The organism is Paenibacillus xylanilyticus, from assembly GCF_013359935.1.
Taxonomy (GTDB): Bacteria; Bacillota; Bacilli; order Paenibacillales; family Paenibacillaceae; genus Paenibacillus; species Paenibacillus xylanilyticus.
Window position 1 is genome coordinate 57,672 of the sequence record NZ_JABMCB010000154.1, and the last position, 57,671, is coordinate 115,342.

The 57,671-nt window shown below is 38.5% G+C and carries 54 protein-coding genes (2 of these 54 cut by a window edge); 3 read left to right on the forward strand and 51 right to left on the reverse strand.

The window, feature by feature from the left end; genetic code table 11:
- From HP552_RS05210 to HP552_RS05240, 7 genes are all read right to left on the reverse strand, one after another.
- On the reverse strand, positions 1-178 hold the beginning of the coding sequence (locus HP552_RS05210) for a hypothetical protein (protein ID WP_175394541.1). The gene continues 185 nt to the left of window position 1, outside the view; 178 of the gene's 363 nt are visible here — the first part of the coding sequence; its start codon is at positions 176-178; the stop codon falls past the left edge of the window.
- A gap of 378 nt (positions 179-556) precedes the next feature.
- Positions 557-2,458 carry an ATP-binding protein gene (locus tag HP552_RS05215; RefSeq protein WP_175394542.1) on the reverse strand — a complete coding sequence of 634 codons (1,902 nt, stop codon included), beginning with the start codon at positions 2,456-2,458 and terminating at the stop codon, positions 557-559.
- A 22-nt stretch (positions 2,459-2,480) separates the two neighbouring features.
- Positions 2,481-3,221 carry a LytR/AlgR family response regulator transcription factor gene (locus tag HP552_RS05220; protein WP_175394543.1) on the reverse strand — a complete coding sequence of 247 codons (741 nt, stop codon included), beginning with the start codon at positions 3,219-3,221 and terminating at the stop codon, positions 2,481-2,483.
- A 35-nt stretch (positions 3,222-3,256) separates the two neighbouring features.
- Entirely contained in the window at positions 3,257-4,000 is a 744-nt protein-coding gene (locus HP552_RS05225) for a hypothetical protein (RefSeq protein WP_175394544.1), read from the reverse strand.
- Between the two features lie 194 nt (positions 4,001-4,194).
- Positions 4,195-4,578, reverse strand: coding sequence for a LytTR family DNA-binding domain-containing protein (locus HP552_RS05230; RefSeq protein ID WP_175394545.1), 384 nt, complete (start codon positions 4,576-4,578; stop codon positions 4,195-4,197).
- Positions 4,579-4,748: 170 nt separating this feature from the next.
- Positions 4,749-5,327, reverse strand: a complete 579-nt coding sequence (locus HP552_RS05235; RefSeq protein ID WP_175394546.1) for an accessory gene regulator B family protein — start codon at positions 5,325-5,327, stop codon at positions 4,749-4,751.
- A gap of 972 nt (positions 5,328-6,299) precedes the next feature.
- Positions 6,300-6,791: a helix-turn-helix domain-containing protein gene (locus tag HP552_RS05240; protein ID WP_175394547.1), complete on the reverse strand. Its 492-nt coding sequence runs from the start codon at positions 6,789-6,791 to the stop codon at positions 6,300-6,302.
- Positions 6,792-7,057: 266 nt separating this feature from the next.
- On the opposite strand from HP552_RS05240, the gene HP552_RS05245 reads away from it, so the two are divergent.
- Positions 7,058-7,471, forward strand: a complete 414-nt coding sequence (locus tag HP552_RS05245; RefSeq protein ID WP_175394548.1) for a hypothetical protein — start codon at positions 7,058-7,060, stop codon at positions 7,469-7,471.
- Here the strand turns inward: HP552_RS05245 and HP552_RS05250 are convergent.
- The 10 genes from HP552_RS05250 to HP552_RS05295 form a co-directional block, all read right to left on the reverse strand.
- Positions 7,465-8,145 carry a DUF3238 domain-containing protein gene (locus HP552_RS05250; RefSeq protein WP_175394549.1) on the reverse strand — a complete coding sequence of 227 codons (681 nt, stop codon included), beginning with the start codon at positions 8,143-8,145 and terminating at the stop codon, positions 7,465-7,467. The genes HP552_RS05245 and HP552_RS05250 overlap by 7 nt on opposite strands.
- Before the next feature lie 227 nt (positions 8,146-8,372).
- Positions 8,373-10,082 (reverse strand): P-loop NTPase fold protein, encoded by a 1,710-nt coding sequence (locus HP552_RS05255; protein WP_175394550.1) that lies wholly within the window; start codon positions 10,080-10,082, stop codon positions 8,373-8,375.
- 64 nt (positions 10,083-10,146) lie between these two features.
- Positions 10,147-11,151: a hypothetical protein gene (locus HP552_RS05260; RefSeq protein WP_175394551.1), complete on the reverse strand. Its 1,005-nt coding sequence runs from the start codon at positions 11,149-11,151 to the stop codon at positions 10,147-10,149.
- A 220-nt stretch (positions 11,152-11,371) separates the two neighbouring features.
- On the reverse strand, positions 11,372-12,058 hold the full coding sequence (locus HP552_RS05265; protein ID WP_175394552.1) for a hypothetical protein: 687 nt from the start codon (positions 12,056-12,058) through the stop codon (positions 11,372-11,374).
- A gap of 40 nt (positions 12,059-12,098) precedes the next feature.
- Complete coding sequence (locus HP552_RS05270) at positions 12,099-13,076, reverse strand: hypothetical protein (protein WP_175394553.1); 978 nt, start codon at positions 13,074-13,076, stop codon at positions 12,099-12,101.
- A gap of 72 nt (positions 13,077-13,148) precedes the next feature.
- On the reverse strand, positions 13,149-14,504 hold the full coding sequence (locus tag HP552_RS05275) for a hypothetical protein (RefSeq protein WP_175394554.1): 1,356 nt from the start codon (positions 14,502-14,504) through the stop codon (positions 13,149-13,151).
- 122 nt (positions 14,505-14,626) lie between these two features.
- Positions 14,627-15,001, reverse strand: coding sequence for a hypothetical protein (locus tag HP552_RS05280; protein ID WP_024634191.1), 375 nt, complete (start codon positions 14,999-15,001; stop codon positions 14,627-14,629).
- A 520-nt stretch (positions 15,002-15,521) separates the two neighbouring features.
- Entirely contained in the window at positions 15,522-16,115 is a 594-nt protein-coding gene (locus HP552_RS05285) for a helix-turn-helix domain-containing protein (protein WP_175394555.1), read from the reverse strand.
- Between the two features lie 11 nt (positions 16,116-16,126).
- Entirely contained in the window at positions 16,127-16,516 is a 390-nt protein-coding gene (locus HP552_RS05290; protein WP_175394556.1) for a hypothetical protein, read from the reverse strand.
- 167 nt (positions 16,517-16,683) lie between these two features.
- Positions 16,684-18,009 carry a hypothetical protein gene (locus tag HP552_RS05295; protein ID WP_175394557.1) on the reverse strand — a complete coding sequence of 442 codons (1,326 nt, stop codon included), beginning with the start codon at positions 18,007-18,009 and terminating at the stop codon, positions 16,684-16,686.
- Positions 18,010-18,367: 358 nt separating this feature from the next.
- Here HP552_RS05295 and HP552_RS05300 point away from each other — a divergent pair, with 358 nt between their 5' ends.
- Complete coding sequence (locus tag HP552_RS05300; protein WP_175394558.1) at positions 18,368-19,036, forward strand: SOS response-associated peptidase; 669 nt, start codon at positions 18,368-18,370, stop codon at positions 19,034-19,036.
- Positions 19,037-19,167: 131 nt separating this feature from the next.
- Complete coding sequence (locus HP552_RS05305; protein WP_175394559.1) at positions 19,168-19,518, forward strand: hypothetical protein; 351 nt, start codon at positions 19,168-19,170, stop codon at positions 19,516-19,518.
- Positions 19,519-20,123: 605 nt separating this feature from the next.
- Here the strand turns inward: HP552_RS05305 and HP552_RS05310 are convergent.
- The 34 genes from HP552_RS05310 to HP552_RS05475 form a co-directional block, all read right to left on the reverse strand.
- Positions 20,124-21,269 carry a WG repeat-containing protein gene (locus HP552_RS05310; protein ID WP_175394560.1) on the reverse strand — a complete coding sequence of 382 codons (1,146 nt, stop codon included), beginning with the start codon at positions 21,267-21,269 and terminating at the stop codon, positions 20,124-20,126.
- Positions 21,270-21,415: 146 nt separating this feature from the next.
- The gene (locus tag HP552_RS05315; protein WP_024634182.1) at positions 21,416-22,120 is read right to left on the reverse strand and encodes a hypothetical protein; all 705 of its coding nucleotides are present in this window, start codon (positions 22,118-22,120) and stop codon (positions 21,416-21,418) included.
- Between the two features lie 42 nt (positions 22,121-22,162).
- Complete coding sequence (locus HP552_RS05320; protein WP_175394561.1) at positions 22,163-22,960, reverse strand: hypothetical protein; 798 nt, start codon at positions 22,958-22,960, stop codon at positions 22,163-22,165.
- Positions 22,961-23,182: 222 nt separating this feature from the next.
- A complete protein-coding gene (locus HP552_RS05325; protein ID WP_175394562.1) occupies positions 23,183-24,394 on the reverse strand; it encodes an S-layer homology domain-containing protein in 1,212 nt (403 codons plus the stop codon).
- Between the two features lie 225 nt (positions 24,395-24,619).
- Positions 24,620-25,840 carry an S-layer homology domain-containing protein gene (locus tag HP552_RS05330; RefSeq protein WP_175394563.1) on the reverse strand — a complete coding sequence of 407 codons (1,221 nt, stop codon included), beginning with the start codon at positions 25,838-25,840 and terminating at the stop codon, positions 24,620-24,622.
- Positions 25,841-26,371: 531 nt separating this feature from the next.
- Positions 26,372-27,586 carry an S-layer homology domain-containing protein gene (locus HP552_RS05335; RefSeq protein ID WP_175394564.1) on the reverse strand — a complete coding sequence of 405 codons (1,215 nt, stop codon included), beginning with the start codon at positions 27,584-27,586 and terminating at the stop codon, positions 26,372-26,374.
- Positions 27,587-28,021: 435 nt separating this feature from the next.
- The gene (locus tag HP552_RS05340; RefSeq protein ID WP_175394565.1) at positions 28,022-28,558 is read right to left on the reverse strand and encodes a putative metallopeptidase; all 537 of its coding nucleotides are present in this window, start codon (positions 28,556-28,558) and stop codon (positions 28,022-28,024) included.
- A gap of 170 nt (positions 28,559-28,728) precedes the next feature.
- Positions 28,729-28,920 (reverse strand): hypothetical protein, encoded by a 192-nt coding sequence (locus tag HP552_RS05345; RefSeq protein ID WP_175394566.1) that lies wholly within the window; start codon positions 28,918-28,920, stop codon positions 28,729-28,731.
- Between the two features lie 13 nt (positions 28,921-28,933).
- Positions 28,934-29,830 (reverse strand): transglutaminase domain-containing protein, encoded by an 897-nt coding sequence (locus HP552_RS05350; protein WP_052016863.1) that lies wholly within the window; start codon positions 29,828-29,830, stop codon positions 28,934-28,936.
- 451 nt (positions 29,831-30,281) lie between these two features.
- Positions 30,282-30,683, reverse strand: a complete 402-nt coding sequence (locus HP552_RS05355) for a hypothetical protein (RefSeq protein ID WP_175394567.1) — start codon at positions 30,681-30,683, stop codon at positions 30,282-30,284.
- A 31-nt stretch (positions 30,684-30,714) separates the two neighbouring features.
- Positions 30,715-31,725 carry a replication-relaxation family protein gene (locus HP552_RS05360; RefSeq protein ID WP_175394568.1) on the reverse strand — a complete coding sequence of 337 codons (1,011 nt, stop codon included), beginning with the start codon at positions 31,723-31,725 and terminating at the stop codon, positions 30,715-30,717.
- Between the two features lie 381 nt (positions 31,726-32,106).
- Positions 32,107-32,595, reverse strand: a complete 489-nt coding sequence (locus HP552_RS05365) for a RusA family crossover junction endodeoxyribonuclease (RefSeq protein ID WP_024634175.1) — start codon at positions 32,593-32,595, stop codon at positions 32,107-32,109.
- Between the two features lie 107 nt (positions 32,596-32,702).
- A complete protein-coding gene (locus HP552_RS05370; RefSeq protein WP_175394569.1) occupies positions 32,703-33,938 on the reverse strand; it encodes an FtsZ/tubulin family protein in 1,236 nt (411 codons plus the stop codon).
- A 1-nt stretch (position 33,939) separates the two neighbouring features.
- Positions 33,940-34,269 (reverse strand): cell division protein FtsZ, encoded by a 330-nt coding sequence (locus tag HP552_RS05375; protein WP_175394570.1) that lies wholly within the window; start codon positions 34,267-34,269, stop codon positions 33,940-33,942.
- 168 nt (positions 34,270-34,437) lie between these two features.
- Complete coding sequence (locus HP552_RS05380) at positions 34,438-34,755, reverse strand: hypothetical protein (protein ID WP_175394571.1); 318 nt, start codon at positions 34,753-34,755, stop codon at positions 34,438-34,440.
- A 27-nt stretch (positions 34,756-34,782) separates the two neighbouring features.
- Positions 34,783-35,673 (reverse strand): AAA family ATPase, encoded by an 891-nt coding sequence (locus HP552_RS05385; RefSeq protein WP_175394572.1) that lies wholly within the window; start codon positions 35,671-35,673, stop codon positions 34,783-34,785.
- 28 nt (positions 35,674-35,701) lie between these two features.
- Positions 35,702-35,995, reverse strand: coding sequence for a helix-turn-helix transcriptional regulator (locus HP552_RS05390; protein ID WP_246310770.1), 294 nt, complete (start codon positions 35,993-35,995; stop codon positions 35,702-35,704).
- A gap of 243 nt (positions 35,996-36,238) precedes the next feature.
- Entirely contained in the window at positions 36,239-36,631 is a 393-nt protein-coding gene (locus tag HP552_RS05395; protein WP_175394574.1) for a hypothetical protein, read from the reverse strand.
- 88 nt (positions 36,632-36,719) lie between these two features.
- Complete coding sequence (locus HP552_RS05400) at positions 36,720-37,583, reverse strand: type II secretion system F family protein (protein WP_175394575.1); 864 nt, start codon at positions 37,581-37,583, stop codon at positions 36,720-36,722.
- 29 nt (positions 37,584-37,612) lie between these two features.
- Entirely contained in the window at positions 37,613-38,542 is a 930-nt protein-coding gene (locus HP552_RS05405) for a type II secretion system F family protein (protein WP_024634167.1), read from the reverse strand.
- A gap of 16 nt (positions 38,543-38,558) precedes the next feature.
- A complete protein-coding gene (locus HP552_RS05410) occupies positions 38,559-40,094 on the reverse strand; it encodes a TadA family conjugal transfer-associated ATPase (protein WP_024634166.1) in 1,536 nt (511 codons plus the stop codon).
- A gap of 104 nt (positions 40,095-40,198) precedes the next feature.
- The gene (locus tag HP552_RS05415) at positions 40,199-41,089 is read right to left on the reverse strand and encodes a CpaE/TadZ family protein (protein ID WP_175394576.1); all 891 of its coding nucleotides are present in this window, start codon (positions 41,087-41,089) and stop codon (positions 40,199-40,201) included.
- On the reverse strand, positions 41,089-42,003 hold the full coding sequence (locus tag HP552_RS05420; RefSeq protein WP_175394577.1) for an SAF domain-containing protein: 915 nt from the start codon (positions 42,001-42,003) through the stop codon (positions 41,089-41,091). Before HP552_RS05420 ends, HP552_RS05415 begins: the two co-directional genes overlap by 1 nt.
- Before the next feature lie 28 nt (positions 42,004-42,031).
- A complete protein-coding gene (locus HP552_RS05425; protein WP_024634163.1) occupies positions 42,032-42,457 on the reverse strand; it encodes a hypothetical protein in 426 nt (141 codons plus the stop codon).
- 20 nt (positions 42,458-42,477) lie between these two features.
- Entirely contained in the window at positions 42,478-43,056 is a 579-nt protein-coding gene (locus tag HP552_RS05430; protein ID WP_024634162.1) for a hypothetical protein, read from the reverse strand.
- A gap of 94 nt (positions 43,057-43,150) precedes the next feature.
- Entirely contained in the window at positions 43,151-46,138 is a 2,988-nt protein-coding gene (locus HP552_RS05435) for a hypothetical protein (protein ID WP_024634161.1), read from the reverse strand.
- A complete protein-coding gene (locus HP552_RS05440; RefSeq protein ID WP_024634160.1) occupies positions 46,135-47,139 on the reverse strand; it encodes an S-layer homology domain-containing protein in 1,005 nt (334 codons plus the stop codon). The genes HP552_RS05435 and HP552_RS05440 overlap by 4 nt, the downstream gene beginning before the upstream one ends.
- A gap of 1,190 nt (positions 47,140-48,329) precedes the next feature.
- A complete protein-coding gene (locus HP552_RS05445) occupies positions 48,330-50,183 on the reverse strand; it encodes a P-loop NTPase fold protein (protein WP_024634159.1) in 1,854 nt (617 codons plus the stop codon).
- The gene (locus HP552_RS05450; protein WP_024634606.1) at positions 50,176-51,396 is read right to left on the reverse strand and encodes a hypothetical protein; all 1,221 of its coding nucleotides are present in this window, start codon (positions 51,394-51,396) and stop codon (positions 50,176-50,178) included. The genes HP552_RS05445 and HP552_RS05450 overlap by 8 nt, the downstream gene beginning before the upstream one ends.
- Before the next feature lie 1,321 nt (positions 51,397-52,717).
- Positions 52,718-53,032, reverse strand: a complete 315-nt coding sequence (locus HP552_RS05455) for a hypothetical protein (protein WP_024633682.1) — start codon at positions 53,030-53,032, stop codon at positions 52,718-52,720.
- Positions 53,033-53,628: 596 nt separating this feature from the next.
- Positions 53,629-54,408 (reverse strand): stalk domain-containing protein, encoded by a 780-nt coding sequence (locus tag HP552_RS05460; protein WP_024633681.1) that lies wholly within the window; start codon positions 54,406-54,408, stop codon positions 53,629-53,631.
- A gap of 51 nt (positions 54,409-54,459) precedes the next feature.
- Entirely contained in the window at positions 54,460-56,340 is a 1,881-nt protein-coding gene (locus HP552_RS05465) for a hypothetical protein (protein ID WP_175394578.1), read from the reverse strand.
- A 91-nt stretch (positions 56,341-56,431) separates the two neighbouring features.
- Positions 56,432-56,842: a hypothetical protein gene (locus tag HP552_RS05470; RefSeq protein ID WP_024633679.1), complete on the reverse strand. Its 411-nt coding sequence runs from the start codon at positions 56,840-56,842 to the stop codon at positions 56,432-56,434.
- 67 nt (positions 56,843-56,909) lie between these two features.
- Positions 56,910-57,671, reverse strand: partial view of a peptidoglycan DD-metalloendopeptidase family protein gene (locus HP552_RS05475; protein WP_175394579.1) — the 3' portion only. It continues 1,029 nt past the right edge of the window; 762 of the gene's 1,791 nt are visible here — the last part of the coding sequence; its start codon lies off the right edge, out of view — the gene reads right to left on this strand; it ends in the stop codon at positions 56,910-56,912.

Genomic DNA, 57,671 nt, shown 5'->3' on the forward strand with positions numbered 1-57,671 from the left:
GTAAGTAAATACTTCGGTATCCGTTGCATACCGCCGCCATTCCCAAAACGATTCCTTTTGGAAGATCGATGGGATCTGGATTAATCGTGATTCCTTCACCATAAGCAATACTATATAGGTCGTCCGTTTGATATTGATTGGTCAGTGCTCTTACTTTCTCATTGATTGTTAAATTCATTTCCCGTTCCCTCCATGATCAATTACATTCATACAATATATATAGTACCTAAGTATCTTGTCGAATAATTTTAATGACGATAAAGCACGCTTCATGTCATCTCTACAAGGACTATTTTACCAAATTTAAAGAAAGTAATGTACAGGTTTTCGTCCGGATAAATAACTATTCATCAGGATAAAAACATCTTGGTCACGATGAACGCTCGTAAAAATCGTAATCATATATCTCATATAATCCTTATGTCATACATGATTGCCAATTATTATATTCTTCTTCGAATTGCATTAGAGTAAAAACAAGTAGAGAAAAAGGACCTTCCTCTTGGGCAGGTCCTTAAATACCATTATTTCGCAATTACGCAGTTCATTTGCTGTCTTACGTTGATTTTCTAACATCTAGCATTATGAAGAAAGAAGTGGCTTGTTCATTAGATTCCACTTTATGTTCTCCGTTGTATTGTTTTACAATATCCTGAACAATCGCCAATCCAAACCCTCTTTCACTTGTTGAAGAATTATCACCATTTGTGTTAGTTACATCAATAGGTTTGGTAGAGAAGCCTCGTTCGAATAATTTGGCCTTTACGCCCTCTTCAATTTCCGGACCATTGTTAGTAACAATGATTTCAATATATGAATCATATTTTTTGCGTAAGGAGAAAAACACCTTTCGATCACTTCCCCGTAACTGCACTGCATCGAAAGCATTATCAATAAGATTAGAGATCAATCTGCTAAGATCTATTTTCTTAACCTCTTCGAATGTCTCATAATCTATTTCTGCATCAAAGTCAATTTTTCTGGACTCTGCTACTTTTACTTTACTCCGAATAAGCTGACCTACATACGGATTTTTGGTTTTGATGGTTAAATCAATTTCTTTTAAATCCTTATAGATCTCCTCCATATAATCCTGTGCTTCCTGGAAGTGTTTAGATTGAATTAGCCCATGCAAAACATTTACGTGATTACGCATATCATGTCGTGAGGAATCCATTGAAATCATTAATGACTCCATATTCTCTATAAAAACTTGCTCAGTCGATCTTACATCTTCAGCAGCCGTTTGGTTTAGTTTTTCGATCATCTTAGCCATACTGCTGGTCATATCGTTTATGATTTCACCAAGGGAATCGAGTTCATTCTTCTCGTTGATTTGTACCGTTCCAGAGAAGTCCCCTGCAGCTACCTTTTTCAAATGCGACTCCAGCTTTTTGATTGGTTTTAGTCTTTTCTGCACAACAATAAAAACACTAAAACCAATGGCAACGATTGCTAATAAATTCGATATAATGGATAACCAGGTTACAATCTTAGATAAAGCCTGCTTACTATCCGCATTAAAGACAACAATGGCTGCTTGATCGTTATTGATAGGGAGAAATGCCTTCGTCCATTCATCGCCATTTTTATTGAAAGGAACTGTAATACTTTTATTGTATTTGAGCAGAGCTATAAGGTAATCCTCATCCGTCTTATCAGCATACGTATACTTTCCGTAGATTGTTGGATGTATTTTATTGTTGTCTGTTTCAAAAAACATTTTTCTGTTTAAATAATCATGGATGTCTATTACTGCGGCCTCTTCTATGCTCGGGCTACTTCCAAGAATGCTCTCTATCATCTTATTAGAGTTCACCAGATTAACAGCCTGTGCTGTAACAATCCCCGCATCAACAGTCAAGACAAATTCATTTCGTAAAACAATATATTCTACTGTGAGCTTAAGATACTCTCCATTGGGCATAAGGGTATAGGGACTAACCCATACATTATCGACAAATGAACCTTGTAACTTGGTTAAATCTCGATTTAATACGCTTTGGTAAAACCCCACGCTATTTATTCTTGGGTCTATAACGACCAGTTCGTTCCATATCGTACGATTAACAGCATGCACTATACTTGGTTTTTGATCAACCGAACGTATAACGTAAGCCCCGTTTAAGGAATAGTTGTTAACCATATTCGTCAGTTTTTCATTATTTAAAGCGTTCCCCTCACGAACAAGATCCTCTACTAGTTTTGAAGACTTTGAGCTGAGTTGATCGTTCAACTCATTTTCCAACGACTTATTCGTAGATGCATTAATATTTGTAGCTAATCCGCTGACAGTAGCAATCCAATCTAATGTATCCTTTACATGTTTATTTACAGAGCTGTTCAGAAAAGCGATTGCGGATATCACATTGAAAACAAAGATCACGATTATAATAACTAAAATGGGTAACATGACTTGCTTGTCTAGTTTCTTACGAGTTGTTAATCCAGGTATCATTTGCAATATCACATCCGATAACTTATCTTACTTGAGCATGAGACCAAGCGGTAAGTAAATTTTTATCATTCTTCACATCAGGGCGCTCTAATTCAAAAGTGCTTCCTTTAAACACAATAGAATTCTGGTGAATTTCTTTAACTGCCCGGAGATTAACTAAAGTAGAGCGATCAACCCGGTGATAATGATGCGGCAATAGAAAGTTGAGATACACTTTTAAGGAAATATGTGAGTGATATTCTTCTAAAAGGGTCTGTACGAGCTGATGCTTATGTTCTTTACTAGCTTGGATACATAGAACCTCAGACAACGGTATCTGCACAATCTTTAATGCATCATATATAGGGACCATGATTCCACCGTCTTGAATGTACTGTTTGTACTGTAGATGCTCTACTAGCTTTTCCACAGCCTTTTGAATACGTTCAAAAGTGTATGGTTTACCTACAACATCAATAATCCCTACATCATACGTTTCCGGAGCCTCTGGGTTGGCACCAGTAACTAATATGGCCGGTAACTCTACCCCACGATAAGGTAGACGTATGTAGGTATCCAAACCGGACCGACCATCGCCTAACTCAATATCAAGGATCAACGCATCTAGCTCATCCTTCAACTCAATAGCTGCATTCAGTAGCTCCTGACTATCCCTGGCTACCCCTTTAACTTCAACATTCCCCATCGACTCTAAATGTTGTATTAACATATCCGACTGTTGTGATATGTCTTCTGCTATTAATACACGAATTTTCCTATCCATTCATCCCTCACTCCAAACCTGAATATTAGTTGATTTTATCGATTAACGATTAATAGGTCCTCATCAGACATCTGTAACTGCATTTCGAGAAAAGCTCGGTTTTTACCCGCCACATGGGCTTTTTTACTCCATGGTTTCGGTTTCTCCTCAAAGTAGACAAGTCCATTTTTTATATCAAAAACCCGAATGTAAGTTAATTGTATATAATTCCGGTGGTCTAATCGGAGCATACGATTCTTCTTTAAGAACCGACTATTGGAGAAGTCCTTCATTTTTTGGGGAGCTTGATAAGTAGTCCCGTTTTTATGATGAAATGTGATTATCCGATTTACTGTCTCAATGAGTAGGCAGTCATCGATATTGATGTTAATTAATTCATTTTGGATTTCATCAATAACAAGCGCATATAACTCTAATGGTTCGTCTTTTGTTTGCAGCGTTAAATCTAAGAACTCACGATTGCGTTCTGCGACATGACCTATCAGACTACTATCATTGGGGTCATCATCGAAATATACGGTCCCTGTTTCTTTAACAAAGTGTCGAATCGCCGATACTTTAATAAAATTACGATGGTCCAGGCGAATAAGCTTCATATATTTCAAAAAAGTACTTTTATCAAAATCTTCAAGACGTTGTGGTGATTTATAAGCCTTCCCGTTTATATGATGAAATGTGATTGTTCGATTTACTGATTCAATATATAAAGTATCATCCATACGTATATTAGTGAGTTGCCCATTCTGGTCAGGATCGTAAACTAATGCTAACAATGACAAAACAAATACCTCCCTAATCCATGTACACAATGTATGAAACTATGTACTTAGTCTAACACCGCATGAAGTGTTCTACCATGCCACTTTACAGCTGTAAACTTTCCTTTACTTCTAGGTAAATACATTGTATAATATTACACACTAATTTTTCTGCTCATAATGATATAAAAAAGCACTCCCTATGAGGAGTGCTTTTATAGTTTTGGCAAAGCCAGAATTTTAGGTTTAAGTGCTTTAAAGTAACTGCCACCAACGTTAGCTTTCTTGGCCGATGTCTTGAATATGAGTTGATTCCATTTTGGATCGTATCCCTTTGCCTGGCTCCAATTAACCACATAAGATCGATCAGTTTTATAAAAGCCTGGCAGAGAGCTCAATTCTTTCAATGAACTCCGTATTAGGTACTTGTCGTCTTTATCCGTAATCGCCCAAATTCGATTACCATCAATATCATCCGTTGAGAAAAAGATAATATCGTTTAGAACAACAAGTTTGGGGATGGTTTCGTTGGTCTTCTCATCGAGCTTGAAGACTAGTAAACGGTCTATATACTCGATTTGTCTTTCTTCCTCCGACATGTCACCACGCTCCTATTCGCCTAATTATGTATTATCTAAGAGAGTAAAATGATACCTCCTCTCTTAAATGATGAAGCTATTTTTTATCCGGAGCTGGTGGTTCAAACAGAAAGAATTTATAGGTAGCTACAAAAAACACAGTCCCCATCATAATTGTTACTGCAGCGTATCTAGCGATGAATCGCTTTGCTTTCAACACGCCTACACCTCCCTTCGGTTTTATAATGGATTAAAGTCAAGCTTTGGAGAAACATGACTGTAATAAGATGATCATTTTGAAAAAGCGAAGTAGTTATGACAATCAGACAAGCTATAATCTTGAAGAGAATAGTTCTCTTCGCAGTCAATGGAATGGAATGCTTACTGACAGATGCTGGAGCAAACCGTAAAGTGAGCCCTAAGGTCATGAAACACAATAAAATTGGAAGTATTCCCGGCAAAGGAAGATATCTTGCTAGTAAAATAATGAATGTGGAAACCACAATACATTGGAGTGGAGTGGTCAAATGCAGACCACCAGTAAAAAAGCGAAAAATACCAAACAAACACGTAATTTGAATAAGCAGCTTCAGATCATTTAAAAGCACACCTAACAAAACAATAAGCACAATGATACTCATATTGTTCATGGAATTGATTAGCGAATACATCAAATTCTCTTTTGTCACATGACGACCAAATGCTTTTTCTTTATCATTGTAAAGAATAACCCAGGATGCAATACGATCAGCAATTTGCTCAATCCTCATAGATATTAACGTCTACTCCCTCATGACTTTCATTATATTCTTTCACGTAGGACAATCTCATCATGACAATGAACAATAGCAACATGACAACCATCGAGACTAATAACATTGTATCTAAGTGCAAATATATACTAATGAGAGAAGCGAGAAATGCTACGATTGCAAACATGCCAGTAAACAATATTTGCTTATTTACTCCTTTGTAGATCACTCTTTCTTTGTAAGAAAAGGGTACATATGAAAAACCAACATTATATCTTCTCATTAGATATGAAACAAGTAAACCACATAATACTGACGAGACTTGTAATATGTATGAGCTAATATGAAGAGCTGAAGTAGAATCTTCAATCGAAAAAAGAATTAACTTACTAGCTAAATAATTAATGACCATATATAACACTACACCTTTGATGGTCATCGCGAACGAGTAAAAATAACCCACTCGGAAAATAAATCGAAACGTCAGAAAGATGGCTAACACTTGGAATCCCGTATCAAACAACAGGGGGAGCTGAAATCCTTCTCGAATTTCATATGAGCAATATGAGAGTACCGCACCAATCAAAAGGATTGACATTAAATAACGCTTAATACTGAAACGGAAGAGTACAAACGTCAGAATGAAAATAGTTGTAATCTCTAGTGTAGACAACACAATAGAGATGGCCACTTGTAAACCGTAAGTCATTATTATTCTTCCTCGCCCTCTGAACGTGTACACTTTTCAACAATCATAGTTCTATATACGCATAACTATTATACTAGACTGGGAAGATTTTAACAGCAATTTCGACAAAAATGTATTTCATTATTTACAACTAGGTTCTGAATGATCACCAAGAGTCCATTTTCTCGTCCATAAATTAAATGGATCTTTGGTAATTAGCAGCCAGCTATCTCATTGATAAATGTTTAAAGCAGAACAAAAAAAGACTCGATGAAAAAAAATCGAGTCCAAAAGACAATTCATTATCGTTGATCAGTACTACCTTTTAGATAATCCACGGATGTTTCAAGCACTTCAGCTAGAAGGTTCAGCTTGCTTTCATCCGGCATATACTTACCTAGCTCAATATGACTGAAGCGTATCTCCGACATTTTTATGATTTTACGGACGTCACGCTGGGTCATGTTTTTGCTCTTACGTAACTCCTTAACACGCCGTGCAAGAATGACATTTGGTTCGTTCGATTCACCCGTAATTAAAGCGACTTTTGGAGCCTTCTCAATTTCTAGATGTGGTGATAATTGAATCAATGTATTGGGATCAATATCTAATGCTGTACCAATCTTGAAGAGCGTATCGTATGTCGCTGGGTGCTTGGTGCTATTCTTTTCAGCTAGTGAAAACGTTGATGATGATATACCAGCCAATTCAGCTGCTTTCGTTATTGTTAAACCGTTTTGCTTCCTTACTGCAGCAATTAACTCTCCTGCAGATTGATGATTCCTTTTTGCCACCCGTACCTCTCCCCCCTTCCAATCAATTTCATAATATAAATCTTTCAACTAGAATTGACTTCAATCATTTATGTATTTTGCAGCAATATCATTTTATGAATTCATTATGGTACTGTCAAATTAAAAAGAAAAAATGCTTGAATTGGCCTCCAAATCCTTTTCTTAGTATGAACAATAAATCCATTTCCAAAAATAAATGTGGAAACTTTTTTCAAATTTTTACGTCTTATGTAATATGTATAAAACTTTTGATCGGGGGCAGCCATATGAATACAATCACAAAGTATACCCTTGCTGCAATTGGCACCATTCTGGCTTATGTCGTGGGGGCTTGGCTTTATCAGAAGGGAAGTCAAGTTTTTTTCAATCAAACCATACATGAGAGCGAATATAGAGGAATCGTTATTACATCATTCTTTCTATATATAATTATTATGGCACCTGCTGTATTTTTTGGCGGTTACTTAATCAACCAATCATCATTAAACAATGCATTTAAATGGATTTTTACTGTCATTATATCTTTGGTTGTAGGTTTGATCTTCCCATTCTTAGCCTCAGGTGGACAATTAAGCTCACCTGAAGGACAACTGTTATTATGTTTCTTCATACCGCCGGCGTTTATTATAGGAATCATATATAAACTGCTATTTTTTAAAAGAACTCTTCAGACTCAATAAGCATAACAAAAGGCCCTACGAGATGTAGGGCCTTTTTTATTACAATATCTTTCGTGAGTTGTGCACTCCAGTAACATCCATTGGCGGCAACAAAGCGAGCTGCGTTTTCCATGATCACGAGGATCAAAAAGATAAATGTTTTGGTAACCACCTGAATTGGCCTGGGCGTACACTTCGTAAGCTGGGAAACCATCGTGGCTTCCCTGAATTGAGATGGTACCATTTTTATAAACGTAAAGAGTAAATTCATAATCAATGTTACCGTTAAAGACATCCGGGCTTGGAATGAATGGATTACCAACACTACATTTGCAAACAAATTTCATATAATCGCCACTACTTCCTGTCAAGCTTGCATCTGTACGTGTGACAGTCAAACCGGCATCAGAAGCTTTAGCAGTGAGAGTTTCTTTTTGTGCAGTCGTATTATTAAGGTAGTAAGCAGTAGTCGTTCCGATATTCTTATAGGAGACCCAGCTTCCACCTGTATTCGTGAATTCTACATTAATCTGTTGCGCGGTACGAAACTTCTCGGTGTTTGCAGTATTCTTGTCAAACCCCCGATTATCTCCTTTAAAGGATACAAAATAGGTTGGTGCAGCATACTGTACCGGAGAAGATACTTCAGCATGAGGGATAAATGTTACTAAGCGGATATTAAAGTTTACTGCCATAATAAAAAACTCCTTCTTTAAATGATTTTAGGCGGGGGTATAATGAGAAGATTTGAGTACCCCATCTCAAACCTTTCATTCTCACCTTCACTTATATAGGAGTTTTCTAGGCTTAGAATACAACCAACATTAGTTTGAATTTTAAAAAAATAACACCCTAAGTCTTTAGGGTGTTCATACCAATTACTTCATAATACCGAATGTTCTTTACCTGAATGATATAGCTATCAGTAACGGTTTTTACGATTTTCATCAAAAAGTATATTTAATCGATGCATTAGCATTCTATCACCAGTTTTATCGGCCAAAGAATATACAGTAGATTTAAACTGGTTATAAAAGTCTTCTATGTTCCAGTATCTCTCTATCCGAGTTATTAATCCAAAAACAAGGGTGCACCAATTCCAATGTTCTTCAGTTATCTTACCTGTAGGTAAAGGAAAGAAGTACTGCTGTTGTTTTATGAATTCTGAGATTTCTATCTTGATCAATTCATCAGTATTACTCATAACAGCATCTTGTAGGCCATTGAGACTTTCAATATTATTGTATTCACAACTGTTAAATTGGAGGTTTACATTAGAAGCCGTCTTTCTAATATACTCAGATCTATACCTATCCTTAATTTTCGAAATTATTTTCCTTACGTCTTCACTCTCAACTGGGGGAGACCAAGCATCAATACTTGATATATTACCGTTAACACCAATTAAAATATTTGGTTGAATTAATTCAATTATTTCATTTTCGCTGAAACCAAAATCAACTGATAAAACCTCACACCACGAAAGTGCTGATGTCAAATTTGCAATAATATCAGTAATTTTTTCATTTCCCTTTAGGTTACGAATATAGGAACGGGTATTATCAATCATCGCCTCTACCTGTGACTCCGAAGAATAGAAGTTATGCGGTTCCTCTTGATGATTATTTATATTAGTTATTAGGCTTGTTATATCTTCTATAGAATAAGAACCTGTCTCGAACCAATTTTTTATATGAGGAAAAACTCCTCTACACATATCATTTTCAAGTGAATTCTTTAAGATATGGTGAGAAAGATAAAGTATATCCCCATTATCTAAACTATACATTGTATTAAAGAGTTCATTCTTGGGATTAGAATCTAAAAGAACCATTTCCCCTTTGTGCTCAACTCTAAAGAATACAATGGCAAAGCACATACGATAAAGATCAGCCCTCGTAAATTTATCTGTGAACTGTTCTTCTCCAAGTATCTGAGTTACCTCATCTATAAAATTGCGTATTTTCTCAAAAGTTCTTAGATTTTTAAATTTAAGATTTCCAGCAATATTCTCAACAACTTTCCATACCTCATCTCCCAATATTGCCTTAGGTGCATCTTTAGCATATTCATCAATGGTATACTCTCTATCGATTGCTTTTTCCTTGAAATTATCAAAATCAACTTTATGATCATTATTAATATGGTTCGTAGCAGCTACTACGACTATCTTTATGTTTTCAATTTTAGAAAGACTATCAATTAATCCGAATATCTCTTTAATATCAAGAGCATCGTGCCTCCGCTCCAGATCATCAAATACAATGACGAAATTCTCTCTTTGTGTTAACTCCTTACTCAGAGCTTTCAGCATGTTTTGTATGACTGGTACCGACAATGATACTCCGGAAATGGAGATGTCGAGACTATTCATTTTTTGCCTGACCAAACTAAAGCTCTTTTTGAATTTTCCTTTAGGAGCACGATCTAAGATCTGAAAATAGATTTCTTGAATAACTGTATCCACATCTTTTTTTCCAAAGAGAGATACATAGCAAGTATTAGAATAATCGTTAATGAAGTCACTTATATATTTAGTCTTCCCAATTCCCCATTCTCCATTAATCAGGACTTTTTTATAGTTCGAATCCATGAATTGCTGAAGGTATTCTACAATTTCATTTGCTCTCAATTAATTTAGCCTCCCACTCCTGTTAGTTAAATCCCCAAATACCCTTCAGTCTATAATAGATCAACTACTGAAAAAAATGCATATAGTCTTCAGTGGAATTATGATCTACACCATGAACTATTGTTAGATATGTTGTAATCAAATCATTTCCTAGTTCTTCATACTGGGCCATTTTCACGGGTTGAATTTCATAGTACTTGATAAATAGGCTTCTCATTGCAGCAATAAATGCTTTTTCATCTTCTTTATCGGTTTCTAGATATACTAACTCACCCGAAGATACGTCTGCATGTGCACTTCTAGTCGCTATAGCATAATCAAGAAGATAAAGTAATTGAATAGGAGAGTACCCCCCCCCCCATTCTTGACCCTTAAAACAGTTATCCATGTTCATTGCTATACCCTCTATTTTTATTTGCACATGTGTATCAAATGTATGAAAGCGCTCTGATATTTTTCTGCATGCTGAATATTCGCTAAGTATTTGCCATGCTAAATTAGTCACATTATTCGCTCTTATTGATTCATATTCTTTATATCCATATTTCAAATATATACTTACACCATCTTTGGCATGTTCTAATTCATGAGCAAAAACTTCACGAAACTTACTATTCTGTTCTTCTTCATAATCTTGAATGTACCCTTCTCGGCCAATTCCCAGTATGAGTGATTGAATTCTTATTGTTATAAATAATTTTTTATCTACAACCTTGACTGCACAATCACCTGAACCATCAAGGCCACATACTATTTCAATTCTATCTATTTTTTCTCCAATACCAGATCGAGCTAATTCTTCTTCTATAGTCTGATAATACTTATCTTTATGAAAATAGATGATTTCCCCACTGTCTACATCTTCATATTGTTCCGGAAAAGAACGTTCTATATTGTTTTCCTTAAAATATATTTTATTTTCTAATTCTGGGTACTTAATTACCTTTACTTCAGGTTGTATCTCTTCTTCTATATAAGAATCTCTAATTATCGTGTTACTAGTATAATTATCTACTACATCACTACCACTAATGGAGGTTTTAGCTTTCTTTCTGAACCAACTAAACATTATTATCTCTCTCCTTCTTTAGATAACTACGATGCTTGAAAATCCCTCTCTTGATAAAAATCATAATTTGACGTTCTTTTTATGGAAGAATTGGCCCAACTCATATTCTCTCTTTTAAAAACATACATTTCTTTCAATCCAATCTTTATTCAATTTATATCGGTGATATAGCTGCAAAAAAAAAGATCGAACAATAAAGTCCGATCTTTTAAGTGTGAAATTATTTGTTTTCAGATTCTTCTTCAGGAAGAATTCTTCTAAGTGTAAAGTACTGAGTACTGATGAATAGGATGATGAATGCAATGAAGACGTACAGTGAGGTAATCAGGTACTTACCAATCGATGTTGGGATACTACTTGCGTTCGTATCAATTGCAAAATAGGCAAATGTATCTCCCCTATCATCCTTCAGAGGATATAAAATCGTCGTCCAGGTTCCAAAAATGTCATTATAGAAACTGGTATATGTAATCTTACCTGTGTCTAACATTTTCTGGATTCCATTAGCAACCTCTACAGGCTGTTCATACATGGATCCCACTGTCATACCCATTTCATTAAACGTCTTCGTCAGATTGGTAGGCATTGCAGCGATTGAAGTATTTCTACCATTCTCCAGCTCTACTCCGAATATATAGGCTTGAGCAATATTCGAATTATTATAACCCACTTGGTCCAGGAATGAACGTAGTTCACTCTGTAAGGGAGCATTAAAGCTTTTCTCTTTCATGGCCTCTTGTATATCTGAAATCACCAATTTAGAGGCCCACTCTTGACTGTTAATCCGGAGTTGGTCATGTAATTGGTTAACCAGTGTGCTTTTTTGGATGAGATAACCCAAAACAATGATTAGCACCCCAAAAAGTATAATATTTGCAGTGATCACGATAAGAGATTTTGTAAGCATGGAGTACTTTCCCATTAGACGATTCAATATATACACCTCATTAATGCTTCTTCTTGAAAATAACCGTACGAAAAATCCCCTCACCTGCATCGATGCGTTCAAAATGTTGATCAGCAAAACTACCTGAGCCAATTGCGCCTTCGATCTTGTTCAGTGTAGAGAGTTCTGAGGGGTAAATAATCGTTCTAAAAAGTTGATAGTATAAGAAGCTAAGTCTTGTCAAAACCTTATTCTGCTGACTGCCATCGATAATTACCACTCCACCGGGAGACAGCTTATTATACGCAATTTCAAAGAAGGTATCTACCTTTTTACTGTTGTGCCAAAGAGCACCTTTCTTATCTAAAATAATGTCGACCTGTCCGATTTGTATCTCATCTAGGATAGCTGGCAAATTAAACGCATCTCGATCACCATCTAGATAGATAAAACGGGAATCTTGATCGACTTCATCAATCTGATCTTTGGCATTGTTTGCATCCATACAGATCAACTTAACGTTATAATTCTCCTTGAGTCTGTGGAATAGAGAAAGTTCGTGCTGCGCTCGATTCGCACTTACGCTAACGATCACAGATGGATTCGCCTCAACAGTGCTCAACTTTACTGCCCCAGATTCATGGACCTTCTTAAATACGGTATTGTCCCAATCTTTAGATTGCAGATACTTGTAGGATTTATCTGACCAATTGTTTTGAAGGTAGCCTACCCTATAATCATTTACTTCTCCCTCGGTTAGTTTATCCATCTTCAATGCTGCCACAAGATTAAGAACGGCAACTGGAAGCACCACCGTTAAGAATGCAAACAAGATATGATGAATATTCCTCGTGGTCAACTCAATTATTGCGAATAGTGAGAGTCCAGCAATGACACGAACAAAATTATTACGAAAGAATAATATCCCTTTGCTTATTTTTTGATTGTTCTTCTCTCTAAAAAAACTAAAATATAAAATACCGTATAAGAAAATCCCCAGTGTCAAAAATAGAGTACCGCTTTCGAGTAACGACATCATTTTTCCTCCATATCATCATTTAATATTTATCGGCCAAAGTAGTTTAATTAATTAAAACGAATAAAGACCACCTTAGTGGTGGTCTCTATTCAGAGTTAATCCATATATCGTTTTACCCTTGAAAAAGTCTGCTTCCCCATTTTCAATCGCTGTGTAGAGCGACGAATCTGAGGCCACAGCCACGACGAGTTCTTGTTTCGTTTTAACCCCCTTCCCTTTCATGGGATACCATACATTACCTATGAGAGATTTCTTTCCAGAACCTGAACATTCATAGATTCTTGCCATGGTAACTGCATCTTCAAAATCTTGTTTGTCGTACATCTCTTCTATATTGGCTAAAATATAGTTTCCCACATCCTGTAGTTCCCTTACACATTGACTTCGGATTTCACTATTAGGAAAACAATGAGCTGCTAGCTCATTAGGATCGCTATGATTTATTGCGTAACCGAAACCGTTAAAAATTTCGACATTATAAATCGGGAAAGTGGTAGGTCCAAGTATAAATTTCTGGATTGGTACCTCCCTTAGCCCTCGATCTATCACAGTTCCTCCGCATCCACGTTCCTGGAGTGCGTAAAGCACAGCTTTCGCCACACGTTCCTCGCCATCCATTGGCAGAATGAATCTCATTAAGGCACTATTTCCTAGCGCTTTAGGGTAAAGTTCAATAGTTCCAGCGTCATACTCCAAGAGCATTGAGATGCTGTCTGGATTTATAATAATGGTTGGATGTGTTATAAAGGTTACGTTATTAGAGGGAAACTTGTCTGCTTGTTCTTTTACCGCGTGATACCATTCATTTAATTTAGTGGGATCACCTTCTAAAAGAAAAGGTTCAATACAATCAAAGGTAGGCAAAGTTGTAAAACAACTTAGCAACGCCTCATACGAAATCTCGTTCAAATCCACGTTATCTATAAACTGAATTTTACTATCTCTTTTAAACACTTCAAGGGCTGCTTTCTCTCCCATCAAGAACTTCTTCTTTATTGGGCTTGAAGATTGGATGCGGGGCATAATCATTTCTTTCTTAGTAAACACCTCGATCCGCACCTTAGCTTCTTTAACGGTCACTGTCTCCATAGGAAAGCCTAAGTCAATCAATGCTGAACTTGTCGCATCCAAGCTTACATCGAAATAGAAACCATCCTCAGAGTTCATTGGATGTTCAGTAAATCCAAAATGAACAATGGCATGCGATCGTTTATAGAGGGGATCGTATACACCACAAACAATCGTGCTATCGTAGATTTCCTCGTACAAACCCTCAAGCTCCCAATTCGTTCCTAGCAGCTTGTTAATTGATTCTATGATTCGCTTTACACCAATCTCTAAATAGCTGGCCACAAGAGCCAAGCGTTCGTCATAAGCACTTTGTAGTTGTTCCAGGGAAACGTTAAGAATATCAATCTTTGAGTTCATATTGTTATTTCTCCTTTATATATGGGATTGGGGATATTGTATTAAGACAAATAATCTCTTATCATGAGAAATTTGATGATTATTACGTTTGTGCTGGATAACAAACCTGCAGCAACCGCTTATTACTTTTCACGAACAGCTTGCGTCATGAATGAAAAATAACCGCTATAAATGTGATATTGCATATCAAACAGTGTACAGTCCGTATGCTGGATTTCTTCGATTGTCGTTAACGTTCGTCCGGACAACACGATGTCACGGCTGATCAGGAAGTCTAAAACGTGCTTAAACTCTTCCCGGGACCATTTCGTAAGCCCTCTCTCATCGAAGTTCTTACGCTGTGCTCTTGGAGAAATCTGAAAGCCTCCCAAAGCATAACGTTGCGGATGCTGCCTCATGTTGACCGGAAAAGGAATCTCCTTTGCCGCCAATTCTTTGATTCGCTTAAACTCCTCTTTTGTAAAACCTTTCCGTGAGATAACTCTTCCTTTTGTCATGTATAACCTCTCCCTTATCAGTTTGTTGAAATAAAAAAAACGAATTCCTCTGATAAGAGAAATTCGTTTATGGAAAGTACCTTCGTTTACTTTTTAGTTCTAAGCCCATATTAGGCAATTCATCATTTACGCCCCCACTTTGGGACCAACATATTATCATCTCCCCCTATCTGGATAAACAAAAAAAGCGAATTCCACAAGTAAAAGGAATTCGCTTTTCGTATGTAAACCAGTCACTATTTGATTTTGTTAAATTAACACATTACTTTTAGAATCAAAACCCATAAAAATGAGTTTAGATCCTCTGCGTCTTTACACGAAACTTGTGTATACACGCCTACCTCATTAATCCATGAAAGAAAGTCATGTCCATAAATCTGCCGGTAAAATATCTTCCTAAAACAATTAAAGCTGAAATAGGTACATATTCTAACAGATGAATAATGAAGTTTAATACTTGATGAATGACTTTATCTTACATGAATATTAAGTAAATAGTCAATGAGTCTTACTCATCGCGTTATTGAAGAAGACGCCTCCGGGATGGGCGAAATTCCTTGGCCGTAAATTGAATATCGCGGAATAAGGCTTCGTTATATAGGATATGGGGAGGCAGCCTAAAGAATGTACAAACCTTGTCCTGGATATCCTGCGGGGGAATTCTACCTTCGTGGATATGGGGGCGAAATAAGCTCCGGTTGTGGCCCAGATATTCAGCAAGGTCCGGATGGTTAATCTCATGAACAAACATCATACCTAATAACAAAGGATTGACAATTCGTTCACCTAAAACACCCTGGTGCACCTTTGTTTGAAAAGGGACCTGAACTCCTTCTACACCCACATGTTCAAAGAATAGGATTTGAGCAGGAATCCCCAGCACATTTGCAATTTTTTCTTGATTAGAACTGTTCGGCTCCCCGATGTAGATCCAATTGTGTACCGTTCTTTTCGAAACTCCAATGCTTCTCGCTAAATCTGATAATTTGATGTTCTGACTAAACAAGCTGGCCATCAAAATCCGATTCTTGATCGTGTTCTTAGTGGCCTTCCGGAAGCGCGGCTTTGATATCCCTTTTCCTAAAGGAAACGCTGTTCTATTATTGAGTTCCATACTCTTCCCCCTTAGGCTCCAGTCACATATGCTGCTCGAGCTAACTCTTTACGACCTTTTTCATACCATCCAATTGCAAGCTCCATTGCCTCCAGCTTATCTTTCATCTCTAGTATTTCTTTTTCTAAATGCTGAATTATCCTGGCTTCATCTCCGGAATGCACTGCATGTAAATCTTGCCTGGACTGAGGTACCCTGTTTGTTATCCAATCCCATATTTCAGATCGAACTCTGGCGTCAGGGGTTACTCTCGCATATGTGAAGAGTGCGGCTAATGCAGCTTGATCTTCTAGAGGGTTCATTACGAGAACATTACCATCTGCTTCCTCGCCGGTAGCAGTATGAAACACCCGATACTGATTGAACTTATCACTAATGTTGTTTCTGTGTACATTACCCATTCCAGATCCTCCAATTATGTACTGAGTCGATTCCCACATATCCTAACATGCGATGAAGAAATGACAACTTTGCCTACATATACTACGGATAGACTAAGCAAAAAACCGATGTGCTTATTACAAACACATCGGCTGACAATTCTATCTATTTACTTTTAGATATTTAATTAGAATACGGACTCTGGAGATAGTGGCTCTGCCGGCTTTTTAATCTCTTGCAGTTCCAATGCAATCGATATTTTGGGTTTATACGTTTTCACTTCTTTTTCAGCTACCAAATCCAACCCGTGCTTTATATCAAACAAAGCATAATTGACGTATTCCACGCCTTCTTCAGACTGATGGACACCTAAATACTTTATTCCATCGTAACCAATATCGCTACAACATGCGCCGATATAATTTGGGAGTAGATAGGCTGATTTCACGGTGTTATTTTCCTCATTAACCTCATTAAAAAAACCTTGGAAAGTAGGATCGAAGGAACCTAAATCAAATAATTTAAGTCTCTTCTTACAAATGTCGAATGTAACAACATCAATGAGTTGGTCATGCGTTGGATTCAGCTCAAGGGGAATTGCCCTTTCTTGATCCGTAACGTAAAGCACAGATACCCCAATGAAATTGTAACGCCCATGAGAAGTCTTTCCTAGGGGGGCTGCCCACATGTCTTCAACTTCGAACTGCTTCCCTGAATCTCTTGGACGAGTTCTTCCCCGGTACAACTTTACTTCATTAGATTGCAGGACAGCATGGTTTTCGTTATCAAAGTGGGATTTAAGTACATTGTAGATCGCTACACCAGTAGCATCTTTATAAGCAAGCAATGGCTTTGTTCTGAGGATTTCTTTGAAAGAATAAAGGTCTTCATCACTAATCTTTTCACCATATCTCTCAGCAAATTCCAAGAATTCTTTCGTTTCAAACTCCCCGAATCCAAAAGTGTAGTCTACTTCGCTATAGGTGTAAATATCGTCTTCCTCTTTAAAGATTCCACCACCTGGATTGTTCCCATCTTCGTGTTCTCGACCATATCCACAATTACATCGTATTAATTGAACAAACACAGGGATCAGTACTTCAGGCACACCATGCCAATCTAAGAAACTACCCGCAGTATGTGCACTTCCTCCTAAATCAATGTGCGAATCTTCAGGCTCACCTTTGTTGAAGGCGTATTCAAAGCCCCTACGTTCGTTCCCATGACAACGTTCACAGCCACCGATATCTTCCGAAAGATAATCAGCGATAGAAATTACCATACTGTGAGGAACGTTAACTGTATGGTACTCTTTTCCGCTTTCTAACACTTCATTACATACATCACAGTGTACTGCCTCAGTTTCTTCTTCTGGATCTTCAGGTACAATATGATCTTTGACAAAACGCTCATATGGAGCAATGGGATGCCCCATTTTCTCAAAGAATTCAAAGATATCTGCTGCGCATGATGAACATATTACACACTCGGTTAAATCTAATGTATTAGACATACTCTATTACCTCCATTGTTCCTTTCATCATAATTCGACAGATAGAACGGTCGTTCCTTTATTATACGATCCTACTACTCGGTTATAGGTTATGCTCAATTTTACAACCAGTGGCTAAATCCAGCTAGCCTCTCCAAGTACATTACCAACAGGCTACTTAGACGTTTTAAATATATAAACTTTACCTCTGGTCCAAAAATGCTTATTTTAATCGATAGGGAAACCGTTTAAATCGCGAGGTCAAGTATATCGATAAGACGATGGATTCATGATGAATGTACATGCCCTACAACCATGTTTAATCCATCTACCGTGTGATTATATTTATAAAAACAATACACTGCAGGAGGTGTTTTCAATGTGTGGCAGATTTACGATTACTGACCCTTTAAATGCAATTTTAGACCGGTATACTGCCTCCATAACGGACGGATTTGAGTATAAGCCGAATTACAATGCCGCTCCCATGCAATTCATCCCTACAGTTATCGAAAGCAAGCATGGTAACCGATTAGGGGCCCTCCGATGGGGACTTGTACCATCTTGGGCCAAAGACGATAAGATCGGGAATAAGATGATTAATGCCAGAGCAGAGACGTTGTCGGAGAAGCCCGCCTTTAAACGGCTGATAAATTCCAAGCGATGCATTATCCCAACGAATGGATTCTATGAGTGGAAGAAAGAAGGAGCTGCTAAACAGCCAATGCGAATCCTTATGAAGGATGAGAGTATCTTCTCTCTAGCTGGTTTGTACGATACATGGACAGATTCGGACGGCAACAAGCTAAGCACATGTACAATTATTACAACCGAACCGAACAGTTTAATGGAAAAGATCCATAATCGTATGCCGGTGATCTTGCGGTGCGAAGATGAGGCAGATTGGCTTGGAAGAGAAAATGACAATATTCAATCATTACTTGGTCTTCTCAAACCATATCAAGCCTCAAAAATGCGTGCTTATGAGGTGCCCAAAGAGGTCGGCAATGTCCGGAATAACAATAAGGATTTATTGAAGCAAGTATAGTAATTTTCAAAGGAATAATGGTGCCCAGTGGCTGCACCACTCTTTCGCTTGATTTAAAAAGAAATATATGGAAGTAATATCATGTCTCTGATAGACTAATCTTGTTTGATTACATAAGTCGGAGGCTTGGAATGTTAGAAGGGATAAAAGATATTGTAGGGACGATCTTTGGAGTAGGCTTGCTTTTAATTGCGTTCGGATTAGCAATTTTGTTCTTTTATATGACGGTTATTAATTTTAAGGATAAGGTAGTTAAGCGTAAGTCTTCAAACAATCGAACAAGAATGTTCTGTACAGGCTGTAGGAAAATAATATCAATAGACGCTGAGAGATGCCCCCATTGCGGCGAATCATACGGAAAATCAAATCCCGTCTTGAGTTCTATCATTTTTTGCTTCATAGCAGGATGCGGCTTTTTGTATATTGGATTAGAGGGGGTAATTCTGTTTTTAGAAGACGGCATCTCTCAGTTGATACCTTAACAAGAAGATGTCAGAGAGTTTAGGAGCCGCCACGTTGGCTCCTATTTTTGTCTCCTGGAATCTCATTGTACCCTTTCGGATTATGCTGTTACTAATAAGGGACACTAGTAAGAGTTGATAATGGCCATCATAGGTAACCAACAAGCATAAGGACCTGAGTACAGGCTTGGAACATCATCTACTGCATATTGCTCCAAATATAAAATCAGTGGGATAGCAAAGGGGAACTGTACTTTGCCTAACCACCATATCGTTAAATCGATCCTTCAGATGCTGGAGCGTAAGTTTTCACTTTCCCATACTCAAATTCAAACTTTTTAATCCACCACAATTCCAGGTTACTCAGATATTCTATATTTTGATCTTCATTCAGTGAGGGAGCTCTCCTAACTTCACAAATCACGGAGAAAGAAAGATCCCAGATATCGCCTTTCTAGCCCGCCTTAATATGTTACTGCCAGCGAAATACGGGAATATATCTGACTTAATGCTAAAATAAAAAAGAACCCCTATAAATAGGGATTCTTCTAACTCACATTTTTGAGGAGAGAATGATACTTTTTTATCTTCTAAGCAAAATCTGTACTACCTTAATCCATTAAACATTATTTTAATGGATTATGAATAAATCCATATTTGAGTGTACTACTGTCTTGTACGAGAGCTAATCCACTATTAAAACTTCCTGCATTAGCGTACTGGGGTTTTATCACTTCTTTTCCTGTCTTATCAATAAAGCCATACAATATAGTGCCATTAATTTTTTTTCCGACAACAGCCAAACCTTCATGGAAATCCTTCATATCACTATACTTAGGTTTTATAACGAGTTTGCCCGTTTTATCGATAGATCCATATAGACTTCCGTAGTTATAAGCGGTTTGTACAACAGCCATACCCTCACTAAATGGAGATATGGTTTCATACTCTTTTCTATGAGTCGGCTTAACTATTTTCTTTCCTTTTTTATTGATGACTCCCCAATAGCCTGAAGGATCCACTATGATAGCTAGTCCATCATGGAAATCTGTGACCTCTGTGAACTTTACTGAGGTAACATTAGTCAAAACTATTTTTCCAGTTTTGTTAATGTATCTATTACTACTACTAGTATTTTCATCAAGATAAACACGAGCAATACCCTCATTAAAGTTATCTGCTATGTAATATTGAAATTTAATTACGGTTTTTCCGCTTTTATCAATGTATCCCCATTTCCCATTTTTCTTAACTGCAATTAATCCCTCATTAAAACCTCCAGACCCATCCCCCAAATAGCCTAGAATTCCACCAATATCTTGGTATTGAGGTTTGATAACTTCTTTACCATTATGGTCAATGAATCCCCATAAATTATTCTTTTTAACAGCAGCCAGTCCCTCACTAAAATCTTTGACTGATTGATAATTTGTTTCGATGACTACTTCACCTTTTGTATTAATAAATTTCCATTTTTTATCATATACTCTTGAAAGTCCTTCACTGAATCGATAAGAGCCAAGACGATAAATATCAAATTCATATTTAGGTTCAACTATCCAATCACCAGATGTATTAATTACACCAGCTTTGTAGTCAACGACTACCCATGCAAGCCCTTCACTGAAAGTAAGTGTACCGTCATATATTGTTGCGTTGTCGTATATCGATTCAATAACTGGAGCTGTATTAAGATTCTTTGCATGTGATATAGGAACTACTAACAAAAATAATATTGATATAGACAGAAATATACTAGTTACTTTTTTCATTAAGCAGGTCTCCAATTCAATCATTTTAATTTATCTAAGATGACGTTTAAGTAAAACATCTACATCTACATATACGCATCCGTACACGTAGATGTTATTGATAAAATCAATCCTAGTTGTCGAACTGTATTCCCATTCACAAGTGGCTATAACTTTAAGAACTTATTAATAATCTTATCATTTGACCACCCTGCATCAATCATGTTTATTACATATAAACCCTCCAGATGAGTAGCATTGCTAGGTTTTTGCTTTAGTTGTGAAAAATATTTAATTCTATTTTTATCAAATGTTGATTTACTCACTTTTTTTCCTTTAAAAGTGAACTCATCATCAACTTCTTCGGAATAGTTGGCAACGCTGATCTCTTGACTAACTATTTTTGATCCTTGTAGGTTAATTGCATATTCACCCACAACCGCACCAATTGCGCTGCTTGCCCCATCTCTAACTATCACTGTTTGTTTATTTGTTTTCTTATTCACGAAAATTTTAACTTGGCCTTTATTGAACCCTTCCATGCCAAGATTAAAACCTATTCCACTTTCATCCTCTGAAAGTCCAGGACCAGATTGTTTGAGTGGAACTGCTTTACCATTTTTAAATGTATATGCTAAGTCCACATGATTTACTGTTCGATATGCTTGACCCGCAAACAACTCAGGGATTCCATCTTGATCAATATCAACTAAAGTAATGACATTATCCTGTCCGAAATCTTCGGACTTCAAATAATTATTAAGTATTTTTTTGTACGAACTCTTCCATGTCGAGGAAGGCTGAGCAGCATAAGCTGAGGTTGAACTAGACACCATAAGAAATATTAAGAATAATGTAACAAAACGCTTCATATTAGAAAGCTCCTTTTGATCTCATACTAGAGAGATGTTCTGCTATTTTTTTTGTAATTCTTTTATTTGTTGATCTGTTAATCCGTTACTATCTCCATTAAATCTGACTAACCTCCAACTGAAAGTCTTCCCGGACACCACTTTCTCTACAACCGCAAATCCACCTTTCTCTTCATAACTCATAGCTTTAACTTTACTGCTCCAAGTATGCTTTGGATTAAATGCTAACTTATAACTCAACCCGCTTTCCTCAAAGGTATCGTAAGCAAAAGAGTACTTTTTAAATTTTACATAAAATCTGTTGTTTCCTATTGAGTAAAGATAATCAGGCTGTGCTACGGTAAATTCCTCTCCTCCACCGTAATTAGGTTCAAGAATATAATAGCTATTGTTTTTATACAAAATTAGCAAGAATTTATCTGAAGAGTAGTAGTTTCTTTTTTCTAATTGAAATCCGAGTGTACGTTTAAGAAATGCATTTACTTTGCTTGCCGGGTATGGAGTGTAATAAAAGTCTCCATCTTTTGTGAATAACTTCTTATTCTTCTCCTTTACAAGTTCAGGAGCAAATTTTAAGTTCGAAGAATGTATACCGTCATATAACCAACGTACAATATCTTCATCGTTATCTTTCTCAATTTTTAATTCTTCGTAAATATTGGTGAATTGATATAGAAACTGTATAAGCTTGGTTTGATCGTTTTTCCCCATGGAATGATAAACATTAGTGTTCTGGGATTTTTTTTCAGTTGCGATTGCAGCCCCTGAAAACTGCAACGAAGCAGATAAGATTAGTGTTAATACTGCGAACATTTTAAAAGAATTTTGAAATCTACTCAAAAAATCACTCCTCAGCTGTTTATAATGCTAATTTCTAATTTCTAATTTTCTAATTTCAAATTCCTATGTAACCTTCCTGAGACTCAAGTATATTTGAATCCCCCCTTTAGATCTAATTATTTTAGGATAATTGTACCATTCTTCTATACTGGTCAAAAGACCTATATTTTTATTTCTTCATTTACGGATACGAAGATTTCCTTTTTCTAAATTGATTGAATATTACCGATTACCTTTGAGACGGAGCAAAATATTTTCACTGAACAGTGAACCCCCTGTTGGTGTTTGAAGTCTAATTACCAAATCGCTATTTTGTACAGTTCCCATTTTGGGGATAATTTCGGCAGGCGTGTCAGTTTGATCATTGCGATAAACTCTAGCAGATGCATTCAGCACACCTTTTTGGAAAAAGGCATTGCGATCAAGACTATCAAATCCATCTACACGGTATCGTAGAAGCTGTGACGGATTATATTTTTTTGTATCTTTGTTATAGACTGTTCCGCCTTTAAAATATAGAACATAGCTGTTTTTTTGATCTTTGACCATCAGATTTTTCATTGAAGGGCGGTTGTTAAACCATTTGAGCGTGTTGATTGGCCCAAGCAGTCCTAGGTTCGGGTCATTAAGATCAGCCAAATCAATAGCGATAAGAGCGTCCAACTTACCTTGATAAAGTCCGTCTTTTGACGTGATGGTCATACGTTCTTCGTTCCACATTTCTTCGACCGAGGACTTACCAGCTTGTTTCAGATGCGCTTCCGTTGTTACCCACATTTCTGGCATCACGGTGAAGATGTTTGTACCGTGCCATGCAATTTCAGCACTACCCACCGCATACTTATCGACGTCAAGGGAAGCACCGGTGTTCTTGGATAGGATACGTTCAATTACTACGATCGCCTGCGCACGTGTGGTCAGTCCTTTGGAAGCAATCTGCCCTATACCGACGCCTTTAATGAGACCAGCTTTCGTAGCGAGGTACATCCACTTGTCCTCTTCCTTGGTCGTTTCCCCAATTGCACGAGCCGCAACCCGAGCCATTTCTTCGCGTGTCATGACTTTCGTCCAAGCCGCTTCGCTATTGTTGAAATCGGCAGATGCGTACTGGCCTGCTTTGCTTGCGGCATCAACATACTCGGTGTACCATTTACCGCCTGATGGCGTGGTTTCAAGTTCCATGGCCGAGACAACCATCTTCACGAATTCCGCGCGTGTAACGCTGGCATCAGGCTTAAATGTACCGTTCGTGTACCCATCGACATAGCCTTTGGAGACGCCATTGGTAATGGCGCTAGCGCCCCAATGGTTTGATTCCACGTCAGAAAATTGAGTGGTAGCGGCTTGCACGCCAGGTGTCGTGATGCTCATCGTACCTAGCACAAGCGCTGCTGCCAGTGCAATTCCTGCAATTTTGATAAACTGTTTCTTCATCAACTCTCTCCTTTTAATGGGTGCTCTTGGATTTAGGAGAACACCCCTCTATATACATTGTCGTCATCATCTGCTTAGCACATTTTTCTCATTCCTGAAAGCTAAAACCCGAAGTTTGTCCGCACCCTAACCTTTGAGATTGCTCAATTCAAAAGAGATGCCATGTAATTAACATGTCCGTTTTTATGTACCCCAACATACTACTCGTTAATAAACAAGAAAGAATTAGACGTCGTCGCGATTTCCTCGCAGACTAAGAGGAACGATTTGACTAAACCACCATCCACCTGCAGGGGTTTGCAGTCTGATCTCCAAATTGCTGTAATTTTGAATAGTTCCCGTTTTGGGGATTATAACGCCAGGGACGTCGAAATAGCTACTGCGATAAAGACTAGCTGTTCCATTTAGCACACCTTTATCGAAAAAGGCATCGCGATCAGGACTACCAAATCCATCTACCCGGAATTGAATTGTTGTATTAGGGTTATATCTTTTAGTATCTTTGTTAAATACCGTTCCGCCCTTGAAATAGAGAACATAACTGTTTTTCTGATCTTTGACCATTAGATTCTTATTAGTGGTGTTATTGAACCATTTGAGTGTATTCATCGGTTTAATCAACCCAAGGTTGGGATCGTTGGGATCGGCAAGGTCGATGGCGATAAGTGCGTCAAGCCTAGCTTGATACAGTCCATCTTTTGACGTGATCGTCATACGTTCTTCGTTCCACATCTCTTCGACAGAGTTCTTTCTAGCTTGTCTCAGATCCTTTTCCGTTGTTACCCACATTTCGGGCATCACGGTAAAAATATTCGTACCATGCCAGGCGATTTCAGCACTTCCCACCGCATACTTATCGACTTCAAGAGAAGCACCGGTGTTCTTGGATAGAATACGTTCGATTACAACGATTGCCTGCGCACGCGTGGTCAGTCCTTTGGGAGCAATCTGCCCTATACCGACGCCTTTAATTAGACCAGCTTTCGTAGCGAGGTACATCCATTTGTCCTCTTCCTTACTCGTTTCCCCAATTGCACGAGCTGCAACCCGAGCCATTTCGTCGCGTGTCATCACTTTCGTCCAAGCCGCTTCGCTATTGTTAAAATCAGCAGATGCGTACAGGCCGGCTTGGCTTGCGGCTTCCACATACTCGGTGTACCATTTACCGCTTGATGGCACGGTTTCAAGTTCCATGGCCGAAACAACCATCTTCACGAATTCGGCTCGTGTGACGCTGGCATCTGGCTTAAATGTACCGTTTGTATACCCATCGACATAGCCTTTGGAGACGCCATTGGTAATGGCGCTGGCGCCCCAATGGTTTGATTCCACGTCAGAAAATTGAGATGTAGCAGCTTGCACATTAGGTGCCGTGATGCTCATCGTACCTAGCACAAGCGCTGCTGCCAGTGCAATTCCTGCGATTTTGTTAGACTGTTTCTTCATGAACTCTCTCCTCTTAATTGGTGCTCTTGGATTTAGGAGAACACCCTTTATATACATTGTACATTATCGTCACCATGGACTTAGCGGTTAAATGCTACTTGCGAAAGTAAGTGGTTTTTTTGTATCTAAAACTTCCTGTTGAACTATCCCTAAAGAAATACAAAAAGGATTGTTAGCACTTCTGCAACTATTCCTATTATCATCCACTAGTGTAAACCGCAGTTGATTACTTTTTTGCCTTCTTAATTTCTAATAATCTAACGTTTGCCTTTAGAATAATAAGAATTGAGCAATCAAACAGTTAGTCCAAGTTTGAGAAAATCACCTAGTTCGATTTTCAATGAGTTCTTTTCTTGTTTAAATTCTCAACAATTCTATTTGCATGTCTTATTAAACGATCGCAATTCCTAGGTCTGTGTAGGTTAAAGTGCCAACTAGCTTCCATGTAAATAAGATTTCAAAATATGAGGTTCTAGATGAATAAACCTTACGAGTCCGACAAACTTTTAAGCGTCGGCGAGTGGTTTTCATCTACTGGATACCCCGTAGTCGAAGAATTACGCTATCACTTGCAAGAGAACCGCCAGCTGGGGTTTCAAGTCTCACAACAAGATCGTTACCTTTTTGGACAGTTCCAGACTTTGGAATGATGATGGCGGGGAGATCTTCAAACTTGTCTTGATAAACCATCGCGCTGCCGTTGAGGGTACGATTGTAGTAAAACGCATCAAGATCTGGGCTTTCAAAGCCATCAACACGGAAAGTTAGCCGTTTTCGATCCAGATATTTATTCGGTGCTTTGTTATAAACTTGTCCACCTTTGAAATACAGGATGTAGCTGTTTTTTTGGTCTTTAACCATCAAATCATTAATGGTAGTTCTGTTATTTGACCATTTCAATCTATTGATATCGGGTAGTAGGGATCGATTGGGGTCGTTAGGATCAGCAAGATCAATAGCGACAAGAGCGTCCAGCTTAGCTTGATACAATTCATTTTTTGACGTGATCGTCATTTTGCTTTCATTCCACAATTCTTCAACCGAGGACTTACCAGCTTGTTTCAGTTGTGCTTCCGTTGTTACCCACATTTCAGGCATCACGGTGAAGATGTTCGTACCGTGCCATGCAATTTCAGCACTACCCACCGCATACTTATCGACGTCTAAGGAAGCGCCGGTGTTCTTGGATAGGATACGTTCGATTACAACGATCGCCTGCGCGCGTGTGGTCAGCCCTTTTGGAGCAATTTGCCCTATACCAACACCTTTAATGAGACCGGATTTCGTAGCGAGGTACATCCATTTGTCCTCTTCCTTGGTCGTTTCTCCAATCGCACGAGCTGCAAGCCGAGCCATTTCTTCGCGTGTCATGACTTTCGTCCAAGCTGCTTCGCTATTGTTGAAATCAGCAGATGCGTACAGGCCTGCTTGGGTTGCGGCATCAACATATTCGGTGTACCATTTACCGCTTGATGGCGTGGTTTCAAGTTCCATGGCCGAAACGACCATTTTCACGAATTCCGCGCGTGTGACGCTGGCGTCAGGCTTAAATGTACCATTCGTGTATCCATCGACATAGCCTTCAGAGACGCCATTGGTAATGGCGCTGGCGCCCCAGTGGGTCGATTCCACGTCGGAAAATTGAGTTGTAGCGGCTTGCACTCTAGATGCCGTGATGTTCATCGTACCTACCACAAGCGCTGCTACCAGTGCTATTCCTGCGATTTTGATAAACTGTTTCTTCATGAACTCTCTCCTTTTAATTGGTGCTCTAACACCCCTCTATATACATTATCGTCTCCATGGGCTTAGCGGTTAAATGTTACGTGCGAAAATCAAGGTTATTTTTGCACCTAATACTTCGGTTGAACTATCCCTAAAGCTATATGCTTTGAAAACAATCGTGGACTTTATAAATGCTGCTTTCTGCTTCTTCCCCTTTCGAATCGGAATACTTCTAGCAAACAAAAAACGCCCAAGTGAAAACACCACCTGAGCGCCTATGAATTAATAACTTACAAAGTGCTTGATAACAACAGGAGCTATTTGAATTATTGCCTGCCGTCCCTCTTTGGATTTGAGATACCCCAGGAGGGGCAACAGTAGACATCATGCCATGCTTGTCTCTTTGCATGGGGGGTTTATCCTCAAAATGGAGCGTACATTGGTTGAACATTTTTCTCAATTGGCCCTTAGATGAATAACCTTTCCTGCAGGCCGTTTGTTATCCGATTGAACGAGGTCCATGGTTAGTTGTTCACCTTTCTTCGCGGAATCCATGAATTCCTGTGCATCAGGCCGCCAAAGACCATACTTTTCCACGACTAATTTAAACTCCTCCAGGTCGTGGCTCTGTAGTCGATATATCGGTCGGCCATCTTTGGGGGAGTTCTTAGGCGCTCCATGCTTATCTACAGAGGCTTCGATATGACATAGCTCATGATAGATCAGTGCTTCTTTCTGCGAGTCATTGAGATGCTCCCATACCTGCTTATTGACCATGATGAGTATTTCAGACTCGAGCTCAAAGCGCTCATAACTGGATAATACTTTCGTTTTCGCATAAATCAATTTTCCTTTAGTGTACCATGTGCCCGTTCGAAAGCGTGTTAGGATGTGAGCGACACTCAATATCTTAAACTCTTCTTCACGTTCAATTACTTGTTGAACGATACGATCGATTTCTTCCGAAGTTGTAAATGTTGCGCCCGCTGCCATCTTTCATCCTCTCCTTTTTAACTTTTAATAGAGTAAAGTTCGTTCAACTTATACAAAAAAAGACAGCCCCACTATGCATTACTGCAAGTGAGACTGTCTCATGATTAGCTGTATTTAAGATAAAGAGTTCGCTTCGACTATATAATTGTCAGGGTAACCCAACACCATGACTAAATTACATTGGCCATTGCTGGCACAGAACCGAAGGTTAAATCTATTAGTTGCATATTTTCTTCAATGAGATCCTTAATAGCTTTCCTTCTGAGTTCATCATCTTGAGCATCACTGAAGAGAAATTCATCAATGATACTCAAGTTCCGGTTAATTATATCTTGTTTCTCTAGTTTCTCTTGCTTCGTCATACCTGTTCCTCCATTAATCATTAACTGATTGTTTATAGATACTTCGATATAGTTGGCCAAGACGTAAGAAATCCAGTCCATTCTTCCCGGCCTTATGCTTCTTTTTAAGCTCTTCCCGATATTCGCTGCTAGCAGCAGGATAATATTCAGGATTCCAAGTCCGACTCAGTTTTATCTGTTCGTCGGTTAAATTGTAATAAGTATAGCTATTGCTTGTATCGTCCCACGTCAAATCTACGTGGTACCATAAGTCATCTAATTGTACCAAATTCCAACTATGTGTCGTTTTCTCGTTATTTTTTAGATATCCAAAGATAATCTTGTTCTTAATGCCTGCATAATCAAACATCTTACTAGCCAGTAAGCTGTACCCCTGGCAAACTGTTTTGTAGGGATCAACTAGCCCGGCATACGCGGAATATTGATTCAAGTCGTAGTCATATTCCAGCTTACTAACGATCCAGTCATGGATCACTTTTACTTTTTGGTGCTCATCCATCTGAGGAGTAGTAATCTCACTTACGGTTTTTCTTGCTACTTGATCTACATACGCAGCCTGTTCTGCAGTTTCAAAATATGTAATGGAAAAAGTAATGGAAAAATGCTCTGAGCTAAATTTGTCCCACTCCCACGAAATGTATTTATGAGTAAAGGCGCTGTAATCACCAAAGTGGTATAGTTTTGCTCTAATGTCCCCGATACTCTTATTAATATCGGTCGCTGGAGCAAATACTTCCATCTGAATTTGTTCAGTGTGATTAGTCATTGCATCATGCAGGCGGGAATCAACTTCATCATAGGAATGAACTTGAATGGGTGCGGCACTGGCTAAAGCGATGGTATTTACCATCAGAGTTAAAGCCCCAGCAGCAAAAAATACAGATAAGAGTTGTGTTATCCTTTTTAGCATGTGATCTCTCCTTCAATTCAAATAGGTAACTTTATAAAAAAAAGAACCGAATCCCATTGGAATTCGATTCTCTGAATCCATATATTATTTTTGTGAGTAAACTAAGAAAATTGTTGTATAGCCAGCTAAGCCAGGTAATCATTCATATCCTGTACTTAAACGGAGGTATCTTCACTGATGGTGTACATACCTGATCGACAAATTCGTAGATTACTACGTCCTTGCAAATGCATTAGTTCGTCTTCGTAATCAAATACGTTCACGAGTGCATTTGTATTGTCGTAACGCGTGTGTATTTCTTGAAATACATACTACCATAGTTGTTCCTTGTTGTATATGTTTGACTTGCCCGAAGGATATACCAAACATAATCTCAAGAATCGTAAACTCTCACTAGTCACGATAGACGTAGAAGTTCTATCTATTGCTTTTATGTTCAGGGGGACATAAATTAATTTTCAGTCATTTGAGGTCCCTCTTCGATTATAATCCCTTCCAAATCTCGGAGGGAGATCCAGAATCCAAATGGTCCCTCATTTATACGCACACCATATACCCCATGACTTTGATGCTGGACGAGCCACGACAGAAGCTCAGTTGTTGGTACAGAAACATAGTACAACTGTGTACCGTCTTCAAATATGAGAGGTGCATTACTCTCCAATTGTTGATAACTTGTATAGATGTACATCCAGTTGTAGTTATCCTCTTGCCCTACGAATGGAGCCTCATTGTTATTTGGACTCATTAATAAATACATGTCCTTTAGATCACGCATTTTTTGAATCAATTTGATAAAAGCCTCTTCACTGTGATTCAAGTTAGCTTCCTCTACCCATACATTGAATTCCATAGCATAAACCTCTCTCTTATAGTGATTATTTTCACAATGTTGCGTTTTCCCACTTTTCGATTTTCTCTACGAGATCCTTTTTGAGGATGACAGCAAATTGAACGTGGGGGTAGTGCCTAAACTCTTGTTCGAGATCCTGTAGAAACCCTTTCCGGATCAGCATCAATACCTTTTTCCCATCTCGTTTGTATTCATGGGGGGTATATAAGGACAATCTTCGTCTGACCCCTGTACTGTTGTGCAAATTTTCACAAACATACTTCATTTCGCCGTTGTGTTGAACGGTATATGGGAACGCTCCACGTTCCACTTTTTCAACCCTGCCAAACTCTTGGAATAACTGTATCCGCTGATTCTCATCTCCAACGGTTTTGAGTGCAAGTAGAGCATCCTCATATGGCAACAAGCTTACACTTGATCTGATCCGTGTTTCTTCCTTTTTTAGCATACTTTCAAATTCCGTAAAGGCTTTAGCAGATGTACACACTACAAGGTAGTACTTTATAGAGAAGTTCTTCTTAATCTCAGATATCACCTTGGCCAAAGTCTTTTCTTCAGGATCCGTGGTGAATAGGTACAGTCCGTACTTTCTCTCGTCCGGTGAGATAAGCATACCTTGTATGAGACTATTCCGATCAAGTTCAAAAGTACTTTTTACAAGTCTGCTATCCCACAAGTCATACCCGTAAGCTTTCAACTGTACAAGGAATTCATTAACCTGTTGGGCATGGAGCATTCGAAATCCCGATAGCTGCAGATCTTTAGCAAATGTAGTTTTGTCGATTAGCCCTCTTTGCTTTAACTCTTCCACTCCCTTTGTAGTTAGAAAATACGAATTTGTTTCCTTTCTCCCGTTATTGACTACGGGTTTAGATATGATATATCCATCTCTTTTTAGGTAAGACATTCTTAGCCAGCAATAATCTCTTTTTTTGTTACTTTCAAAGAATAGTCGATGTACCTGGGGTGTAGTAAATGTCCGATACCGAAATAGAGCATGAAGGATTCTGACGTCCCTCTCCGTTAGATTCTTAATCTTCACACAAAAAGACCTCCTCATGATCTGCTTAAAACATGGATTTGGTTTGTTCCCTCACCAATATTGGAATTCAGGCACCTGTCGTTTTTCTCTCATCATTCCTAAATGCAAGGAGGGATAGCATCCCTGCTTTCAGCAGGAATACTCCCCTCCTTTTTCCTTTCCCTGTTCACCTTATACCAAGGGAGAAATCCCTTGATGTGCCTACAAAAACATGTTGAATCTGATATCAGTCTTCATTCACCTCTAGATGCAAAAGAATGACAGATCAAAAACACTGATATAACAACGATTTTTTTCACCAGTTGACCTATTTTCCGTATCAGTACGAGAATATCAGTACTATCCCCCTAATTGATTGACATAGTACTGATATGTAACTCGTCAACCGGGACTGATACAGAATTGGTGAACGTAGGTGAACATCTCGACGGCTTTTTGGTGACTTGATATAAATATTTCAGTATGGGGATTTCCAGAATCATATTCACCAGATTCACATACTGAGATGTTTCGCCAGTTATCATCCCCTATGACCGAAGCATAACGAAGGGCATCTAGAACATATTTACGTTCTCGATTATCAAAATCTCGAATAACAAAATCGGGGAAAAACTGAATGATGTAAATGAGTGCATGATCGTATTTAATTCTGAAGGGCAACCTTTCGACCAATGCTAAAGTAGCATCACTATAGAATGCTTTTGAATTCCTAATGTGCTGTCTTATTTCTCTTTTTTCTCGATGCTCTACTTGGTAATGAGGTAACACTCCCGGGAATGAAAAATGAAGAATAGATTCGCATTGATCTAAAGATGGGATAATTTTTAATTCTCCGGAATTAGCCGGTACATTTCCGTGAAGTATTTTCATGTGTCCTCCTATTGCCGCAGTAACTGCTGCAGTACACAGATTCTAGTCAAGCCTTTAAATCAATACTGCCTCAGTAACAGAGACAGTTACTGAGGCAGTATTGAGGTTTAGTTAAAATCGAATGGATCACGTACATTCGTTAGTTTTTCAGTATCCCTTTTAGCAGTAGATGTTCCTAATAGAGTTTCCAAGTCATCATTCGTCTTCTTGGTTACCACACTATAGTTTTGAAGGACTGCCCACGCTTCATCTACCACTTCATTTTTTCTTTCGAGTTTTTTAGAACTCTCAATTATTTGTAATACTCTGTTGGGAAGAGACAAACCCGCGAATACAGAATAGATATGAAGTTGCTTAATAGTTTGATCCCCGTAAGTTGCTACAGGTCTTTCGTTCGCATATGGAGCATATGTGATCAGCAGCTGTTCTAATGTATTCATCATACCAATAGTAAATATGCGCTTCGCACCGCTTGGACTAGCAAGTAAGCTCAGGGCACATCTTTCGGCATTTTCAAGATTATAACCTCCACTAAGAACCCCTTCCTCAATGGATTGTTTAAGCTTTGGTAGGAACGTTCCTTCGTTCTCTGCATCAACAGAACGCTCATCTAAAGTCGTTCTGCCGACAAGCATGATTCCTGGTGTCTGAAGTATCTTCAGCCATTCAGAAGTATCAAAATGAAACGGGCCCGTAGGATTATAACTACTTGTGACCGTATTCATTTCATGCAGCATAACAGCAATGTATTCATTACATGACTTCAGGAACTCCTCGACACTTCCATTCGAGTTATGCTGGAGGTAATTCTCAAACAATTGTTGATTGTCCACTAGAATAATTGAACCAAGCCCTTTCATCGCCCTAGCAATTAATTGCAATCGCTGGATTGCATTATCCAAAACGACCTTTCCTTCCTGGTCTCGCGGAAGGGTCAAAACAAGACTAAACCGCCGGTGGAAACCATTCGCATGCAATAGTTTAGCTGCTTCAATCACGGCCCCAGTGCCGGTGCCTCCCCCCATTCCTACCATCAAAAAGACATAATCACGATCCGAAAAATGACTTTGGATCTTCTCAATAAGGGTTTCCTTATGAGTCAAAAATGCCTCCTCACCCAAGTCAATATCACGACCGGCACCCTTTTCATAACCCTTTAAAAGAAACTTCGTTACATTTGATGCATCCGGAATCTTATTCATATCCACTTCATTTGTATTGACCAAAAAAGCACTATATGGCTGCATATTGTTTTTTACACTCGTCCGTATACTTGCGCAGGCACTTGCAATAGATGTGCCTCCTAAACCTACACCCAAAAATCCATATTTAAGACCAGCCATTTTAGTTCACTCCGTTTCTCATCATTTCTCTAAATTTAATGACTTCATTACCAAGTGTAGTTAATTTGTAAAACCTTGTTTGACCCACACGGTCTACCTCGATCAGAGCAGCTCCTTCAAGTTTTGCAGTAGTGATATCTAAGCTGTATCTTGAGGGAATTAATTTTTTTTCCTCTGGCTGTATTTTTGTTTCAATGTAGCGTTTATTTGTGATATCTCTAAGATAACTTTTAGCAACTGGCTTATTTGCCACTCTCAATGTGGCTAACATCCATAAACCGGTCTCATCTATAGTACAAAGCAAAGCATTAAGAATTTCTTCTCGATTCATCGCATCGTAGTGCTCCCTTCTCATGGAATCAAAAACAAATGTATGTTCTCTATCTTCAATAAAAAAAGCAGGAGGTAATCACCTCCTGCTTAACTTATCATTTTTATGTATCATATAGGCGAGCAAGCAAAGTAAACGTTTAATGGCCCGCCTAGACGTTCGACAAACTTATTCTGCTACCAAGTCCCGTGTCTTGGACTTCTCTTCAACCTTTAAGTCTCTACAGAATTTCAAAAAACTATCTGAAGTCTCTGGTTTTACATTGATCGTGAGGGTTATTTCTCCTCCTTCTTTCCCTATAGTTAGGTAATTGTACATTCTGGAAATGTTGATGATAAATTGATCTGCTTTTTCTAAAGCTGATACATCATATCTCTTTGTCATTTCAATTGAACGTATTTCACCGTCATGAGTCTTTAGTTTATAGTCACTGTCCCAACTAGACAAAAGTGTTTCTAAGTTCTGTTCCGAAAAATTCTTTCCCATAGTTACGTCCTCCTATCATATTTTGAATTACATACTATTCAGAATTGAATTCAAGATCTCATTTAATTTATCTATCTCAGCCGGTTTATTCCAAAGAACATGCTTCAAAATTTGTAGATCTTCTTTTTCAACGTTGCTACGTTGCCCCAACAGAGCGGAAGCCCGTATAAGTTTCAAGCTAGACTTCAATCTCCTATCCGATGGAAAAATTTTGTTTTCAAATAGCTTAAATCTCAAGCTCAAAATTATCTCCATAATATCAGGTGGGATTTGAATTCTTGACGAAGCAATTTTTAGCTGCGTAATATCTTGAAATGACAACGAAGCATATATTTCAGGCGGCGCCTCATTTAGTAACATGGTCTTCAAACTCTCTTTGGAAGACAAATAATCGACATTAATTCTGATGAGAAAGCGATCATATAGTGCCGTGTTCTCATGGTTTTCATGTAGGTCGTTTGTGGCACCAAAAAGACTAATTAGAGGTGCTGCTTGTCTTTCATTCATCTGGATGATCGATCTTTCATTTAAAATGTCCAACAGCGAATTCAAGGCATATCCTCTAGCACGCAAAATTTCATCAAGTATTGCCATATGTGCTTCAGGGAGCTTTCCTACCGTTTTCCGCTTTAATTTCCCATGAGTGTAAAGCCCTTCTTCATAAGGACCCAGAAGCTCATCGGGAGTTGTATCGTCATTCATTGTCCATTTAAAGACATTCAGATCGCGGAAGTGCTGAAAAATCATTTCAAGAACTGAGCTTTTTGCTGTCCCAGGAGGTCCGATTAATAGCATATGTTCACCAGCGATGATACTGGCAAAAGCACTATGAATGATTTCGTCTCTTTCAAAGTACATGGTATGGAGGTAATCAATAATTTTATTTAATTGCCCTTGACTGTACTGAATGTTCTTCACAATTTTCACCCACAATAGTTAATTTGAATTAGGCGTTTTGAAAGTCCCGGAAAAATTCTTCCTTCGTCAGTGGTTGCGGAGCTGTAATTGTAGAAGAGATCTGTTCCAAAACCCATTTGCTCAACTGGGCTTTCCCCTTAATTCCCAACTTTCTATATATAATTCTCTGATGTTTTTTAATCGCTTCCTCGCTCATATGCAGTGACTGAGATATTTCCTTTTGTTCTTTCCCTACTAGAAGCATCCAAAGCACCAAACGCTGTTTCTCTCTCAATTCGCAGCGAAACATCGTATAATCCAACGTTTGTTCAATTGATGTCATACTGGTCAATTTTATCGCCTCCTCATACATACATGACAAAAAGACAGCAGCCTGAGTTCAGGTTACTGTCCGCATAGGGGTTCAATTAATAAAAATAAAACAGAAGAGTGGTTCCACTCTTCTGCCAAGGAAAAAAATAATTGGAGATCTTGCACTTCCACATCGGGGGGTTGGTTACCCGATGAATTCATTATATAACACCAGTGTAAATCATGCAATACACTCTAAGAAAAAAATTTATCTCTAGTAGATCTGAGAACTTTTCTCTTGATTGGCCCTTAAAGTAAGTACGGTTGAATCACCCATCGCTGCCTGCATTTTGTCACCCATTATAGCAAAAGCTCTTAAATGGTACTTGCTTGAAATTTGAAATCCGACATTTCCCGGGGCCTTAACCACACCTTCGGTATGGTAGATCACCCATTTATCTTTGTTTATCCCCATCTCCTCCATTTTTTCGAACACTTCTTGTTCAACCGCATCCGTCCAACCACCACTCGCTGCCATTCTCTCCACTGCATAATCAGTGATTTGATGTGCTTTCCATTGCCATTGACCATACGTAATCATATCTGGCATAAAAATAAGAAAAAACGCAAGTATGGGCAACCAAATCAATTTCTCAGGAGTCTGCATAGATACCTACCCTTCTTTCAATTTTTGTTTTGTTATCTACATAAATAAAAAAATCGATCCATTTTATCTGGACCGATTTATTAGTACCCTATTTAATTCCGTTCATTTGAGAAATAAAGTTGATTGCAATAACTGCTACTGGTACTGCAAGAACGAAAACATACATGCCAGTACTGATCATTTGTAGCTTGGCCGGACGTTCTTTGATGATCTTTCTGTTATTCTGTTTCCGAATATTTCTCATCAGCTTTGTCTGAGATTTGAAAATATGTTGAGCCTCTTCTTTACTTGTTTGGATGGCTTGTTTCATGGCCAATACAAATCGTTTTACTGATGGTGTACCAACGTTTTCAGCGAAGATCTCCAAAGCCCTTGCTTCACTCATCGATTCGAGATCCTTAGACAATCTCTTGCAGTCCAGCTGCAAACCCTCTGGTGCATGATCGCAAGCAACCTTAATGGCTGCATAAGGTGTTAGTCCTGCAGAGAATAGCAAGATAAGGTGATCGATGAAATCTGGAAGTTGTTCTTGTGCGATACGTTCTTTCTCACTTAGCCCCTTCTTTAAACGAGATACAGGGTAGCGATAAAAATAAAAACCAATAAAAATCGCAAGAATGAACATGACGGATGATGCTGTGAAAATTGCAAATAAGGAGAAACCAACCAGTGCTAAGCCTCCAAACATCAATTGTTGGCCAGCGATATCTTCAGGGCGTTCTTTCCACCCTAAACGATACAATTGCTTCTCCAAGACAGAATGCTGTTCAGAAGATAACTTAATACGACTTCGAGCCGCCATCTCCATAGAACCAGCAACCCGCTTCCACAGTGCTTCGTTACTCCCAGGAACATACGCCATAGACCGATATGTTTTCCCTGTCGATAAGATCGTAGACAGACTAACGTAAAGTATTAAAAAGAAGATTGCTCCTATAATGATGTAAATCATTAAATGATCCGCTCCATTCCATTAAATTTCTACAACTGAGTCATTTTATTTACTTTTTGGAATGACCACAGGATGTACAAGATCATAAGTGTAATTAATAATTGTCCTAACGGTAAAACCATTAGCTGCTTATATTGATCCGCTTGAGCAAATCGGAAGAAAAGGACAATTCCGATGGCTATCGTAACATTCATTCGATGCGATTGTCTTTGCTGTGTAAGTTCAGCCTTTGCTTCTTCTTTTAGAATTCTATTGCTTTGAATAACATCAGCAATCTGCTTCATAGTTGGACTCGCATCTCCACCTGATCTCTCAACAATGACTAGAAGATCCGAGAACATTTTAAATTCTTTCACGGGAATTGACTTTTGCATCTCAGTAAGAAGATTTGAAAGTTTATCCCCGGCATAATAATCAGTGACGAGCTTAGACCACATCGATCTAATCGGTTCTTCCAGGCTGCTTTCTGCTTTTTTCATGGAGTCTGTCAAATTCTGTGTGATGGAATAACCAGCACTAACCTCCTGAATCAAGACTTCAATCTGTTCTTCAATGAAATCCTCATATTTCTGTTTTTTGTTATTAAGGATAAACCAAGGCGCCCATATACCTGCATACGCACCGCAAATAATTGCGATCGGCGAATTCATAAGGAATCCAAAACCAATCCCAAGAAGGAGCCCCCCATATAGATAAAGTGGAGCTTTGGTACCTACATCCCAGTTTGTGATCCTAGCTTCATTTTCAAAGTGATTGGGGGAAAGATATTTAGCGAACGTAAACCGTTTTTTTCGTTCTGCTTCTTCCGTTTTTTTGTGAATCTGCTCTTCTTCTGTCTCAGACATCACCATTGTCCAGGAACGATACTTCTTCTTCGGGAGGAGATACTGCAAGAGAAAAAACAATGCAATAAACATAACTGCAAACAACGATATATATAGGATCTTGGAAATTTCCATATTTGTTCCCCTTTCTTTACGCGCTTAGAGGCGCTTTAACCCATTTTGATACTTCGTTTCTGCGAACACCTTTTTTGTAGACTTTTGCCAAAAGTTCCGATGAGATTGTACAATCCTCACCTTCTTCATGATGTCCAATAAATTTGAATCTTCCGTTCTCCAGGAACTCAGTATCTGTAATCTGATACTTATAAAGTGTATTTGCAACGGGTAAGCCATTCTCAAAGCCCAGCAGCTCAATAATTTCTGTAATTCTTCTACTTCCATCTTCAAGTTTCTCTTGGAATACAATAATATCGATTGCTCTACTCACCATTTGGCCGATTGTCTCTGTAGATAACGGTAAGCCATTTTTAAGAATCATCTGAACAAGTCTTGTCACAGCGTCTCTTGCTGAGTTAGCATGCAAGGAGCTCAATCCGCCATCGTGTCCAGTGTTGAAAATTTCGATGAGATCGATCGCTTCCAAGGAACGAACCTCACCAACAATGATTCTACTTGGCCGCATACGTAGTGAGGATTTCAATAATTTTGCAATATCCACCGTTGTTTCCTCTTTACCTGTAAAACGACATTCTAGAGAAACGATATGTTTTGATGGGTACATTAATTTCAATCGAAGCTCTTCGGTATCTTCAATGGTAAGTGTTCTCTCATGCTCTGGGATCTCACCACACAAAAGTTTAATCGTCGTTGTTTTACCTGCTCCAGTGCTACCTACAACCAAGATGTTCGCACCACCCTTAACTAAAGTGCTAGTTAAGCGGAACATGTCTCTAGTCATTAAGCCACTTTGAATAATGTTTTCTGTAGACAGATTAATTGGTGGATATTTACGAATCGTTATCGTAGTACCGATACGCGAGATAGGCGGAATAACCACATTGAGACGAACATCTGAAAGCCTTGCGTCACAAATCGGTTTGGCCTCGGTCACACTTTCATTTGCAAAATTCAACATTTTTCTAGCAATGGATAGAACATGTTCATCATCATGAAACTTAATGTTGGTTAAGCGCATTCCCTCATGGTCTTCTACGTATACTTCTTTGGGACCATTCACCATGACTTCTATAATGCTATCATCATGCATAAGTGAATCGATTGGGCCAAGACCAACTATTTCCTCTACCATTTCTTTAGCTTGTTCTTTAACCGCTTTATTTCCGTTATCCTTTAGATTGTCGTTTTCATGAATGTATCTTCTAACGGATCCCTCCAATTTATCTCGGATCGCTATGTCGTAAAACGCACGTGATAAATCATTACCGTGCTCGAGTGAAAGCTTGTCACGAACAAACTTTATGGCATCTTCGGATACAAGACTATCAATTGGTTTTAATGCACTAGTGTCTGTAATACCCGTAGGGTTATGAACGCCTTCCAGGAACTCTTCTGATGACAGGAAAAGTCCCTCTCCACCATTTCCTCCATCCATTTCAACTTGTGGCATTGAGGGCAGAACAATATGGGATGAATCAGATGTAGCGTTTAAAGTAGTGAGAACTGTATTATACACTTGACCAACAGAGCTGACCTTCTCTTTCAACATGATATCTATTCTCCTTTGTTTAATAAAAATTTATCGTTTTATCTCTCATCTAAAAAGAAAAAACCTACGAGTAATCGTAGGTTTTCTGCATAATGGCAACTGGATTATGATTTCGAAAACAACTTTAAGAATCCCTTTCTGCTTCCTGCAGGCTCATTAGCCTGCTTCTTCTTTTTCTTGTATCCCATAGCGTCACAAAAATCATTAACTACAGCATTGTATTTGTCACTACCACCCGGCACAAGATCTAGAGATTTCTCCGAAAGAGTTGGGTCATCCGGAATCGTTTTCCAAATCGGTTGTCCTAACAATTTCTCAATTCCGGGACCTAAAGTGCCGGCCCGGTTCAACATTACTTTAAGACCACGGTGATCGCCAATGATACGTTTTATCGTTTGGTTGGTATAAATGCTATGAGCAACATGCCCATCCACGAAGACTAACAAGTCGGTAGCAAGCTTCATGCTTGTCCCAGTGACCGGCATGAGGATTTCACTTGGTATATCCATATATATAGCCTCAAAACCTAAATCCACCAATTGTTCAATAATAAAATATGGTGTGTCTTTCGTCATTGAGTGTGCATGTGCCTGGAAACGATCAAGAAACTGGGACGGTGCCAAAAGATATAAATCTTGAGGTAACTCTGACACGGCTGCTTCCAATCCTGGATTAGTTGCAGCCATATCTTGCATCCATATTTTTGAGTTTACAAGATAGTCACGGATCGCACGATTTTCTCCGGACTCTTTGCTTTTAGTAATCCAGGACTCTAAATTTCGTGTATGATGGCTCATTCCAAGAGAAATTGAAGTAGAAGCATGCAACAGGTCCAATTCAACCAGTACAGTTTTCACACCTCTCCTAGCCGACTCTACAGCTGCTGCATTTAGGAAACTATTTACTCCCATACCGCTCTCGCATGACCAACCAACAATAACTTTTCGATTTTTGTATGTTTGAATCTCGTTCATGTTCTCTTCAAGCGTTGTCATTAGTTTTCTTCTCCTTTAGTTTGGTTTGATTTTTGAGGCAGAATGTCCGCTAGTGTTTCAGTGGATGTTATCGTTACACCAGTACCACTTGCTGCAGATTCTTTATTTTTTGCGATAAAGTCGCTGAGGTTAAGTTGTTTTGATTTGATATACTGCTTAATATCGAATTCACCAGTAACACCCAGCTCTGGAATGCCAGCTTTTGCATCCTTGTTATGTGGGACAAGAATAATATTTCCGTCTTTAAAAGCATTAGACAAAGAAGCTGTCAGCATTTGATATTGCTCGTCTTCTACTGCCAGTTGTACGACGGTAGGATACAATTCCTTTTTAGGAGTTGTAGTTTCACCATTGGAATTTACCGTGTTGGTCGTGTTTTTGGTTACGATATCTTCTGCCTTTTTATTCTTGGCAGATACAACTCGGACTCCTTCGTACATCTTACCAATGACCCATTTTGAATCCATTCCTTCCGTCTCAACCGCACTGAACCAAATATCTACATCTGTATCCGGAAGAACGTTACCTGCAGAAGCTTCAACAAGATTTACGCTACCTGTCCAGAGTACTTGCCCGTCATGTAACTTTAGTCGGGCGGCATCCATCAACTCATCCTGAGTCACAATTTTGGATTGGAAGAAGTAGCTGTTTTGAGCTAATCCGTATTGAACCTGTGTGAATTTCCCTACTATATCTTTCTTGTTGTAAATAATCCCCGGCGGCAATCCTTTCAGTGGCAAATCGATGGCCTCAAGCATACTTTCAGTGATCTCAGTGTGTGCTGGAATATCCTGCTTCGCAAAATACACCACAGTGGATTTTAACTCTGTACGTACACGGTACTCACTGATTCCAACAAATCCAATTACGACAATGGCTGACATCATCACGGCCAGCAACCTACGCTTATTCATGTAATTTTCGAACCTCCAGAAAGTTTAGTTAGTTTTTTTGATCCCAAATAAAGACCACTCGATGGCGTGGATAATGCCAAGTGGTGACCTTATCACTGTTTAGCATTTTCATAGAATACGCTTCAACTGGCGTGCCCATCTGGACTGCAGCATATGGTTTTAACCGATCAATCTGATAAATCCCGGTATACGAACTCATCATTGCTTTTGTTCCTGCATTAAGCTCTCCATAGATACCGAATTGTTGGTCAAATTCTTTAATATCAATTCGGGGTAAATGTTTTGTCCGTATTCCGCCCTCCTCCACGGAACGCATCATGGCAGTTTGCGTTGTATTTCTTGTTGAAGATTGCATTTTTATTTTCTGACTACCGATGCTTACAAAATCAATGGCAAAGTAAGCAAATAGTACAAAAACGATTAACAAGGGCAACATTTTGGGTGTTGTAGACATCTAGGCTCCTCCTTTCTCCATTAGTATGGATATAGAACCAGGACGGTTAGGGAGACAGCAGCTGTGATCATCACAGCACCTGGTAGAATACGCATTGAAGCGTTGCTCATCTCAGGTTCCACAGCAAAGTGTCCAAAACCCACTCTTCTCAAGATAAATCCGAAAGCATGACCAAATATCGTTTTCAGGACTTTAGCAATTCCATACCTCCTACCGAAGCGATACACATCAATAAGAAATAAAATGAGAATTAATGATCCCAAAAACATTAGTAAGGTGTTCCGATAATGTCCGCCTACAAAACCCTCACTACCAATGAGCCCAAATAGAGAAACTCCAAGTCCATTGGTCATCATCATCTTGGTGTCTCCGGGGGCTGTGGAACCCATCTGTTCCATCAATAGTCCAATTAGGAGAAAAGCACAGAATCCACACAACAACACCCATACAATTGTTGTAGGATATTGCCAAATGATTAACCCGAAGAACAAAACCATAAATGACAGGTGCCATAAGTTTTTTGTAATACGCCATCGAATATCACAATACATGTTGAATGCATTATAAATTCCGATCAAAAGAGTCGTTAATACCAGCATTATGAACCTCCTTGTTATGTTTTCCTCTCATCCTTATAAGAAAAAAGCCCCCACATATATGTGGGGGCTTCATAGCAGTTCATTATCTTTTTACTTAGTTAGGCCAATTAATTGTTTCTTCGGAGAAATTAACCCAATCAGACAGTTGCTTAAGGATGCTCTCGGATCCAGCCCAAGGTAGTGTCGCCCCTGAAGGGAATAGCTCCGATGGAAACGGATCTTCTGGCATGACTTGACGAACATAAAAGTCATCCATAAGGTTCCCCGAGACTGTAAACTGAACGTTTAGACATTGTGTAAGACTGTTTACACCAGTTGCATACATATCGATGCCAACGTTATACGTACCTGCAGGCATATTCAATGAAGAATAATACGCCCGGCCGCCTGGATAGTAGTAATTGTCATCTTCAGGATCATTTGACCCCGGATTTCCGGATTCGCGGTAGATGACTTCATCACCGTGTTTCGCCACCCAAGCAAGCGGGAGTCCCCACTGAACCTGATTGGTAGAAGATGATAGTTTAACAAGCTCAATGTCCTCTATTGTGCCGTCCGCTTTCGGAAAATGTGCTACTGCACGATAGATATTCCCTGTTAAACCGCGGTCTTCAGTATATCTGGAGTCGATAACAAAGTTAAATCCTTGTCCTGCCTTTATGGTTGAGCTTCCGCTGCGAACTAAAGGCACATCCCTACCGTTTATTTCATCTGCATTTTCTTGCACAAAGGTACCCGATACTGTCTTGTTAAAGTTGGAATTGAAATATTCGTAATAGTACCCCGTTTCATATCTTACACAATAAGTTGTCGGGTTTCCGTCTTCGTCATAGCTGGTATTATAACGAGCACAATAGGTGTACGTGCCAGAAATATCTGATGTATGGTTGGTGACCTTACATGTTCCGTTTGTAGGGCTCCCGTAAATCGTAAATCCTGAACTTAACTGGTTATCTTGATATGTTTTTTCCCCTTGAGTGGGTGGTAAATTGATCGTTGCAACCAGATTGTAGTTTCCTAGATCACGATTCCCTGTATTCCATGCCATCATAATCGTTTTGTTTTCACCCGGCTTGGAGAACGTCACTTGCTGTGTACCTACCAGTGTATCTTGCCCATTTGCATCCACAAGGAAAAGCTTCACATCAAAGCTCTTGGCGTCTAGTGAATCTCCTGGTAAGTTCTCTCTTCCAACTTCGATCCGTGTAGTTACATTCTGTGACTGAGTAGCCGTTCCTGAACTAATGCTTTTTACAAATAGGTTCAGTGTTCTATTTGTAAGGTCATATTCCTTTTGAATGACATTATCCAGCCAAGGGTTTTGTACACCTTCTTTATATTCATTTGCCGGCCGATCATGCCCTTTATTCACCTCCGCTTTAATGGTGAGCTTACTTCCCTCAGGAACCTTATCCACTTTCAGATCGGATATCCACTTTTGCTCTCTTGGAGCAAGCGTAATTGAATCAATTCGTGCTTTAGCTACACCATTGACGGACCAATCCAGTGTTGTATTGGTAACCGTTTCAGTGTAACTCTCATTAACAACAAGCACTTGGAACTTTGCTGACTGCCCTTCTTGCGGTTTAGAAGGAGTAACCCGTATATCCTTAGCTACCAAGTTCACGCTGCCGGTGCCTACCTTATAGACGGCTCGGTTATTATCCCAGTCCGATTCATTCGGAGGACTGTCTTTATAGCCATTAATGTTGAATACCAGTAGATCCGGATGACTTGGAAATTTTACTTCAATTTGAAGCGTTCTCCGTTCTCCCGCTTTAAAATTGGCAATCGGTATTTTCTGAGCTGCCGTTGTCGAATTCCACCGCCATAGCAGATACGTACTTTCCACGTCCTTTGTGCTGTTATTCAGCACATCAATGGAGACTGTGGCCGTACTACCTGCAGGTTGAGGTGCAGCCGGTGTAATCGTAATGCTGTCTGGATCAACTGCCAAATCTGGATCATACAAGCCAAGTTTGAAGTCTTTTACCGCAATCCGGTCATACCCGTCACTTACCACTAGGGTATAATCTCGAACGGTTCCGTCTGCCTTGGTTATTTTCTTGATTTCCGATACCGGGATTGTCGTGTTGTAGTTAAATGTTTGTTTACTGTTCGTACTGATTTCTTTATAGACATTCTTTGCAAAAGAATCGAAACGCGTTGCATCGCTTTTTCCTGAAGCAGCAGTCGTTTTGTTGATCTCCTTCAAAATTTCCTCTTGAGTAAATTTCCCCTCAAGAAACCAAAGTTTATGCTTATTCCCCGAGTAGGAGGAAGTAGTTGTGCTAATTCTCAATTTACCGTTCGTTGAATTAACAATTTGTCTCTCTTCTGTACCATCTGTGCCGAACATAGCAAAGATTTTGGGCCAAGGTGTGGTTGAATACGTCGTTTTGAAGGAAGGAAATGTCACTCCTCGATTCGTACTTGTTGTCGGCGTCTGAGCCACCATATCCGTCGCCATGTTCAGACCTCCACCAGATAATGATATGAGTGAAGGAAGTCGATACCAGGTATTGCTTGTAGACACGGAACCAATAAAATAACGATTACTTGCTTTGAGATAGTAATTGGATTCATCTGATCCGGCCTTCAGTTTGTTTATAATGTAATCTGGATTACCGTTAGCCCACTCAGCCACCATTTTTACCGGTCCGTACTCTACACCATTTTCTTTGAGCGGTATGAGGTTATAGCCTTCTCTTTTATTGAAATCATCTTGAGCTTCAGATTCAATGATGTTAAAAGTGATTACACCTTTGTATTCGCCTGCTGGTGTTGCCTTTCCCCACTCTCGAGTTGCAAGATCTCTAAAGCGGATGTCTGACCATAAAGCGTATGCATCTCTGTGTGCATATTCAAGCTCAGGTCTTCCAGGGCCACTTGGGGTCAAATCCCCAGTAACAGTAACAACTTTTTCTCTTGTGTATGGATAAAATTGAGTTCCATATGATGGAGGAGTTGCTGCTGCCCATACTCTGTAACCAATAAAAGCTAGCATTGGGACAACCAAAAGAAGCGTGACCATAATGGCCCGCTTCATTATCTTTGATCTATTTGAGTTTTTTACAATCACGAATGTTTAGCCCCCCAAATAACTTCGCCTTTCGAAGAAATTGTTGTAGATTGCTTTGCAGTCGTTCCTACAAACATTGAAATTGAGAATGCATCATCTACTTTAAAGGTGAAAGTCTCACCTCCTGTTACCTTATGACTATATGCAGTCCCGTCTACTCCACTAAGAGAAACTTTGTAACCAGAAGGAATGTTCTTCGGCACTACAACAGTGACGCTGCCACCTTTAAAATTAACATTATTTAAAAACTCTTTTACGTACTTCTCACTCGCCTTATCCTGAGGCATATAACCGATTGCTCTAGCAACATCCGGAGAAGCATCAGCTTTTTTAAGCTCTTTTAGAATGACTTCACCGCTAGCTGGAGTTTCATCACCAGGAAGAGCTGGTATATCACTTGGATCTGAAGGAGTCGTTGGACGATCTTTAACGTCTGTGACGCCCTTATCAATCAAGTTCTTAATAAATTGAACTGCTTCCGATCTCTTCAACAATGAAGAACCCTGAAAACCGGATACAGATGGTGTAGAACCTCGACCTTCAGCCAAACCTTGAGTTAGCATATAGCGAATTGCATCTTCCCCTGAATAATTCACCCCGACTGCACCAGTAACAATCTCAGCAACTCGTGTACGGTTAATCTTAGTACTTGCAGCTTTTTTATCATTGTAGCCATTCACTGCCCAGTTATGTTTCTTCGCGAATTCATAGTAACCTGAAGCCCAGTATGTATTCGTCGTTTCCTGCACACCTTCAAATGCATTAATAAACATAGTAATAAACTCAGCTTCCGTTACATTCTGATCTGGTTTAAATGTGTTGTCCTGGTAACCTTGAATGATATTCTGATCAACACCCCAAGCAATCGTATCTTTCGCCCAGTAATTCGATGGTACGTCTGAAAACTTAAGCTCTGTAGCAAATGATGTAGCTACCACAGTCAAAACCGTAAGTCCTACAATCATTTTTTTGTACATTTTAGATTTAAACTTTGGTTTCATCGAAAAGCCCTCCTTTTATAAAAAGTCTACCAAGTTACTAGTACAAGAACAATTTACCATGGAACTCATGAATTACAAATACGATTCTTACTCTACCACTAACTGTCCTACTAAGTTTGTGGGTCCACAAATTCAAAAAAAATAAAGTATAATCTCGAGGCTATCAAGATTACACTTTACTAAGAACGCACACATCAACGAACATAAGGGCATTACCGGAGCACATATCAAATTATATAGTATAATTGTAATTCTTGCAATACATTATTGTAATTCATGTTATACATTTTTTCCGTCTCTAGGTTAACTTCATTTTGTTATGAGAATTATCATTTCTAATCTATTGCAATACCAAAACAACAAGGTAAATTCATTCCGCATGCCATATATTCAATGAATAGTGTCGATCATGTTGTTGGATACTCTTTTCACCATGCTCCCTGTTTCATCTCTGACCCGTAGTATACTTGTTGTCAATCGAGTGATTACTGAGATTCAACTGTTCCATAAATGTTGTGAGATAACAAAAGAAGAGTATCTCTCACTCAATGAGATGATACTCTTCTTAACACATTCGTTCAATCACTCGGTAATTAAAATTATAATTCATAAATGTAAATCTTGCAATACATATTTGTTAATAAAGTCTTTCCTCTTAAAAATGAAACTTCATCTTCTATTTGTTCACTTTTGATCAGTTTAAAATTTTGGAATAAAAATTTACTGTCTCTTCTTCCCCGATACTTTTAGCCTCAGTACCTGGTGTCGTTCCCGTGCACATGTACCTATCTCCCCCTTAGGAATTTTTGGACACATCCAAAATCCTTAGTTTGAGGGTATCGGGTGGATGTCAGTTTGTTTGATGCTGTGGGTAGCCTTTTCTTCGCGATCATGGTCGTTCTGCAAAGATGTGCAATGCAACTCTCGAATGGAGGAGCTTATCAGATCAGGATGGTACATCCCGCACACATTGCAACGCAGAGTGATCCGCTTTAAGAGATCGGTGATCCGAAGATCTCGTTCGGACAGAGCGCCTTATACGTGAGTTGCTGCCCCCATTCGATTATTACAATATCTGAAATATTTTTAGCGAACCTAGGATTCCGGGCATTTTTGCCACGCTCAGATACTCGAGGCTAATCAAGCAAACAAGCTAGAGCTTTTTGTATATATTGTAAGATTAATAATCACTATCTCGTTGCTTCTAGATGCTCTGCACAACTATAAAGAGTAGAAATTAAGTCTTGCAGAATTTTTTGTTTTAAAGGTTTCACACTAACTTTTGTCATAGCACAGTCTATTTCATCTGCAAGAGATATTAGTTTCGCTTTCTCACTATAATAATGTGCTCCAGCATTGGATACACTTTCAAACGTATCTCTATAGATTGAAATAAGAGATTGTAAATTATAGTTACTTGAAACAATTATACTTTGCGAGAATAATTCCTTTGGAATACGGGTGAAAAAGAATTTGTCTTGATATACTTTCTTAAAAATATCGGAGGAATACAAGGGAACCTTTGTATCTCGCATTGCTGACAGAAAAGCATTAATATTCTCATTTTTTTTCAGTGACTTACTCTCATTTTGTTTTTCCTCGATGATTAATCTCAATTCAGAATAATCAGATATTTCATTTGTAAATACAGAATTACTAACTATAAATTCTGTTTTATTTGAAAGAACCAATTGTAATCCTTTTTTTAGTGATTCTTGATAATTCAAATCTACCTCAATGTAGCCAGATTCAATTAGTTTTCTTAGGTATACTTCCAATATTATGTAGTCATAGGGCTTGTACAATCCTTTCGTAGCATAAAATATGCATTCTTTAGCTATTTCGTTTAGTTGTTCATCTTCTTGGTAATAGTAATCAATTAATTTGTTTAAAAAAGTTAAGTGAATCTTGTTCTTCTCCATTAGTATGTCTATCTCCATTTTTAGAGCTTCTTCATTAAGTGCTCCATACAGAATATAATCGTAAATTGATGGAAAAGATCTCCAACCTTCATTTTTTTCTACATACTTATCATAGAATCTATCCATAAAAGATGGTTCTTCAGTAGTTCCGCTGCTCTGTTTGTTTCTTGCTTTAGCTAGTTTAATCACTCGATAGGTTTGAATCTCCAGCAAATTTTCCTTTTCATCTATGAGCAACTTGATGTTACCGTTTTTATACTCAACAGAAATGGCCAGAATAAAACGAAAAATCATCAAACCGTACTCATTGTTAAACTCATGAGGATCAATAACACGTAGTACTCTCTCAAATTTACTTAGTATAAATCGTAAAGTACGAAGATTTGTACATTCTGCTACCTCCAATTGCCTTAAAATTTCAAACTCATTCTCTTCAACGAACCCAATAAGCATCTTTTGGCTATCAGATAGGCCAGAGAAAAAGGTTTTTGCATAGGCCATTAAGTTGCCTTTAAGATTAGATTTATATTCAATTACACGATCTATGAATTTTTCTTGTATGACTGCATAATCCGAAGTATCTTCAAATAACTTATCTGTGTTTGCTACTAAAATTACTTTGATCTTTTGATGTTCAATAAAATTGGAGTTAATATAACCTAATACAGATTGAATACTCACGTTCTTATCAATTCTCTCAAGATCATCAAAAACAATCACACTTGTACTAAAATCAAGAACTCTTCCCAAGTTATCCATTAGACCATCCAATCCTGATTGCGAGAATGATTGAACTAGTTTGGAATAATCGCCTGGGATATTACCAATAATGTTTATAGCAGATTTTGCAATTCCATAACTCATTTTTGTTACTTTGTTCTGTGGCATTCGTGCCAAAATAACTTGTTCACTAATACTATCTAATTTATTTAATCCATTAAGTGATATATATATAACGGAAAAAGAACTATTATTATAGCCCTTTTTTGCTTCTATAAAGGGCTTTAATTCATTTAGAATAAAGTAGGTTTTTCCCGAACCCCATTTCCCATTTATCATGATTGAATAATCTGTATTGGGTGTTTCAATATACTCATTAATAGTAGTTAAAATATTATTCATAATTCTCCTCAGTCCCCTTTAGTTGGTCTGTCATAAGAACTTGTATCGATCTTCTGCCAACACTAGAACTATCTAAAATAACATCTAAAATTCTATATATCCATTCGCTGTCCCTTTCAAGTGGGGATCTTCTCATTTTCAAATAACCAAGCAAAGTCTCAAATTCAATACTGCTGTTATCCTTTAAATGACTAACGATGAAATCAATATTCACTTTGTCGTATTCACAAACCTTATCTTTCGTACATTTAATAAACTTGGTAATTATAGACTCAAATCGGCTATCTACTTCTTTTTGAGCTAAAAGTATAGTAAATACGGCTATTACTTTAATATCATCAATAAGTTCTTTTCCCTTTAAAAAACGACTACTTAAAAAAGGAGACTCTGTAGAGTAGACCTCATGGTCCTTATTAAAGCTCGCAAGTCTTTTTATTTTTGGTACACGATCATGTTCTTGGTAATAACTATCTAGTAATGATCTGTTTAAAGGAGTTAGATCCAAGGTTACTGATATAATTCTTAAAGAATCAACTTTATGTAAATCAGAAAATTCTACTTGATTATTTGAACACTCTTTAAGTTCTTGAATGAGTTCAGTTAGATAATATTCAAATGGTATCGCTCCTATGTTATTATAGACAGTTTTGAGAAATTCCAAATCGTTTCCGTGTAATGATAGCTTCTTGACATTAAAGAGTTCTTTTATTCCGATTGAAGTTTCACTCGCTGTTTGGTATATTGAATCGCCGAATCTGGCTTTGTTCCACGGAAAGTAAGTTAATCCATACTCTAGAACAACTGAATTAAGATCAAGTTTCGATATTGCCATAACCGGATCAGAATTCTCTTTGCTTATATATTTAATAAGAGGAACTACCAAACATTTACTATAACTAAACTGCTTATTCGCATCTCCTGAGGTTTTATTGTTCAGCGTCTCTCGCACTGTTTTAAAAAGAGCAGTAACAGTGCTGCTAAGGCTTCTGTCGTAGAGTTCGATTGGTTCTATCTCCCGTCTTCCTCTATAGAATTGATCTACATTTGCTAGTGTTTTCCTCTCTATGGGTGATAATGCTCTAAAACAAGTTACCGCAGTAGCGTCATCTATTGAATCGATTAAGGTAAAGATCAAAGTGCATTTTTCACATATTTTGGAGCTAACTTTGTTCAGACTGTAATCAAAATCGCATAGACAAAAATCACTATTCATTATCATCTCTCCTGAAAATATCTTCTGTTGAGACATTTGTGTAAGCAGTTACTCCCCTGATGTGTATATTATCACTGCCTTATAAACGAAATCTAAACATTAAGACCACATATATTTACTAACATCTACCTTATTATAGCTTAACTACTTTGTTAAATGACAAAGTAAAATCATAATTTGACTTTACTATAGTTACAGTATTGGCCTTGGAGAAACTTCAATCAATACCTGTCCTACAACAAGAAAGGACCCCTTTTCGGAGTCCTCTGCATAACGGTTCAAAACAAGTTTTTTAATCGGTCAACTTTGGGGGGACAGGTTAGTGTGAAATATAAGTTCTAACTTACTCTAAACCGTTTTTCTTGCATAATTTCTAAATATAAGTTACACCTCAGATGGAAGTTAAGAAATTGACTATCAGGTTGATTCCTGGTGCTGCAGTGAACAAAATCGTTACGCTTTCTCATAGGAACCTGTACATTAAAGTACACTTTGTTCGTTTGGAGCCTTAAGGCTCTTCCATCAGCAACACTCTAAACATTCGTCTATAAGTCGGGTTCAATGATTTTAGATACTAGGTAGTCAAAAAGAGGATACATCTTAGAGCATTGATTTTGTAGCCAAATCTAGTATCTGCACCATGAAGAATCACATGTCTACTTAAAGGAGAGCGAATAACTTAACGAATCCAGTACACAACCGATGTAAAACATTAAAACTGCGTCATCCAATGAAAAATCACTTGTTTCGTTAAGTAACTCCTCCCCTAAACGTTTTAACCGGTTTTGAGTAATATAATATATCCTGAGCATTACCTCTTTCTATAATTAGACCTTCAATCCTAGGTAACAGAGTTGATATTGCACTGTAGTATCTTCCATCTTGGAAACTAAGTATAGATTCTCCTAGGATAGGAACACGAGACTTAAGCCAATCAATTTCACTCCAATGTTCAAAAAATGAGTGTATTATTTCATCATTAAAAGTTCTTTCTATAATATCGTATATGTTCACTTTTAATCTGATCAATGTCTATATGCTTAAATTCGGAAAAATTCATTGAATGATGCGGAGGGAAATTGAGAGCAATCATATGCTCTTTGCCTTTCTGGATGTTATCTCTTGCTTCCTTGAGTAAACCAGGAATTTTATTTATTTCTCCATAACTGGAATGCATCATTATTATTCCAAACGTTGCTAATCTGAGAAAAAGTATCATTAATATTTCGTTGAACCTCGGACCATACTTTTTGAGCATTTGCAATTGCTTCAAATATATCATTATTGGTTTTTTTGTATGCAGCTCCAGCAATTGCTTCCTTTATCGAGTCGGATATACTATTGTTTCGCGAATTGCATCAAACCCTTTAAATGTTTCTCTTATGGCATCGTGCCCTTTGAGCGATTCTCTTATGGCGTCAAATTCTCTATTCGCTTCAAATGCTACATTTAATCCGTCGTCCTCTCTACTAATTTCTGTTAACCCTGTACTTTCTCTTATTACTCCGAAATTATTACCGCTCAAGAGAGGTTGAATTAAAGATTTGATATCTTCTTGTAATCTAAATATTTGAATTATATATTGGGAGAAGGCACCTTCAGTACAACGAAAATTTATATCATAATTTTTTTCCATATCGACTCATCAATCCCTTCATATTAGCCAAGTTAAATTGTAGCCTTATTTTCTTTTTCAGAAACTAAAAATTTTTATTAATTGTCTTGTTTATTTTCATACAAGTTTCTGTCTGCTCCAACGCAATTGTGTAAGGTGCTCTTAGATTGAAAATTCTCATTAATCCAAGTATCAATTCTAAATACAAATTCGACAACTCAACATTATAATCAGTGAGATCCAGTTGTCTACTTTCATCATTAACTGAAGAAGCATCTCGAATGATCCACATAGTAACCCAACATTCAAATTATGTAAATATGGCTCCCAGATCTTCTCACCTGCTTTTGAACGTCTCGGATTTATTGCTTCAGCTTTACGAGTCCAAACCCACCATGCACTAGCTCAATGAACGTAAATTGACTCTGATACTTTTTCTTTGTTCGCTTGCTTTACGGTCCATAAGGAATTCCAAGCCATCTAATCTTCTTTCTTTAAGAAAAGTAATTCGATATTCTTTATGTAGCACATCTCTCTATTGTGTCACACAATTGTGTTTCACAAATAGGAGATGTGAATATTATCATGACTCTGAAAAATCAAAAGTCTACTAACCTCTACTGGAAAATGGGATCACCAAGAATCAATTGAGTATCCGTCAAATCGCTTGTTAAAACGATTCGAATTTTCTTCTTACCCCTTAGGTCTAATGTGAATTTCTTTGCTCCGTCAGTAGGTCGGATACTTGTTGTATAAAAGGCAATTTCTTTCTTGCCGTCAATGTCTAAGAACCTTACTTCAACTGGTTCATTGACGTTCGTACTTGTGTTAGTCTTCGTAGTAGCGGGTGCTTCTTTTTTTACAGCCATATATAGAGACAGGTTGTCGTATTCCTCGGTGGCGAAATCAATTGTCGTCCTTGCTGATTTACCTTTTAATATCCCTCCTTGTGAGAATGAGACAGTTCCCACCTGTAGATCACTTGCGATAGTAGTTAAGAGTAGTTTGCTATCGAGAATCCCAGGGAATTCTACCAAAGTCACCGGTTTACTAACCTCATTAACAGGAGTCGTCGTTTGATTTGGATCAATACCAGTATCTGGCTCAACAAGTGTGACCGCTTTGGATCCCTTGTCCCATTCGATCCCCCAACCTAGCGTTTCAGAAATGGACCGGATAGGAAGATAAACACTCCCTTCAATGATAACCGGATCAATCTTTTTCCCCTCCGCATTTCTTAACGTTAGCTGCTGACCATCTTTAAAGATTTTCAAATTACTTTCAATAAGTGCTTGAATTGCGTTGCTTGATTGAGCCAATGAAGTTCCAGTTACCAATAGAGAGACTAAACTCATAAATATAATTGTTTTCCCAAAACGCTTTGATGCTTTTTTCATCTGAATCCTCCTCGATATCATTGATTTACAAGCCTGTATTTTCGCAAAAAGTTAGACAATGGAACGTAAACCCAAATGTTCAGCTACATGATCTTGAAGCTGTCTCTTCCAATCTTTGTTGGAAATACTAGAACCAAGTTTTCCAATCACAGGTACACCTAAAGCATCTTCCCAAGGGATCTTCCCCTCTCCTCCTCCCTGGATAATAAGACCGATTTTCTTCCACTCATCTCCCATTCTTTTTAGATGAGACATTTGAATGTCAGCCATACCCAGATGATCATCAGAGTTCTGAACAACCCAAATTGATTTTGTGCACCATTCATGTGAAGCCATGAGCAGTAAAGGTGAACTCTGACTCTGAAGATCTGCTAGAATTGTTTTCCCCACAAAGGCTCTCTCAGCTCGTACCAACCACACTCTCAGCAAAGTATCATTGAAAGGTTTTTTACTTGAGTAAATCCATGGGGCACAAAGATACTTATTCTTACATAGAGCCAATTCTTCGAGACCATCAGGAGTATCCGCAATGGTATGAGAAGGATGTAGCCCTAATTTCCCTGCAATCTGTCCATAGCTATACGATATTTCGGCTACACCAAGTGCTTTGTCTTCTGCACCTTCTGATAAAGATAAAATCATGGACGTTGCTCCCGCCCCTCCCTTTGGGGAGTAAAAGATAATTCGATGTGGCATTGGATAGGAAAAAGGTGAATATCCCTTTGCATGAGTGGTACTCTCGTGAACATCACCATCCTGCTTGCTTGTATCTTTTGACCTTCTAAATATTTGAAAAATGGGATTCTTTAATATGGTCCCTTTCGTTCCCTTTGGAGTCTCACCAACTTCCAGTGGTTTTTGTTCCTCACTAGGCCTAGATGGCTCCTCAACTCCTTCAGCCGGTGAAGCATGGGTTACTGTCGGTGTTTTCACTTCAACGTCCATATGTGGTATTTCGGCAGGTTTTATAGCCACCTCAATCTTTGGTGGATTGACCGAAGGACGAGAAGACAGAAACGAAGGCTCTGAAGGGTGATCTGTATTCTCCGGGTCTGTATCAGGTGAAACCTCAACTTTTTCCTCCACCTTCGTAACCACTTCATTCTGGGATATATTTACTTGATTCCCCACTGGGTCCATTGCTTGAGGAGAATCTTGATATTCTGTTACGTCTTGTAGAGTGTTGGGAACTTTTACGAGACGTTCAATATCTGCAGATGACACATTATTTCTGGCTAAAAAGTGATAGTAACCTTTTGACACTAAGCGCTGGTATAGTTTGTTGTTTTTCCGCTCAAATAACATCATCGCAAGACGAGTATTTTCTGAAGATTGAAAATGGCTTACTACCTGAAGAATTTTCAAATCTCTCAAGGTGGGTTCGTCCTTAGGCATCACACCTTCTTCAAGGAAGATAACCTCAGGGTTATTTAACTTCTCCAAATCCATCACATCATTGAACTTATTGCTTTTCGCTACAACCTGGATACCTCCAAAAGATTCAATTAGCTCAATTAAACTGGTATTCTTTGCAACAATGGCGACCTTTGCTCCTGTTTTATCTGTTGGGATATTTTGCAGACTATCCTCACTCTTACTTTCATCATCATTTCCAGCATCTTGGGAGTGATATGTTTGGCGACTGGTACTTTCAATCTCTAGTCCAAGAGATTGAATCCAATCCTTAGCCGCATTTCTAAAATCACGCGTACCTGAATACACCAGACTGGGCAACGGGAGTGAACTAACCTGGATAAAGAAAGGAAGACTTTCTTCAATCACTAAACCATCAATTTTTTGTTTCTGAACATAATCGAGAGCCGAATTCCAAGAAGTAAGGGCTGAGGAAATTTTTATACTTGGGTTTAACCCATTAATGGCTACGGAAATGCGCTCGTAGCTGGTTGGCTTACAAATAACAGCAACATGCATGATTATTCCTCCTGTTCGTCAAAGACGTCTTACCTGTAGATAAAAAAAGAGCGACGGAACTTCCGTCGCTCTTCAAGTCAAAAAGTATGTCTTAAAAATAGTTGCGAATGGTCGTGGCTACGTAATCCATGTAATCTACTGCTTTCCGGAGATCACCTAATACAAACATAATCCCAAAGCCAATGACAAGCGCCAATCCACCTAATGCTAAAAGCTTTTTTGAAAAGATCCCACACACCATAAGGATGATTCCGACAATCAAACAGAAGAAAAACAATGGATAAGCCATCTTTCCTCCTACTGTCTCTGCATCCTTGGTTAAGGCATCCATGCCTTTTGAGAATCTTCCTTTATCCACGGTAGATAGATCAAGGCTAGTATTACTATTGGTACTTGGAATGTCCAATCCTGAATTGCTATTGCTGCTTGATGCAAAAGAAGGTACAGAAAAAACAAGCATAAGCACCATCATTAGTGAAAACATGAAACCTTTTTTTCTCATATTCTTACCTCTTTCATCCTAATTTGAACTGGGAAATGTTCTGCATCCCCCCTTTCACAAATAATCATTAGAACGTCATATACGTTTTTGGATCTATTTTCATACCATTCTCAATAATTTCAAAATGAAGGTGGTTCCCGGTTGATTTACCAGTAGAGCCTACCCCTGCGATTTGCTCACCTGCGGTTACCTGTTGGCCATTTTTGACTAACGTGCTGCTGTCTAATAAGTGGCCATATAGCGTCTGGAAACCTCCCCCATGATCTATAATAATTGTGTTTCCGTATCCGCTTTTTGTCCCTACAAAGGTAACAACACCGTCTAATGGTGCTTTTACAGGGGTGCCCGCGGGTGCAGCCAGATCAATACCTGAGTGCATCGTTTTCACATTTGTAATCGGATGAATCCTATAACCAAATAGACTGGACACACGGTATTTATCTTTATCTACTGGATGGATTGCTGATGCCCAAAGTGGTGCAGGCTTCTCATAGAGTTCAATAAGAGCTAATACTTTGTCTACGTACCAGTCCGCATGGTTATATAGCCTAATAGCAGCTGCGGGGTTCTTGTTATAACCATTCTTGGATAGATAATTTGCCGCTGAAAATATTGCATCTTCAATGTCCCACGGATCCGCCTTACCATCGCCATTAGCATCAACGCCGTAGCCTCCTCCAGCTTTGATAACATTCAGATCCGTAATATCTAGCGAATCAGATACCAATCCGCCACCAATCTCGTATTTCCAACCTACCCACGTAGCAGGCATAAACTGCAAATGCCCGACAGCGCCTACACTAGATACCATAGTAGGATCTGTTGAAAA

What these genes read in the sequence shown, in the direction of transcription:
- HP552_RS05215 (WP_175394542.1), bottom strand. Translation starts at nt 2,458, where the DNA reads ATGATACCTGGATTAACAACTCGTAAGAAACTAGACAAGCAAGTCATG.
- HP552_RS05220 (WP_175394543.1), bottom strand. Translation starts at nt 3,221, where the DNA reads ATGGATAGGAAAATTCGTGTATTAATAGCAGAAGACATATCACAACAG.
- HP552_RS05230 (WP_175394545.1), bottom strand. Translation starts at nt 4,578, where the DNA reads ATGTCGGAGGAAGAAAGACAAATCGAGTATATAGACCGTTTACTAGTC.
- HP552_RS05235 (WP_175394546.1), bottom strand. Translation starts at nt 5,327, where the DNA reads ATGAGGATTGAGCAAATTGCTGATCGTATTGCATCCTGGGTTATTCTT.
- HP552_RS05245 (WP_175394548.1), top strand. Translation starts at nt 7,058, where the DNA reads ATGAATACAATCACAAAGTATACCCTTGCTGCAATTGGCACCATTCTG.
- HP552_RS05250 (WP_175394549.1), bottom strand. Translation starts at nt 8,145, where the DNA reads ATGGCAGTAAACTTTAATATCCGCTTAGTAACATTTATCCCTCATGCT.
- HP552_RS05260 (WP_175394551.1), bottom strand. Translation starts at nt 11,151, where the DNA reads ATGTTTAGTTGGTTCAGAAAGAAAGCTAAAACCTCCATTAGTGGTAGT.
- HP552_RS05265 (WP_175394552.1), bottom strand. Translation starts at nt 12,058, where the DNA reads ATGCTTACAAAATCTCTTATCGTGATCACTGCAAATATTATACTTTTT.
- HP552_RS05270 (WP_175394553.1), bottom strand. Translation starts at nt 13,076, where the DNA reads ATGATGTCGTTACTCGAAAGCGGTACTCTATTTTTGACACTGGGGATT.
- HP552_RS05275 (WP_175394554.1), bottom strand. Translation starts at nt 14,504, where the DNA reads ATGAACTCAAAGATTGATATTCTTAACGTTTCCCTGGAACAACTACAA.
- HP552_RS05280 (WP_024634191.1), bottom strand. Translation starts at nt 15,001, where the DNA reads ATGACAAAAGGAAGAGTTATCTCACGGAAAGGTTTTACAAAAGAGGAG.
- HP552_RS05285 (WP_175394555.1), bottom strand. Translation starts at nt 16,115, where the DNA reads ATGGAACTCAATAATAGAACAGCGTTTCCTTTAGGAAAAGGGATATCA.
- HP552_RS05290 (WP_175394556.1), bottom strand. Translation starts at nt 16,516, where the DNA reads ATGGGTAATGTACACAGAAACAACATTAGTGATAAGTTCAATCAGTAT.
- HP552_RS05295 (WP_175394557.1), bottom strand. Translation starts at nt 18,009, where the DNA reads ATGTCTAATACATTAGATTTAACCGAGTGTGTAATATGTTCATCATGC.
- HP552_RS05300 (WP_175394558.1), top strand. Translation starts at nt 18,368, where the DNA reads ATGTGTGGCAGATTTACGATTACTGACCCTTTAAATGCAATTTTAGAC.
- HP552_RS05305 (WP_175394559.1), top strand. Translation starts at nt 19,168, where the DNA reads ATGTTAGAAGGGATAAAAGATATTGTAGGGACGATCTTTGGAGTAGGC.
- HP552_RS05310 (WP_175394560.1), bottom strand. Translation starts at nt 21,269, where the DNA reads ATGAAAAAAGTAACTAGTATATTTCTGTCTATATCAATATTATTTTTG.
- HP552_RS05315 (WP_024634182.1), bottom strand. Translation starts at nt 22,120, where the DNA reads ATGAAGCGTTTTGTTACATTATTCTTAATATTTCTTATGGTGTCTAGT.
- HP552_RS05325 (WP_175394562.1), bottom strand. Translation starts at nt 24,394, where the DNA reads ATGAAGAAACAGTTTATCAAAATTGCAGGAATTGCACTGGCAGCAGCG.
- HP552_RS05330 (WP_175394563.1), bottom strand. Translation starts at nt 25,840, where the DNA reads ATGAAGAAACAGTCTAACAAAATCGCAGGAATTGCACTGGCAGCAGCG.
- HP552_RS05335 (WP_175394564.1), bottom strand. Translation starts at nt 27,586, where the DNA reads ATGAAGAAACAGTTTATCAAAATCGCAGGAATAGCACTGGTAGCAGCG.
- HP552_RS05340 (WP_175394565.1), bottom strand. Translation starts at nt 28,558, where the DNA reads ATGGCAGCGGGCGCAACATTTACAACTTCGGAAGAAATCGATCGTATC.
- HP552_RS05345 (WP_175394566.1), bottom strand. Translation starts at nt 28,920, where the DNA reads ATGACGAAGCAAGAGAAACTAGAGAAACAAGATATAATTAACCGGAAC.
- HP552_RS05350 (WP_052016863.1), bottom strand. Translation starts at nt 29,830, where the DNA reads ATGCTAAAAAGGATAACACAACTCTTATCTGTATTTTTTGCTGCTGGG.
- HP552_RS05355 (WP_175394567.1), bottom strand. Translation starts at nt 30,683, where the DNA reads ATGGAATTCAATGTATGGGTAGAGGAAGCTAACTTGAATCACAGTGAA.
- HP552_RS05365 (WP_024634175.1), bottom strand. Translation starts at nt 32,595, where the DNA reads ATGAAAATACTTCACGGAAATGTACCGGCTAATTCCGGAGAATTAAAA.
- HP552_RS05370 (WP_175394569.1), bottom strand. Translation starts at nt 33,938, where the DNA reads ATGGCTGGTCTTAAATATGGATTTTTGGGTGTAGGTTTAGGAGGCACA.
- HP552_RS05375 (WP_175394570.1), bottom strand. Translation starts at nt 34,269, where the DNA reads ATGAATCGAGAAGAAATTCTTAATGCTTTGCTTTGTACTATAGATGAG.
- HP552_RS05380 (WP_175394571.1), bottom strand. Translation starts at nt 34,755, where the DNA reads ATGGGAAAGAATTTTTCGGAACAGAACTTAGAAACACTTTTGTCTAGT.
- HP552_RS05390 (WP_246310770.1), bottom strand. Translation starts at nt 35,995, where the DNA reads ATGACATCAATTGAACAAACGTTGGATTATACGATGTTTCGCTGCGAA.
- HP552_RS05395 (WP_175394574.1), bottom strand. Translation starts at nt 36,631, where the DNA reads ATGCAGACTCCTGAGAAATTGATTTGGTTGCCCATACTTGCGTTTTTT.
- HP552_RS05400 (WP_175394575.1), bottom strand. Translation starts at nt 37,583, where the DNA reads ATGATTTACATCATTATAGGAGCAATCTTCTTTTTAATACTTTACGTT.
- HP552_RS05405 (WP_024634167.1), bottom strand. Translation starts at nt 38,542, where the DNA reads ATGGAAATTTCCAAGATCCTATATATATCGTTGTTTGCAGTTATGTTT.
- HP552_RS05410 (WP_024634166.1), bottom strand. Translation starts at nt 40,094, where the DNA reads ATGTTGAAAGAGAAGGTCAGCTCTGTTGGTCAAGTGTATAATACAGTT.
- HP552_RS05415 (WP_175394576.1), bottom strand. Translation starts at nt 41,089, where the DNA reads ATGACAACGCTTGAAGAGAACATGAACGAGATTCAAACATACAAAAAT.
- HP552_RS05420 (WP_175394577.1), bottom strand. Translation starts at nt 42,003, where the DNA reads ATGAATAAGCGTAGGTTGCTGGCCGTGATGATGTCAGCCATTGTCGTA.
- HP552_RS05425 (WP_024634163.1), bottom strand. Translation starts at nt 42,457, where the DNA reads ATGTCTACAACACCCAAAATGTTGCCCTTGTTAATCGTTTTTGTACTA.
- HP552_RS05430 (WP_024634162.1), bottom strand. Translation starts at nt 43,056, where the DNA reads ATGCTGGTATTAACGACTCTTTTGATCGGAATTTATAATGCATTCAAC.
- HP552_RS05440 (WP_024634160.1), bottom strand. Translation starts at nt 47,139, where the DNA reads ATGAAACCAAAGTTTAAATCTAAAATGTACAAAAAAATGATTGTAGGA.
- HP552_RS05445 (WP_024634159.1), bottom strand. Translation starts at nt 50,183, where the DNA reads ATGAATAATATTTTAACTACTATTAATGAGTATATTGAAACACCCAAT.
- HP552_RS05450 (WP_024634606.1), bottom strand. Translation starts at nt 51,396, where the DNA reads ATGAATAGTGATTTTTGTCTATGCGATTTTGATTACAGTCTGAACAAA.
- HP552_RS05455 (WP_024633682.1), bottom strand. Translation starts at nt 53,032, where the DNA reads ATGGAAAAAAATTATGATATAAATTTTCGTTGTACTGAAGGTGCCTTC.
- HP552_RS05460 (WP_024633681.1), bottom strand. Translation starts at nt 54,408, where the DNA reads ATGAAAAAAGCATCAAAGCGTTTTGGGAAAACAATTATATTTATGAGT.
- HP552_RS05465 (WP_175394578.1), bottom strand. Translation starts at nt 56,340, where the DNA reads ATGCATGTTGCTGTTATTTGTAAGCCAACCAGCTACGAGCGCATTTCC.
- HP552_RS05470 (WP_024633679.1), bottom strand. Translation starts at nt 56,842, where the DNA reads ATGAGAAAAAAAGGTTTCATGTTTTCACTAATGATGGTGCTTATGCTT.